Annotated in this window: 59 protein-coding genes and 7 pseudogenes (1 of these 66 only partly in view); 47 read left to right on the top strand and 19 right to left on the bottom strand. The window is 40.9% G+C overall.

What is annotated here, in order from left to right:
* On the bottom strand, positions 1 to 669 hold the 5' portion of the coding sequence (locus F988_RS07520) for an SDR family oxidoreductase (RefSeq protein ID WP_001059480.1). The gene continues 72 nt to the left of window position 1, outside the view; 669 of the gene's 741 nt are visible here — the first part of the coding sequence; the start codon lies at positions 667 to 669; the stop codon falls past the left edge of the window.
* Positions 670 to 804: 135 nt separating this feature from the next.
* Here F988_RS07520 and F988_RS07515 point away from each other — a divergent pair, with 135 nt between their 5' ends.
* A complete protein-coding gene (locus F988_RS07515) occupies positions 805 to 1,704 on the top strand; it encodes a LysR family transcriptional regulator (RefSeq protein WP_004682268.1) in 900 nt (299 codons plus the stop codon).
* 50 nt (positions 1,705 to 1,754) lie between these two features.
* Here the strand turns inward: F988_RS07515 and F988_RS07510 are convergent, their stop codons facing one another.
* Entirely contained in the window at positions 1,755 to 2,771 is a 1,017-nt protein-coding gene (locus F988_RS07510) for a zinc-dependent alcohol dehydrogenase family protein (protein ID WP_004757894.1), read from the bottom strand.
* On the bottom strand, positions 2,761 to 3,756 hold the full coding sequence (locus tag F988_RS07505) for a zinc-dependent alcohol dehydrogenase family protein (RefSeq protein ID WP_004682265.1): 996 nt from the start codon (positions 3,754 to 3,756) through the stop codon (positions 2,761 to 2,763). The genes F988_RS07510 and F988_RS07505 overlap by 11 nt, the downstream gene beginning before the upstream one ends.
* A gap of 470 nt (positions 3,757 to 4,226) precedes the next feature.
* Between F988_RS07505 and F988_RS07500 the strand changes: the two genes are divergently transcribed.
* The 4 genes from F988_RS07500 (at position 4,227) to F988_RS07485 (ending at position 7,231) form a co-directional block, all read left to right on the top strand.
* The gene (locus F988_RS07500) at positions 4,227 to 4,502 is read left to right on the top strand and encodes a metal/formaldehyde-sensitive transcriptional repressor (RefSeq protein WP_001133624.1); all 276 of its coding nucleotides are present in this window, start codon (positions 4,227 to 4,229) and stop codon (positions 4,500 to 4,502) included.
* Between the two features lie 21 nt (positions 4,503 to 4,523).
* Positions 4,524 to 5,636, top strand: coding sequence for an S-(hydroxymethyl)glutathione dehydrogenase/class III alcohol dehydrogenase (locus F988_RS07495; protein ID WP_004682263.1), 1,113 nt, complete (start codon positions 4,524 to 4,526; stop codon positions 5,634 to 5,636).
* Between the two features lie 126 nt (positions 5,637 to 5,762).
* Positions 5,763 to 6,593, top strand: coding sequence for an S-formylglutathione hydrolase (gene fghA / locus F988_RS07490; protein WP_004682262.1), 831 nt, complete (start codon positions 5,763 to 5,765; stop codon positions 6,591 to 6,593).
* A gap of 335 nt (positions 6,594 to 6,928) precedes the next feature.
* On the top strand, positions 6,929 to 7,231 hold the full coding sequence (locus tag F988_RS07485; RefSeq protein ID WP_000920558.1) for a putative quinol monooxygenase: 303 nt from the start codon (positions 6,929 to 6,931) through the stop codon (positions 7,229 to 7,231).
* Positions 7,232 to 7,316: 85 nt separating this feature from the next.
* Here F988_RS07485 and F988_RS15720 read toward each other — a convergent pair.
* Positions 7,317 to 7,646: pseudogene (locus F988_RS15720) on the bottom strand (IS3 family transposase); the annotation flags it as partial.
* Between the two features lie 103 nt (positions 7,647 to 7,749).
* Between F988_RS15720 and F988_RS07480 the strand changes: the two are divergent.
* A pseudogene (locus F988_RS07480) lies at positions 7,750 to 8,400 on the top strand (iron-containing alcohol dehydrogenase); the annotation flags it as partial.
* 75 nt (positions 8,401 to 8,475) lie between these two features.
* Positions 8,476 to 9,153, top strand: a complete 678-nt coding sequence (locus F988_RS07475; protein WP_004682259.1) for a type 1 glutamine amidotransferase domain-containing protein — start codon at positions 8,476 to 8,478, stop codon at positions 9,151 to 9,153.
* Between the two features lie 203 nt (positions 9,154 to 9,356).
* Here the strand turns inward: F988_RS07475 and F988_RS07470 are convergent, their stop codons facing one another.
* Positions 9,357 to 9,992: an alpha/beta hydrolase gene (locus F988_RS07470; protein ID WP_004682258.1), complete on the bottom strand. Its 636-nt coding sequence runs from the start codon at positions 9,990 to 9,992 to the stop codon at positions 9,357 to 9,359.
* 141 nt (positions 9,993 to 10,133) lie between these two features.
* Between F988_RS07470 and F988_RS07465 the strand changes: the two genes are divergently transcribed.
* From F988_RS07465 to F988_RS07450, 4 genes and pseudogenes are all read left to right on the top strand, one after another.
* Entirely contained in the window at positions 10,134 to 10,481 is a 348-nt protein-coding gene (locus F988_RS07465) for an IS630 transposase-related protein (RefSeq protein ID WP_004676962.1), read from the top strand.
* Between the two features lie 17 nt (positions 10,482 to 10,498).
* Positions 10,499 to 10,972 (top strand): annotated as a pseudogene (locus F988_RS15715) (IS630 family transposase); the annotation flags it as partial.
* A gap of 32 nt (positions 10,973 to 11,004) precedes the next feature.
* The gene (yaaA, locus tag F988_RS07455; RefSeq protein WP_004682256.1) at positions 11,005 to 11,778 is read left to right on the top strand and encodes a peroxide stress protein YaaA; all 774 of its coding nucleotides are present in this window, start codon (positions 11,005 to 11,007) and stop codon (positions 11,776 to 11,778) included.
* Between the two features lie 30 nt (positions 11,779 to 11,808).
* Positions 11,809 to 12,423: an HD domain-containing protein gene (locus tag F988_RS07450; RefSeq protein ID WP_004682255.1), complete on the top strand. Its 615-nt coding sequence runs from the start codon at positions 11,809 to 11,811 to the stop codon at positions 12,421 to 12,423.
* Between the two features lie 43 nt (positions 12,424 to 12,466).
* Here F988_RS07450 and F988_RS07445 read toward each other — a convergent pair whose 3' ends face one another.
* The 5 genes from F988_RS07445 to F988_RS07425 all read right to left on the bottom strand — a co-directional run bounded on the left by F988_RS07445 (position 12,467) and on the right by F988_RS07425 (position 15,195).
* On the bottom strand, positions 12,467 to 13,252 hold the full coding sequence (locus F988_RS07445) for a thiazole synthase (RefSeq protein ID WP_004679530.1): 786 nt from the start codon (positions 13,250 to 13,252) through the stop codon (positions 12,467 to 12,469).
* A 22-nt stretch (positions 13,253 to 13,274) separates the two neighbouring features.
* Positions 13,275 to 13,472 (bottom strand): sulfur carrier protein ThiS, encoded by a 198-nt coding sequence (gene thiS, locus F988_RS07440; protein WP_004682254.1) that lies wholly within the window; start codon positions 13,470 to 13,472, stop codon positions 13,275 to 13,277.
* 9 nt (positions 13,473 to 13,481) lie between these two features.
* A complete protein-coding gene (locus F988_RS07435) occupies positions 13,482 to 13,847 on the bottom strand; it encodes a DUF423 domain-containing protein (protein WP_004679527.1) in 366 nt (121 codons plus the stop codon).
* 107 nt (positions 13,848 to 13,954) lie between these two features.
* Positions 13,955 to 14,824, bottom strand: a complete 870-nt coding sequence (rpoH, locus tag F988_RS07430) for an RNA polymerase sigma factor RpoH (protein WP_004679525.1) — start codon at positions 14,822 to 14,824, stop codon at positions 13,955 to 13,957.
* 131 nt (positions 14,825 to 14,955) lie between these two features.
* Entirely contained in the window at positions 14,956 to 15,195 is a 240-nt protein-coding gene (locus F988_RS07425; RefSeq protein WP_004679523.1) for a sulfurtransferase TusA family protein, read from the bottom strand.
* A gap of 355 nt (positions 15,196 to 15,550) precedes the next feature.
* On the opposite strand from F988_RS07425, the gene F988_RS07420 reads away from it, so the two are divergent.
* The 3 genes from F988_RS07420 to fba all read left to right on the top strand — a co-directional run bounded on the left by F988_RS07420 (position 15,551) and on the right by fba (position 18,288).
* A complete protein-coding gene (locus F988_RS07420; RefSeq protein WP_004679521.1) occupies positions 15,551 to 15,763 on the top strand; it encodes a cold-shock protein in 213 nt (70 codons plus the stop codon).
* Positions 15,764 to 15,909: 146 nt separating this feature from the next.
* Entirely contained in the window at positions 15,910 to 17,061 is a 1,152-nt protein-coding gene (rhlB, locus tag F988_RS07415; RefSeq protein ID WP_004682251.1) for an ATP-dependent RNA helicase RhlB, read from the top strand.
* A 189-nt stretch (positions 17,062 to 17,250) separates the two neighbouring features.
* Entirely contained in the window at positions 17,251 to 18,288 is a 1,038-nt protein-coding gene (fba, locus tag F988_RS07410) for a class II fructose-bisphosphate aldolase (RefSeq protein ID WP_004679518.1), read from the top strand.
* A gap of 105 nt (positions 18,289 to 18,393) precedes the next feature.
* On the opposite strand, the gene F988_RS07405 is transcribed toward fba, so the two are convergent.
* Entirely contained in the window at positions 18,394 to 19,707 is a 1,314-nt protein-coding gene (locus tag F988_RS07405) for a peptidylprolyl isomerase (RefSeq protein WP_004682249.1), read from the bottom strand.
* Complete coding sequence (locus F988_RS07400; protein ID WP_004682248.1) at positions 19,707 to 22,181, bottom strand: LPS-assembly protein LptD; 2,475 nt, start codon at positions 22,179 to 22,181, stop codon at positions 19,707 to 19,709. The genes F988_RS07405 and F988_RS07400 overlap by 1 nt, the downstream gene beginning before the upstream one ends.
* A 118-nt stretch (positions 22,182 to 22,299) precedes the next feature.
* On the opposite strand from F988_RS07400, the gene F988_RS07395 reads away from it, so the two are divergent.
* From F988_RS07395 to pyrF, 28 genes are all read left to right on the top strand, one after another.
* A complete protein-coding gene (locus F988_RS07395; RefSeq protein WP_004682246.1) occupies positions 22,300 to 23,313 on the top strand; it encodes an aminoglycoside phosphotransferase family protein in 1,014 nt (337 codons plus the stop codon).
* Positions 23,313 to 24,002: an N-acetylmuramate alpha-1-phosphate uridylyltransferase MurU gene (murU, locus tag F988_RS07390; RefSeq protein WP_004679510.1), complete on the top strand. Its 690-nt coding sequence runs from the start codon at positions 23,313 to 23,315 to the stop codon at positions 24,000 to 24,002. Before F988_RS07395 ends, murU begins: the two co-directional genes overlap by 1 nt.
* A 170-nt stretch (positions 24,003 to 24,172) precedes the next feature.
* Positions 24,173 to 24,808, top strand: coding sequence for a 16S rRNA (guanine(527)-N(7))-methyltransferase RsmG (gene rsmG, locus F988_RS07385; protein WP_004679509.1), 636 nt, complete (start codon positions 24,173 to 24,175; stop codon positions 24,806 to 24,808).
* Positions 24,809 to 24,826: 18 nt separating this feature from the next.
* Positions 24,827 to 25,609, top strand: coding sequence for a ParA family protein (locus tag F988_RS07380; protein WP_004679507.1), 783 nt, complete (start codon positions 24,827 to 24,829; stop codon positions 25,607 to 25,609).
* Positions 25,606 to 26,493, top strand: coding sequence for a ParB/RepB/Spo0J family partition protein (locus tag F988_RS07375; RefSeq protein WP_004682244.1), 888 nt, complete (start codon positions 25,606 to 25,608; stop codon positions 26,491 to 26,493). Before F988_RS07380 ends, F988_RS07375 begins: the two co-directional genes overlap by 4 nt.
* A gap of 47 nt (positions 26,494 to 26,540) precedes the next feature.
* On the top strand, positions 26,541 to 27,170 hold the full coding sequence (locus tag F988_RS07370) for a MotA/TolQ/ExbB proton channel family protein (RefSeq protein WP_004682243.1): 630 nt from the start codon (positions 26,541 to 26,543) through the stop codon (positions 27,168 to 27,170).
* Positions 27,171 to 27,184: 14 nt separating this feature from the next.
* On the top strand, positions 27,185 to 27,613 hold the full coding sequence (locus tag F988_RS07365; protein ID WP_004682240.1) for an ExbD/TolR family protein: 429 nt from the start codon (positions 27,185 to 27,187) through the stop codon (positions 27,611 to 27,613).
* The gene (msbA, locus tag F988_RS07360) at positions 27,610 to 29,337 is read left to right on the top strand and encodes a lipid A export permease/ATP-binding protein MsbA (protein WP_004682239.1); all 1,728 of its coding nucleotides are present in this window, start codon (positions 27,610 to 27,612) and stop codon (positions 29,335 to 29,337) included. Before F988_RS07365 ends, msbA begins: the two co-directional genes overlap by 4 nt.
* A 2-nt stretch (positions 29,338 to 29,339) precedes the next feature.
* Positions 29,340 to 30,347, top strand: a complete 1,008-nt coding sequence (gene lpxK / locus F988_RS07355) for a tetraacyldisaccharide 4'-kinase (protein WP_004682236.1) — start codon at positions 29,340 to 29,342, stop codon at positions 30,345 to 30,347.
* 9 nt (positions 30,348 to 30,356) lie between these two features.
* Entirely contained in the window at positions 30,357 to 31,118 is a 762-nt protein-coding gene (kdsB, locus tag F988_RS07350) for a 3-deoxy-manno-octulosonate cytidylyltransferase (protein ID WP_004682234.1), read from the top strand.
* Between the two features lie 11 nt (positions 31,119 to 31,129).
* Entirely contained in the window at positions 31,130 to 32,101 is a 972-nt protein-coding gene (locus F988_RS07345) for a DNA polymerase III subunit delta' (RefSeq protein WP_004682233.1), read from the top strand.
* Between the two features lie 364 nt (positions 32,102 to 32,465).
* Entirely contained in the window at positions 32,466 to 32,810 is a 345-nt protein-coding gene (locus F988_RS07340) for a PilZ domain-containing protein (protein WP_004682232.1), read from the top strand.
* A gap of 22 nt (positions 32,811 to 32,832) precedes the next feature.
* A complete protein-coding gene (locus F988_RS07335; RefSeq protein ID WP_004682231.1) occupies positions 32,833 to 33,606 on the top strand; it encodes a TatD family hydrolase in 774 nt (257 codons plus the stop codon).
* Positions 33,607 to 33,643: 37 nt separating this feature from the next.
* Positions 33,644 to 34,255 carry a TetR/AcrR family transcriptional regulator gene (locus F988_RS07330; RefSeq protein WP_004679489.1) on the top strand — a complete coding sequence of 204 codons (612 nt, stop codon included), beginning with the start codon at positions 33,644 to 33,646 and terminating at the stop codon, positions 34,253 to 34,255.
* Positions 34,256 to 34,267: 12 nt separating this feature from the next.
* Complete coding sequence (locus F988_RS07325) at positions 34,268 to 34,819, top strand: pilus assembly FimT family protein (RefSeq protein ID WP_004682228.1); 552 nt, start codon at positions 34,268 to 34,270, stop codon at positions 34,817 to 34,819.
* On the top strand, positions 34,806 to 35,195 hold the full coding sequence (gene gspI / locus F988_RS07320; RefSeq protein ID WP_004682226.1) for a type II secretion system minor pseudopilin GspI: 390 nt from the start codon (positions 34,806 to 34,808) through the stop codon (positions 35,193 to 35,195). The genes F988_RS07325 and gspI overlap by 14 nt, the downstream gene beginning before the upstream one ends.
* A complete protein-coding gene (gene gspJ / locus F988_RS07315; protein WP_004682223.1) occupies positions 35,192 to 35,833 on the top strand; it encodes a type II secretion system minor pseudopilin GspJ in 642 nt (213 codons plus the stop codon). The genes gspI and gspJ overlap by 4 nt, the downstream gene beginning before the upstream one ends.
* A complete protein-coding gene (gene gspK / locus F988_RS07310; RefSeq protein WP_004682220.1) occupies positions 35,830 to 36,804 on the top strand; it encodes a type II secretion system minor pseudopilin GspK in 975 nt (324 codons plus the stop codon). The genes gspJ and gspK overlap by 4 nt, the downstream gene beginning before the upstream one ends.
* A 131-nt stretch (positions 36,805 to 36,935) precedes the next feature.
* Positions 36,936 to 37,532 (top strand): 6-pyruvoyl trahydropterin synthase family protein, encoded by a 597-nt coding sequence (locus tag F988_RS07305; RefSeq protein WP_004682219.1) that lies wholly within the window; start codon positions 36,936 to 36,938, stop codon positions 37,530 to 37,532.
* A gap of 46 nt (positions 37,533 to 37,578) precedes the next feature.
* A complete protein-coding gene (gene ung / locus F988_RS07300) occupies positions 37,579 to 38,292 on the top strand; it encodes a uracil-DNA glycosylase (RefSeq protein WP_004682217.1) in 714 nt (237 codons plus the stop codon).
* Entirely contained in the window at positions 38,289 to 39,413 is a 1,125-nt protein-coding gene (locus F988_RS07295) for an enoyl-CoA hydratase/isomerase family protein (protein ID WP_171055705.1), read from the top strand. The genes ung and F988_RS07295 overlap by 4 nt, the downstream gene beginning before the upstream one ends.
* 5 nt (positions 39,414 to 39,418) lie before the next feature.
* The gene (gene tadA / locus F988_RS07290; protein ID WP_004679479.1) at positions 39,419 to 39,946 is read left to right on the top strand and encodes a tRNA adenosine(34) deaminase TadA; all 528 of its coding nucleotides are present in this window, start codon (positions 39,419 to 39,421) and stop codon (positions 39,944 to 39,946) included.
* A gap of 64 nt (positions 39,947 to 40,010) precedes the next feature.
* Entirely contained in the window at positions 40,011 to 40,451 is a 441-nt protein-coding gene (locus F988_RS07285; RefSeq protein ID WP_004679478.1) for an SRPBCC family protein, read from the top strand.
* 9 nt (positions 40,452 to 40,460) lie between these two features.
* Entirely contained in the window at positions 40,461 to 41,138 is a 678-nt protein-coding gene (gene cmk / locus F988_RS07280) for a (d)CMP kinase (protein WP_004679477.1), read from the top strand.
* 118 nt (positions 41,139 to 41,256) lie between these two features.
* On the top strand, positions 41,257 to 42,939 hold the full coding sequence (rpsA, locus tag F988_RS07275; protein WP_004679476.1) for a 30S ribosomal protein S1: 1,683 nt from the start codon (positions 41,257 to 41,259) through the stop codon (positions 42,937 to 42,939).
* 157 nt (positions 42,940 to 43,096) lie between these two features.
* Positions 43,097 to 43,399, top strand: a complete 303-nt coding sequence (locus F988_RS07270) for an integration host factor subunit beta (protein WP_004679473.1) — start codon at positions 43,097 to 43,099, stop codon at positions 43,397 to 43,399.
* A gap of 14 nt (positions 43,400 to 43,413) precedes the next feature.
* Complete coding sequence (locus tag F988_RS07265; RefSeq protein ID WP_004679472.1) at positions 43,414 to 43,773, top strand: lipopolysaccharide assembly protein LapA domain-containing protein; 360 nt, start codon at positions 43,414 to 43,416, stop codon at positions 43,771 to 43,773.
* A gap of 33 nt (positions 43,774 to 43,806) precedes the next feature.
* The gene (pyrF, locus tag F988_RS07260) at positions 43,807 to 44,487 is read left to right on the top strand and encodes an orotidine-5'-phosphate decarboxylase (RefSeq protein ID WP_004682213.1); all 681 of its coding nucleotides are present in this window, start codon (positions 43,807 to 43,809) and stop codon (positions 44,485 to 44,487) included.
* A gap of 74 nt (positions 44,488 to 44,561) precedes the next feature.
* Here pyrF and F988_RS14565 read toward each other — a convergent pair.
* Positions 44,562 to 44,701 (bottom strand): annotated as a pseudogene (locus F988_RS14565) (LysO family transporter); the annotation flags it as partial.
* A 95-nt stretch (positions 44,702 to 44,796) separates the two neighbouring features.
* Between F988_RS14565 and F988_RS07255 the strand changes: the two are divergent.
* A complete protein-coding gene (locus tag F988_RS07255) occupies positions 44,797 to 45,564 on the top strand; it encodes an META domain-containing protein (protein WP_004682212.1) in 768 nt (255 codons plus the stop codon).
* Between the two features lie 49 nt (positions 45,565 to 45,613).
* Here the strand turns inward: F988_RS07255 and F988_RS07250 are convergent, their stop codons facing one another.
* Entirely contained in the window at positions 45,614 to 47,131 is a 1,518-nt protein-coding gene (locus F988_RS07250; protein ID WP_004682210.1) for a flavin-containing monooxygenase, read from the bottom strand.
* A gap of 208 nt (positions 47,132 to 47,339) precedes the next feature.
* Here F988_RS07250 and F988_RS07245 point away from each other — a divergent pair.
* From F988_RS07245 to F988_RS07235, 3 genes and pseudogenes are all read left to right on the top strand, one after another.
* Positions 47,340 to 47,963, top strand: a pseudogene (locus F988_RS07245) (helix-turn-helix transcriptional regulator); the annotation flags it as partial.
* A 118-nt stretch (positions 47,964 to 48,081) separates the two neighbouring features.
* Positions 48,082 to 49,227 (top strand): cell division protein ZapE, encoded by a 1,146-nt coding sequence (gene zapE / locus F988_RS07240; RefSeq protein ID WP_004682208.1) that lies wholly within the window; start codon positions 48,082 to 48,084, stop codon positions 49,225 to 49,227.
* A gap of 292 nt (positions 49,228 to 49,519) precedes the next feature.
* Complete coding sequence (locus F988_RS07235) at positions 49,520 to 51,682, top strand: malate synthase G (RefSeq protein WP_004682206.1); 2,163 nt, start codon at positions 49,520 to 49,522, stop codon at positions 51,680 to 51,682.
* A gap of 292 nt (positions 51,683 to 51,974) precedes the next feature.
* On the opposite strand, the gene purB is transcribed toward F988_RS07235, so the two are convergent.
* The 5 genes and pseudogenes from purB to F988_RS07210 all read right to left on the bottom strand — a co-directional run.
* Entirely contained in the window at positions 51,975 to 53,363 is a 1,389-nt protein-coding gene (purB, locus tag F988_RS07230; RefSeq protein WP_004682205.1) for an adenylosuccinate lyase, read from the bottom strand.
* A 54-nt stretch (positions 53,364 to 53,417) separates the two neighbouring features.
* Complete coding sequence (gene hflD / locus F988_RS07225) at positions 53,418 to 54,149, bottom strand: high frequency lysogenization protein HflD (RefSeq protein WP_004682203.1); 732 nt, start codon at positions 54,147 to 54,149, stop codon at positions 53,418 to 53,420.
* An 18-nt stretch (positions 54,150 to 54,167) separates the two neighbouring features.
* Positions 54,168 to 55,301 (bottom strand): tRNA 2-thiouridine(34) synthase MnmA, encoded by a 1,134-nt coding sequence (mnmA, locus tag F988_RS07220; protein ID WP_004682201.1) that lies wholly within the window; start codon positions 55,299 to 55,301, stop codon positions 54,168 to 54,170.
* A gap of 4 nt (positions 55,302 to 55,305) precedes the next feature.
* Positions 55,306 to 55,794, bottom strand: a complete 489-nt coding sequence (locus F988_RS07215; RefSeq protein WP_010589357.1) for an NUDIX hydrolase — start codon at positions 55,792 to 55,794, stop codon at positions 55,306 to 55,308.
* A 64-nt stretch (positions 55,795 to 55,858) separates the two neighbouring features.
* Positions 55,859 to 56,312, bottom strand: a pseudogene (locus tag F988_RS07210) (transposase family protein); the annotation flags it as partial.
* A gap of 260 nt (positions 56,313 to 56,572) precedes the next feature.
* Here F988_RS07210 and F988_RS07205 point away from each other — a divergent pair.
* Positions 56,573 to 56,983 (top strand): annotated as a pseudogene (locus F988_RS07205) (GTP-binding protein); the annotation flags it as partial.
* Positions 56,984 to 57,076: the final 93 nt, after the last annotated feature.

Raw genomic sequence — 57,076 nt, 5'->3', positions numbered from 1 at the left:
AGCAATTGCTCGAGCGACTGAGTCAGCTGGTATGGCTTGTTTGTAGAAATCCGTAACGAACTCTGAACTTTCTTTATGAGAAGAACCGAATTTTAGTTCTGACTCAATTGCACCAGGCTCAATAGTCGTCGTTCTAATTGTTCCCCCAACTTCATGACGAAGGCCTTCAGAGATGGCTCTTACAGCAAACTTAGTACCGCTATAAACAGTACCTCCTGGACTAAATACTTTTAACCCTGCAACAGATGCGAGATTAATAAAGTGTCCAAAGTTTTGTTTTTGGAAAACAGGTAGGGTAGCTGCTATACCATAAAGAACACCTTTAATATTAATGTCGATCATACGATCCCATTCATCAACTTTTAGCTCACTTAATGGTGCAATAGACATTAATCCAGCATTGTTTACCAATACATCGATTTGACCAAATGCGCTTAATGCCTTTTCAATAAGTGCTTGTACTTCATGTGGTTTGGTTATATCCATACCAATAAATTCAGCTTGACCACCTTCAGCACGAATGTCGTGAACAATAGCCTGTAATTTTTCAGTACGTCTAGCACCAAGTACAACCTTTGCACCTTTTTTAGCAAGTAAGCGAGCAGTAGCTTCACCTAAACCACTACTTGCACCAGTGATAACAATAACTTTATTTTCTATATTATTCATACAAGTAACCTTCAACCTATCTGTCAATCATATTTGATGGATTAAGTATTACAGCCTTGTTAGGTATAATAAATGAATAATATTATCTTTCAGAATTCCTATTTACGGAATAATTACCATAACACAGGATTGGACATGCAGAACAAATTGGAAATGATGCGTATCTTTTGTGTCGCAGCAGAGTCTCGAAATTTTAAAGAGGCAGCAACTCAGCTGGGTATTTCCCCGCAGGTAGTGACACGGGCAATAAAAGAGCTAGAAGAGCAGCGCGGAGAGATTCTGTTCTACAGGAGTACTCGACAAATTAAAATTACCGCTGATGGTGAGCGTCTGGCAAAGCAAGCACGTTTTGCGGTGGGATCGATCGATGCTTTGTTTGTAAAAGATACCAAGGAAAAACGAGATGAAATGCATGGGACTGTCCGTCTTACTGTGTCGTCTGTGTTAGGGCGCAAATTGGTAGTACCCGCACTAGCAGAATTTGCCATACGTTATCCAGATATTGTCGTGGATTGTGTGCTAACAGATTCACACTCGGATGTGATTGATGAGCGGATAGATATCGGGATCAGATTTGGATTTTTGCCGGACAATCGATATGTGGCAAGGGAATTGGCTAAAGTGAACTTTTATTCTGTGGGTACGCCAGAGTTAATTGATAAGGTCGGAATGCCTAAAAAAATTATTGACCTTGATAAATACCCTCTAACAGCACTAGTCGATCATAAAACAGGGCGTTACTGGCCATGGACATTCACTGAAAGTCGAAGCTTTACGCCATCAAAGCCTCGTTTTATTACAGATGATCTAGAAGCTGAATTTCAAGCGATTCTCGCTGGAGTTGGATTCGGACACATGCCTGGATTTCTAGTTTTGCCGTGGCTTAGGAGTGGTAAGCTCATTCAGATACTTCATGAGGAAACCTCTCCCGTTTGGCGCCTGTATTTATATCGTCCACAGCGGGGCCCGACACCTTTGCGAATCCGAGCATTGTTTGATTACTTAGCGGAAGTGTTGGGCCATATAGAAAACTGAATCAGATAGAACTAACCTTTTTTCTAGGAAGTAGAAATCAGATAAGACCATCATGTATTTAGAGTAACTACAATTTTTCCTATTTGCTGATTTGATTCAAGATAGCGCTGAGCGTCATGCATGTCCTCAAAGTTAAAGCAACAGTCGATCACTGGACGAAGATATCCTGCACCTATACTGCTAAGAATAAATCGTCTGGCTTGCTCCCTTAGAACAGGGTCATGGAGAACCTCAAGGAACAAAAAACCTCGCATGGTTAAGCTCTTGCGTAATGCAACTCTAAGGGGAAATGGTGTGATCTCCGGGCTAAGTGCACCATGCATAACCATAGTTCCTCCTATAGACATCGCTTTTGCAATCTGTTCAATATGTGGCCCTCCTACAGCATCGAAGGCGACATCAAGATGTTCTCCACCTAAACGTAAAACAAGCGCCTCATACAAATCTGGTTCATCTTCACTGGCTATAACATTTTTAACACCGAGATCCAGTAAACGTTGCTTTTTCTCTATCGTCTGTGTACTTGCAATGACCTTAGCACCCGCTGCTTCAGCTATCTGTATCGCAGCTAGTCCTACGCTACTTGAAGCTGCTGTGATCAAGATCGTTTTGCCTTTCGAAACTCCACCAGCATGGATTACACCACCCCAAGCCGTCAAATACTGCATCCAGATTGAAGAAGCTTCTTCCCAGCTTAAACTATCGGGTTTGTGAACTAAGAAAGTTTCTGGAATCAGAAGCTTGTCCGCATATGTCCCATATTTGGCTAGATTGTCAGTCGGAAGAATCGATACTGCATCTCCTGGAGAAAATTGGCGTACACCTTCACCTATTGCCAGAACTATGCCTGCTCCCTCATATCCCAGACGAGAAGGGAATACTGCCTTTTGAATATAAGTACCACGCCGAAACATTACATCAGCCCGGTTAAGTCCGATCGTTTTCATCTGGATTAGAACTTCTCCTGCTGCTGGTAAAGCCACAGGAAGTGTTTCTAATGTCAGAACATCTGTATCTCCAATACTATTGAAGCGCCAAGTCTTGGCCTGAAGTGCGTTAAATGACATCAATCGCGACCTTAATATTGGCAGAGCGATCTTGAACAGCATCATGAGCCTCAATCGCTTGGTTTAGAGTAAAATCACGAGGATCAACAATAGGACGCAGTTTACCTTCCTCAACGAGACGAGTCGCGATCTTAAGGATATCACCATGATGAGCACGGCGATTGCCTGTTAACATCGGCATTAGGACGAATACGCCAGACACTGTGGCACACCGTAGAGATGAACTCGCTAAATTATGATTACCAAATGCAGCACAGCTGGTAATGTGGCCATAGTGAGTTGTCATGGAAAGTGAAGCTTCGAGTACTGGACCACCCACAGTGTCGTAAACAATGTTAAAACCTTGACCCTCAGGGCTTGCAGCAATAATGTCATCGGAAGATGCTGTTGTGTAATCGAGAGGTGTTGCACCGAGTTCTGAAATCAGTGATTGATCAGCTGTACGACCAGTCGCCCAAACAATTGCATCAAGTGCTTTTGCAAGCTGAACAACCATATAACCAACGCCACCAGCACCACCCTGAACCAGTACAGTTTGCCCTGGTTGGACCTTCGCATTATCCACTAAACCTTCCCAAGCGGTGAGAAAAGTCAATGGTAGTACTGCTGCCTCGCGCATAGAAATATTCCGTGGCTTTAATGCGATCAGATCAGCATCTGCTACAACATATTCTGCTAAAGATCCTTGAAGACCACGAACGCCACCTATCAGACCGTAAACTTCATCTCCGACGTTGAAGTGGGTGACACCTTCACCAACAGCAGTTACAACCCCAGCCATATCTGTTCCTAACACGGCAGGAAGCTCTGGCATAGCATATGGTGCTTCACCAAGACGAATTTTATAATCAATAGGGTTTACACCACTGGCATGAATACGTACTAGAACTTGCCCAGCCTCTGGTTGAGGTATAGGGAGTTCTGTACATGTAAATTCATGATCACCAAAATTTTCTAAGATAAGAGCATTCATCATCTTATTCATAGTTGTTCCTTATTCTTAACTGGGGGATGATATGCACAGTACCAAACTAAATTAATCCAATAAATGATATTTATAGGATTTAATAATTCCTAAATAATGAATAATAAATATCATCCGCTCACTAAAAATATTCTAGTACAGTCTGTAAAGGCAGTTTAATCTAAACTGTCGGTAGTATTTTCAAGGCTTGAAATGTTCAAAATATCTACAAAGTGGCTAAAAGTTGGAAACATAATTCTAAAAGGTCCCAGCATTACAAAGAACATGAGCCAAAATAAAAATGGGAGCTAAAAGTCCCATTTTTTTTTGTGACTTTCGCATAAGCTCTATGATGTTAATTTAAAAAAAACTAAAAAACAGGGATAGAAAATTTTCGCTAAAGATCTTTTTAATTTTCGATTTATAAAAATTATTGCTTTTTTTATACTATGGGGTACTATAGTATTAATGCTAGCGAATAAGGAGGTCTGATGCCTAATCAGGTTGAAGACAAAAAAAAGATTCTTCTACGCGTCAGAAAGATCAAAGGTCAGACACAAGCGATTGAAAAAGCGTTAGAAGATAATGTGGAATGTGGTGCAATTCTGCAACAAATATGCTCTGTGCGTGGTGCTATTAATGGTTTAATGAATGAAATGTTGGAGGTTCATTTAAAGGACACATTAGTATCAGGTGAAACCACAGAACAACAACGAAAAGAAGAATTGGCTGAAATCGCCAAGATTCTAAAATCATATTTAAAATAGATCTGTATAAGGAATTATTCCATGAAGTCACGTGCTGCCGTTGCGTTTGGTCCTGGTCAACCTCTTCAAATTGTTGAAGTTGATGTTGCACCACCGAAGAAAGGTGAAGTATTAATTAAGATCTCCCATACCGGTGTGTGTCATACAGACGCATTTACTTTATCTGGCGATGATCCTGAAGGCGTTTTTCCGGCTATTCTCGGGCATGAAGGTGCTGGTGTTGTAGTTGAGGTGGGTGAAGGCGTGACTAGCGTCAAACCAGGTGATCATGTAATTCCACTTTACACCGCTGAATGTGGCGAGTGCCTATTCTGTAAATCTGGAAAATCGAACTTGTGTATTTCCGTTCGCGAAACTCAAGGTAGAGGCGTAATGCCAGATGGTACCACTCGTTTTTCCTACAATGGTCAACCGATTTACCACTATATGGGCTGCTCAACGTTCAGTGAATACACGGTAGTGGCAGAAGTATCATTGGCTAAAATCAATCCTGAAGCCAATCACGAACATGTCTGCTTACTGGGTTGTGGGGTAACAACGGGTATCGGTGCAGTACATAACACGGCTAAAGTACAAGAAGGTGATAGTGTTGCGGTCTTTGGTTTAGGTGGTATTGGTCTAGCAGTCGTACAAGCCGCACGTCAAGCTAAAGCAGGACGTATCATTGTGGTTGACATGAATCCAGATAAATTTGCGCTGGCAAAAGAGTTTGGTGCAACGGACTTCTTGAACCCTAAAGATTACGATAAACCAATCCAGCAAGTCATTGTCGAAATGACTGGCTGGGGTGTAGATCATTCATTTGAGTGTATTGGTAACGTGAATGTGATGCGTGCAGCCCTTGAAAGTGCACACCGTGGCTGGGGACAATCCGTAATTATTGGTGTAGCTGGCGCAGGTCAGGAAATCTCCACCCGTCCATTCCAACTGGTTACTGGTCGTAAATGGCTAGGTTCTGCCTTTGGTGGCGTAAAAGGTCGTACGCAACTTCCAGGAATGGTTGAAGATGCCATGAAAGGTAAAATTCAATTAGAGCCATTTGTGACACATACGATGGGCTTGGATCAGATCAATGAAGCCTTTGATCTAATGCATGAAGGTAAGTCAATTCGTACTGTAATTCATTACGAATAATTGCGTCAGACCTTATACTTTTCCATGCATGTGCATCATGAATGACATGCATGGAATCCTCTAAAACGGCACATTATCTGTAAAACCGATTTCTCATGAAGTCTTGCTCAACATAGGTAATTGATTATGGAAATAATTGAGAAACATGCTTCTTTTGGTGGATCGCAAGAAGTGTATCGCCATCAGTCAACAGCATTAAACTGTTCAATGAAATTCTCAATATATCTGCCACCTCATGACAAAGATGAGCGGTTGCCAGTTTTATATTGGTTATCAGGACTGACTTGCAACGAACAGAACTTTATTACTAAAGCCGGAGCACAAAAGTATGCGGCTGAACATAAAGTCATTATTGTTGCACCAGATACCAGCCCACGTGGAGAAGATGTACCAGATCATGCAGATTATGATTTAGGCCAAGGCGCAGGATTCTATGTGAATGCAACACAAGCACCCTGGTCGCAGCATTTCAAAATGTATGATTATATTGTGGAAGAGCTCAGAAATCTGATTGACCTGAATTTTCCGACCAATCAAGTCCAAAGCATTATGGGACATAGCATGGGGGGGCATGGTGCATTAGTCATTGGGTTAAAAAATCCTGAGCTGTATAAAAGTATTTCTGCTTTTGCGCCAATTGTTGCACCTAGCCAAGTACCTTGGGGGAAAAAGGCTTTTACACACTACCTAGGTGAAACCGAAACTTTATGGAAAAGCTATGATGCGATTGAATTAATCAAAAACGCGGAAGTTCATTTACCTATTTTAGTCGATCAGGGAACAGCTGATGATTTTCTTGAAGAACAGTTAAGACCTAAGCTTCTTAGTGATATTTGTTTGGAACAAGAATATCCTCTTACACTTAACCTAAGAGAAGGGTATGACCATAGCTATTACTTCATTGCGAGCTTCATAGAGAAACATATAGAGTTTCACAGCAAATTCCTAGCTAAATAACTTTCATAGATATGAGGATGTACATGTTGTTCTTGAATGCTTCTTGAGCAATATAATTTCCAGATGAAGAGATCAGCTTATGAATTTAAGGTAGAGTCAATTGATCCTTATATAACTAAGATTGAATTTAATCATCTCATATCTTAACTTTACTGATTCAAATGTTAATGATATTAACTTGAATAAATTCATAGCATTATGCCGAAATAAACATCCAAATTTTGGCTCTGCTATGGAAAATTGTTTTTAACCTTTGTACAACAAAACTTTCTGACATGCACACATTATCAATGTCAGTATGAGTTTTAATTTTAATCAATTGTGGAGTTTTAGTCATGCTTAAAACAGCTTTATATGTCCGTCTTGAAGCTAAACCGGGTAAAGAAGACGAAGTGGAAGCTTTCCTTAAAGCCGGTTTACCTATTGTAATGGAAGAACCTGCGACAGTTGCGTGGTTTGGCCTACGTCTTGGACCTACAACATTTGGTATTTTTGATGCATTTCCTGATGAGGCGGGTCGCCAAGCACATTTATCTGGCAAGGTTGCAGCTGCTTTGATGGCTCAGGCCGAAGAGCTATTTTCAGAGCCACCGTCAATTGAAAAAGTAGATGTTTTGGCGAGTAAACTACCAGCTTAAACCGACGCTTAAATGTATGAGTGTGCTGCCTGAAATTTTGAATGAAAGGCAGCACTTCAACCCTGTGAGGTTTGTCAGAGGCTTTTTATTCAAGTTGGGCTACTTTATTTAATGGCTTAATCTCACCATTTACATGGGTCAATATCCAAAACAGAGTAAATAAACGAATGCACCCAGGTACACGCTTTATATTGAACCAATCTTTCTAATTTAGTGTCGCATTTGTACATCTGCTAAACCGTGCCAATCTACTTTTAAAATATTTAATCATCGCTATTTTGTATGAGCCATTCACTGTTTTAGCCAATGCGTTCACGACCATGTCAATAGTCATACGTGTTGATTCTTTCGATCCAACAATCGCTCGTGAAAATACGTCAATAATAAAAGTGGTATAGAACAAGCCTGAATTTGTTTAACCATCACTAAAATCGCCAAGCTGAGATAATTTTTATAAAAATAGACGACTGGTCTATTTTATGTATAGTTAGCACATGGTGCAGTCAAAAGCCGCATTATTTTCCGTGCTTGATCCGAATAAAACCTTTAGCTTGCCGACGCGCCAGTTAGCAAATGGCGTGGTCGATGCATTTGTTCATGTCATGGAACAGTACTTAACTTACCCTGTCAATGCACAAGTACAAGATCGTTTTGCCGAATGTTTATTGCAAACTCTGATTGAGATTGGACCGAAAATCTTGGAAGATTCAGCAGATTATGACACGCGTGCGAATTTGATGTGGGCTGCTAGCATGGCACTGAATGGGCTGATTGGAGCTGGTGTACCACAAGATTGGTCAACCCATTTGATTGGACATGAGCTTACGGCTTTATATGGTATTGATCATGCTCGTACCTTGGCCATTGTGTTGCCTGCCAATTTACAAGTGTGTCGTCAAGAGAAGCGAGAAAAATTACTACAGTATGCAGCTCGAGTCTGGCAGATTGTCGAAGGTGATGAAGAACAACGTATTGATACTGCTATTGCTCGTACTCGAGCCTTCTTTGAGCAACTTGGATTGCCGACTCGTCTTAGCGATTATGAACTGGGGGAGACAGATATTGAGATCATCATTACGCAACTTAAATCACACAATCTGACACAGCTAGGCGAACATAAAAATGTTTCATTAGAGATCAGTCGCCAAATTCTCGAGACGAGCATCTAAGCTAAATGCGCGTATCTGGCATGCTCTGACCCTGTAACAATGCTCCTCAATCCTGAAAATTATCGGAGAAATAACATGAAAATTTTAATCGTTTTAACCTCACATGATCAACTTGGCAATACTGGTAAGAAAACAGGTTTCTGGCTAGAAGAACTTGCTGCACCGTATTACACCTTTATTGACTCTGGTGCTGAAGTTACGCTGGCGTCGCCTCAAGGTGGGCAGCCACCACTAGATCCGAAAAGTAATTTAGCCGATGCGCAAACTGAAACTACTCATCGTTTTGAAGCTGATTCAATTGCAATGCAAGCATTGGCACAGACGCATAAACTTAGCGAAATTTCTTTAGCTGATTATGATGCAGTGTTTTATCCAGGCGGGCATGGCCCATTGTGGGATTTAGCAGAAGATCCGATTTCAATTTCTCTGATTGAACAGGCGATTCAATCTGGCAAACCTGTTGCAGCAGTCTGTCATGCCCCAGGTGTTCTTCGACATGTGAAAGCGAGTAATGGAGCACCTTTAGTCAGCGGTAAATTAGTGACTGGTTTTACCAATACTGAGGAGGCTGCTGTAGGTTTGACTGAAATTGTACCATTTTTGGTCGAAGACATGCTTAAAGAAAACGGTGGTCATTATTCTAAAGTGGATGATTGGCAAGTATATGTTCAAGTAGATGGCTTGCTGGTTACTGGACAAAATCCAGCCTCTTCTGCTGCAACCGCTACAGCATTACTTCAATTGTTGAAATAAAGAGTAGCTAGTGTCTGTTGTGGTGCTTAGCAGTGAATAAACTTCTGACTCTGAGCAACTGGCGCAATAAGCAAAATAACCCTCACTTAATGGTGACAGGCCTGAGTTAATAGCTTTTATTCGAGCTACTCGAAAGTGGGTGAAGTATGTCAATTATCAATTGCAGAAGCTGATTGGGAAATGCGTAAGTCCTCGATATCTTGTTAAATCGACACGTTTAAAAAACGGCTAATCACTTGTTTGAGCTGTTTTAAATAGCCCGTAAAGAAGTGGTTTGCGCCAGGCAAGATGGTAATCGGATGCTTTTGTGGCTTTGCCCAGGCAATCATATCTGAAAGCAGGGTAATATCGTCCTGTTCCCCATGAACAAATAAAATATCCCCGTCAATTGCTGGAGTGGTGTAATGACGCAACTCGATCACTGAACCTGTGGGTAATCCACATAAAACCAGTTGTTTCGGACGTAGTTCTTCGCTGAGTTGCGCCTGACATTTTGCCAGTACATGCGAACCAAAACTAAAGCCACCTGCGTAGAATGTTAAGCCAGCATGTTTTTCACGGGCATATTCAATCACAGTCAGAATATCATCCGTTTCACCATGACCTTGATCATGTGTACCCTCGCTGCCACCCAGACCCCGAAAACTTGGACGATAGACCACACAACCCATTTCATTAAAAATCTGAGCCAGCAACACAGGAACCTTATGATGCGGTGTACCACCTTGTAAAGGATGAGGATGGCACACCACCGCAAAACCTGTCACTTCACCTTTAGGTTGATCGACAAATATTTCGATTTGACCAACAGGACCTTGAATGAATATTTGCTCAGACATAAGACATGGTATGGGTAATGGAAGAATCCACTATTTTACCGATAAAACTTAGCGAGAACACGAATTGGCATTAAAAATTATCAACTGTTATAGTTTAGGGAATTTATAGTCCGTACGTCAAAAAACCAATACAATACCGATATGAGTTATCCAATACATTTTAGAAAGAAAATATTAGCCAAGCTTGAAGAAGGTCAATCTATCCGAGCGGTTGCTCAACACTTCGAAATTGATAAAAATACAATTGTCGAATGGAAAAAGCGAATCGAAATAAAAAGAACTCGACCAAGAAAACCATCTAAAGTTGATGATGATGCCTTACGTGCAGATGTTGAGCAATATCCTGATGATTATCAATATGAACGCGCTGCTCGTTTTGGTTGTGGTACTTCTACAATTGGAGATGCGCTCAAGCGTCTAAATATCACAGTTAAAAAAAGACCTTACGGCACCCGAAAGCAAAAACAGAACTCAGAGAGCAGTATTTAAAAGATTTAAACCGATTAAGGTGTCAACACCCGATCATCTATCTTGATGAAAGTGGATTTAAATCTCATGAACATAGACCTCATGGTTATTCAAAACAGGGAACTCCTTGTTATGGAACATATAATTGGCAATTAAAAAATCAAACCAATGCAATAGGAGCAATCCATGAGGGTAAGTTATTTGCAGTTGGTTTATTTGATTGCAAAGTAAATTCGGATGTATTTCATTTTTGGGTAGATCAGTTTTTATTACCAGAATTACCCTCGAATAGTGTAATTGTCATGGACAATGCAGCTTTCCATAAACGACAAGATATACAAGATCTATTAACCCAACATGGGCATCAAATACTTTGGTTACCACCGTATAGTCCTGACCTTAATCCTATTGAAAAAATGTGGGCATGGGTGAAAGCAAAAAGGAAAAAATGGTTGGTTAACTCAATAGATAAGCTTTTTAGTCGTTTCTTTAACGAGTGTATGGGTAATTAAACGGTTTGACTATAGATTCACTTTGATTGATTATGCTTGCCTTAATTTCTCCAGCAAAAACTTTAGATTACGAAACAGCTTTACCAACAGATACTTATACACAACCTCGTTTGTTACAACAGTCTCAACAATTGATTGACGTGTGCCGCAAACTTTCGGCAACTGAAATTGCTTCTCTGATGACAGTTAGTGAGAAAATTGCAAATTTAAACGTTGGGCGTTTCCGTGACTGGAATGCAGATTTTGATTTTTCCAATGCCCGTCAAGCCATGTTTGCATTTAAGGGGGATGTCTATACAGGTTTGGATGCTTATGATCTCGATGATCAGGAAATCGACTTCGCCCAACAGCATTTGCGGATGTTGTCAGGTCTCTATGGTTTATTGCGTCCTTTGGACTTGATGATGCCATACCGTCTGGAAATGGGCACAAAACTAAACAATACACGCGGCCATAACCTGTATGAGTTTTGGGGTGATATTATTACCGATCAGATCAATCAAGACTTGGTAAATATTGATGCAAAAGTATTGATAAATTTAGCCTCTGACGAATATTATAAATCTGTAAATGAAAAGAAAATTCAGGTGGAGATTATCAAGCCTGTGTTCCTGGATCAAAAGAATGGAAAATATAAAGTCATTAGTTTCTATGCGAAAAAAGCAAGAGGTCTAATGGCACGATATATCATTAAAAACAAACTGAGTCAGGTAGAGCAGCTCAAAGCATTTAATAGTGATGGCTATTATTTTGATACTGAAAGTTCATCAGACAAAGAGTTGGTCTTTAAGCGGGATGAGCAATAAGTAAATCAATAATTTTTAAAGGTGTTATCGATGCAGCAATATATACCAGCCCTAGAAAAATCATGGTTTGAGTTGCATCAACACTATCATTTTTCTGAACCACAGAAAATATTGAATAAACTCATCGCTGCCTATAGCGAAAAACAACGGGCTTATCATACCATTCAGCATTTATATGAATGTCTTATTTTACTTGAATTGGTTAAACCCTATTTAAATGATTTTTATGCAGTTGCTCTGGCACTCTGGTTTCATGATGCTATTTATAATCCACAAGCCAAAGACAATGAACTGAAAAGTGCAGAGCTGTTTGAACAGTATGTGACTGCTGATTTATCTGATCAAACAGTTATCAAAATTAAGCAATGGATTTTAGCCACACAAAAACATGCAACAACAGATGAATTGGATTTACAGTTTTTACTGGATATTGATTTATCGATTTTAGCAGCATCGCCAGCACGTTTTGTAGAATATGAACAACAGATTCAAAAAGAGTATGTTTGGGTTGAACCAGAACTTTATGCAGTGAAGAGAAAAGAAGTTTTACAGCATTTTTATCAAACACAACCGCTTTATCAGACTGAATATTTTCAACAGAATTTTGAATTACAGGCAAAGCAGAATTTAAATAGGGTGCAATGATAATTGCACCTTTTTATAACAAAATGAATATGTTTTTGATGAACTATTTGAAGAAATAACCCGTCTCAGGCGAACTTGCATTTGCCATGCGCTTACGTGGCATACGACCTGCTAAAAAGGCTTCACGACCTGCTTCAACCGCTTTCTTCATGGCAGAAGCCATTAAGATCGGGTTTTGAGCAGCCGCAATCGCTGTATTCATCAAGACACCGTCACAGCCCAATTCCATTGCAATCGCTGCATCACTGGCTGTACCGACACCTGCATCGACCAGCACAGGTACTTTGGCGTTTTCCTTGATAATCGAAATAGTGTGTGGATTGAGAATGCCTAAACCAGAACCGATCAGGCTACCTAAAGGCATGATTGCCACGCAACCCATACTTTCAAGTTCTTGGGCCACAATTGGGTCATCCGAGGTATAGACCATGATCTCAAAACCATCATCAATCAAGGTTTGGGCCGCTTTCAGTGTTGCAGTGATGTTTGGGTATAAGGTTTTCTCATCACCTAGAACTTCCAGCTTGACCAGATTGTGTCCATCTAAAAGTTCACGCGCCAGCATACAGGTACGGATTGCGCTATCCGCATCAAAGCAACCTGCGGTATTTGGCAGGATGGTATATTTCTCAGGTGGAATCACTGAAAGCAGGTTAGGTTGATCTGCATGTTGTCCGATATTGACTCGACGAATTGCCACCGTCACAATCTCAGCGCCACTTGCCTGAATGGCTAAACCAGTTTCATTTAAATCTTTATATTTGCCTGTTCCGACCAATAAACGAGACTGGAAAGTACGTGAGCCAATAATTAAAGGGGAATCTTGCATGGGCTACTCCATTTTTAGCCGATTAGCCGCCACCAACAGCTTGAATGATTTCAATACGATCTTCGGGAGCAATTGTGGTTTGCTCAAGTTTACTTTTCGGAATGATCTGTTGATTTTTCTCCACAGCGAAGCGTTTACCCTCTAAAGCCAACACCTGAATCAATTGCTGTAGGTTTTCACAAGGCGTGTCAGTCAACTCGCCATTTAAATAGATGTGCATGATAAATCCTTATTTCGCATGCGTAAGCGCTTGCCATGCGAGCAAAAGCCAACCTGCAATCATAAATGCACCACCAATCGGGGTGATCGCACCTAAGATTTTTGGTAGACCAAGTGCCATAATGTACAACGAACCGCAGAAAAAAATGATACCAATTTGCATCAAAATAAAAGGAATTTTTATTGGCAGAGTTGGTGTGGTTTTATGAAGCACACCTAAAATCAGTAAGCCAAGGCCATGATAGAAAAAGTATTGGGTTGCTGTGCTCCACCAAGCCAGTTGCTCAGGTGTGGCAAAAGATTTGAGTCCATGCGCGCCGAAAGCGCCTAACATAACTGCAAGCGCGAGATTTAGCGCAGAGATTGCTATCCACATAATGATAATGGAACTAAAAATTTGATGAACAAACTTAACATATTCGGGTGTTTAAACAAAGCCAGATAAAACAAAAGGGCATGAAAGCCCTTGTGTTTGATGTAATCTTAACTCGCAGACATGGCGGTTTTGATTTTTTCCATTGCATTCTTTTCAAGTTGGCGAATACGTTCTGCAGAAACGTTATATTCAGCCGCAAGTTCATGCAAGGTCGATTTATCATCATCCAGCCAGCGACGTTGTAGAATGTTACGTGAGCGATCATCAAGTTGATCCATAGCCTCATGTAAGGCAGTGGTGCTTTGTTCCTCGTAATCTTCTTCTTCAATCAAGCGCGCAGGATCGTAACGATTATCTTCCAAATATAGTGCAGGGGCGGTATGTGGAGTATCGTCATCATCATCGCCCTGTGCTTCAAACGCAGCATCATAAGCGGTTAAACGACCTTCCATTTCAAGCACTTGCTCAGGTGTTACATTCAAATCATTTGCAATTGAGCGTGCTTCTTCTAAGGTGAGTTTTTTACTTGATTTTTTAAGACTACGCAAATTAAAGAATAATTTTCGCTGTGCTTTGGTAGTAGCAATTTTGACAATACGCCAGTTACGAATCACATATTCATGGATTTCGGCTTTAATCCAGTGCACAGCAAAAGAAACTAGACGAACACCCATGTTTGGGTCGAAACGTTTAACCGCTTTCATTAGTCCAAGATTGCCTTCCTGAATCAGGTCACCTTGTGGAAGGCCATAACCTGCATAGCTACGTGCAATATGTACGACAAAGCGCAGGTGTGACATTACCAAAAGTTTGGCAGCATCAAGGTCTTGGTCATAATAGTAACGCTCAGCAAGTTCTTTTTCCTGCTCAGCCGTTAAAATTGGAATTTGATTGACAGTACTGATATATGCACCAAGGTTTACACCTGGCGCAGACAATGACAGGGGCATCAATTGATTGCTGCTGTCAGTAGTCATGGAGTCTCCTTATAGGATTATATTTAAGTCAACAATTTCATCTTAATGCGAATAGACTTCATCACTAAGGAAATTTGAGTATAGAAATGTAAATTTAATGCATTTATCTTTAGTCAGAGTTTAGCAAAGAATTACATAGATTCAATTAAATAGTGAAACTCATTCTCTGAAATTTTTTGAGGCTGGCATTGAAGTTGCTGGATTTGGCAATATCGTGTTACATCAATTTCACTATGTGGGTCGGATGACTTGAGTAAAAACTGCTGTTTTTCGGGTGCCTTTTTTAAGGCACGTTTCAACATCAACAGTGGCATTGGGCAGGGCTGCCCTAGGGCATCAATAATCTCAGGTGAACTGGAAATAAGAGTCATAATCGTTTAAGCCGCTGAATACGTCATTATCTTAGCAAATTTTCGTGTGACTTTAGAGGGGGAATCTCATTAAAAAAACAGCTAAATGATTGAAAAAAACAGATAGAAACATTAGAAATAACTTAAAATAAATCTATTAATTATCATAAACCCATGTTAAGCTCGATGCGTTTTAGAAAGTGTTTAATTAAATTTTATTGTATTAAACCCTATAACAAATGGATGTAACCGGAAATTGTTGATAGTTTTACAGAATGATTACAAGCTTTAAAATTATAAAAATTTTAAAACCTTGTTGGCTCTGCTGTTTGCAACACCGGAAGGTCCTTATCTTTCAATATCTGAGGATTGACTTATGACAGCTCGTGAACAAGGCGTAGTAAAGTGGTTTAACGACACTAAAGGCTTTGGTTTTATTCAGCGTAATGGTGGTGATGACGTATTCGTTCATTTCCGCGCAATTATGGGCGATGGCCACCGTTCTTTACGTGACGGCCAACGCGTAGAATTCAACGTAGTTCAAGGACAAAAAGGTTTCCAAGCTGAAAACGTTCAGCCTTTAGACTAATTTGTTGCTTTAACCCCCTATAGTTCCCCCTTAATAAGGGGGAACTATAGGGGGTTATAAAACGCTCCAATCTTATTGGGGCGTTTTTATTTTTTATGGTTTATAATAGCGACTTTCTTTTGCTCATTGATGGTTCGAGTGCATATATGACATCTGGTTTTGAAACCTTAAATTTACATCCGCAGTTAAAAAAAGCGATTGATGCTTTGGGTTTTACACAAATGACCCCAATTCAGCAAAAGGTTTTAAAATATACGTTGGCAGGACATGATGCCATTGGTCGAGCGCAAACGGGTACAGGCAAAACAGCGGCCTTTTTGATTAGCGTGATCAATGATCTACTCAATAATCCTATTCAGGACCAGCGTTTTCGTGGTGAACCGCGTGCCTTGATTCTGGCACCGACACGTGAGTTGGCTTTACAGATAGAAAGTGATGCTCAGGCTTTAACAAAATTCTCAAATTTGCATGTTGTCACTTTGTTGGGTGGTGTTGATTTTGACAAGCAAAAGAAAATGCTGGACAAGAATTTTGTCGATATTATTGTTGCGACTCCTGGGCGACTGATTGATTTTGTGGAGCAAAAAGAAGTCTGGCTTGATAAAATTGAATTTTTAGTGATTGATGAGGCGGATCGTTTGCTGGATATGGGTTTTATTCCTTCAGTAAAACGTATTGTGCGTTATTCGTCATTTAAGGAGCAGCGTCAAACATTGATGTTCTCGGCAACGTTTAGCTACGATGTTCTCAATCTTGCACGCCAATGGTTGTTTGAACCTGTTATGGTTGAGATTGAGCCTGAGCAGAAAACCAATGTCGATGTTGAGCAACGCGTGTATATGGTTGAGAAAAAAGACAAATATAAGCTTCTGCAAGAAATTTTGCGTGATGAGCCTATTGATAAAGTCATGATCTTTGCGAACCGTCGGGATCAGGTTCGCCGTTTGTATGACCATCTCAAGCGTGATGGTTATAAGGTTGGGATGTTGTCGGGTGAAATTGCCCAGGACAAGCGCTTAAAGATGCTGGACCAATTCAAGCAGGGCAAGCACAACATTATGATTGCAACCGATGTGGCAGGTCGTGGTATTCATGTTGATGGTGTGTCGCATGTGATTAATTTTACCTTGCCAGAGCAATCGGATGATTATGTACACCGTATTGGGCGTACAGGACGTGCAGGAGCGCAGGGCGTAAGTATTAGCTTCCTGTCGGAAGATGATGCTTTTTATTTACCAGAGATTGAAAAGGCGATTGGTAAAAAATTGCCTTTAACTCGTCTGGATGGGTATTGTTAATTTTAATAAACCCAGCATAAATACGGAAAAGACCAAATTGTTCATAGATTTGGTCTTTTTTTATTGCAAAATACAATTCGTTCACCAGATTGCACAAAAGATCAGGGATTTTTTTTGATTTCCTGTGATTAGTTGCTGAATTGAAATAAATCAGCATGTAGAATATGGCGCATTACCTGGGAGGATATTATGGCACTCATCTCAATGCGCCAGCTCTTGGATCACGCTGCGGAACATAACTACGGCGTACCAGCATTTAACGTAAACAACTTAGAACAAATGCGTGCAATCATGCTCGCTGCGGATGCAACAAACTCACCTGTAATCGTGCAGGCTTCGGCTGGCGCGCGTAAATACGCAGGTGCACCGTTCCTCCGCCACCTTATTTTGGCAGCGATTGAAGAATGGCCGCATATTCCTGTGGTAATGCATCAGGATCATGGTACAAGCCCTGATGTTTGTCAGCGTTCTATCCAGTTGGGTTTCAGCTCAGTCATGATGGATGGTTCATTGGGTGCAGATGGCAAGACACCAACCTCATACGATTACAACGTTGATGTAACTCGCCGCGTGGTTGCGATGGCGCATGCATGTGGTGTTTCAGTTGAAGGTGAGATTGGCTGTCTAGGTAGCCTTGAAACTGGTATGGCTGGTGAAGAGGATGGTGTTGGCGCAGAAGGCGTACTTGACCATTCTCAATTGCTGACTTCTGTTGAAGAGGCAACCTCGTTTGTGGCAGATACCAATGTTGATGCCTTGGCGATTGCTGTAGGTACTTCACATGGCGCGTACAAGTTTACTCGCCCACCTACAGGCGATATTCTGGCAATTGACCGTATTAAAGAAATTCATGCTGCACTGCCAAACACGCATCTTGTGATGCATGGTTCAAGCTCCGTACCACAGGAATGGTTGGCTGTGATTAACCAATATGGTGGTGATATTAAAGAAACTTATGGTGTGCCTGTAGAGCAGCTTGTTGAAGCAATCAAACATGGTGTGCGTAAAATCAATATTGATACTGACTTGCGTTTGGCTTCAACGGGTGCAATGCGCCGTATGATGGCTGAAAAACCAAGCGAATTTGATCCGCGTAAATTCTTTGGCGAGACAGTTGAAGCAATGAAGCAAATCTGTATCGATCGTTATGAATCATTTGGTACAGCAGGCAATGCTGACAAGATTCGTCCAATTTCTTTAGAGAAGATGGTTGATCGTTACAAATAACTCATTTGTAGCTAAAAACAGCGGCATTTGCCGCTGTTTTTTCTTTATCGAGTAAATAAAATGCCAGCTCTTATACAGGCTGGCATTTGCATTAAAGTAGCTGGATTATTTTTGTGGAGCTTTGGTGTCTAGGTTGGCATCTTTAATTTCAACATAGGCATTGGCACGAAGTTCACGTGTCCAGCTATCCACTTCGGTATCAAACTGACGTTCACCTAAAATCTGGCGAGCCATACGTTCCTGAACTTCCTTGGTCATGTCCTGCTGGCGAGTATCTGTAACCTGTAGGATATGCCAGCCAAACTGGGTCTGGAATGGTTTACTGACTTGACCAACTGGTGTGTCTTTCATGACCTGTTCAAACTCTGGAACCATCATACCAGGGCTCACCCAGCCGAGACTACCACCATCACGGGCGGAACCTGTATCATTTGAATAAGTTGCAGCCAATGTTGCAAAATCTTCACCTGCTTTTACGCGTGTGTAAAGACTGTCAATCATTTGTTTGGCGCGGTCCAGGGTTACAACTTCTGATGGTTGGATCAGAATGTGGCGTGTTTTGTATTGAGAGACCAGAGCTTTTTGGTCATTCTGTTTGCGTTCAAGTAATTTAAGTACATGAACACCATCACGCACATTGATCAACTCAGTGGTTTGACCTACTTTTAATGGTGTAAGGCGCGCTGAAAGTTCGGTAGGAATATCAGATAGCGGGCGGAAACCCATATCTGCGCCATCAACCTTGACGGTTGAGGTGGATAGCTTTGAGCTAATCGTTTTAGGATCATCACTTGTAGCCAAAGCTTTTTTAACTTCTTGAGCTACTTTTTGGACTTCATCGGTATTTTCACCTGAAATACGCATATGAATGACGTGTGCCTGAATCCCTAAGGCAGCCTGACCTTCAGGAGAATTTAGGAAATTCTCCACATCATGGTCGCTGATTTTAATACGTGACATCACCTGTTGTTGACGCAGGCGGCCAATGGCTAAATCTTCAGCAATTCGGTTACGTAGATTTTCGTAAGTACCAGGCGCAATGGCATCCAGCTTTTGCTGGAAAGCCTCTAATGTGCTGGCACCTGACTGATTCGCAACTTTTAGTACGGCTGCATTCAGGCTTTTCTCGTCTGGTTTAATGCCATAGCGTTTTACTTGCTCTAACTGGGCTTGACGAACGATCAACTGGTCCAGCACCTGCATTTGTAAATACTGTTGAGGTGGGACCGTTTTATTTTGTGCTTTTAGCTGGTGTTCCGTTTCCGCAACTCCTTGCTCTAAGTCACTTTTAAGAATAACACTATCGTCCACAATTGCGACAACCTCATCCGTAGGTTGGGCAAAGCTTTGCATTGATGAAGAAACTAGGGCAGCGAGAACAGTGGCTCTAAAGATATGTTGAAAGTGTTGTATCTTCATTAACGTTGTGTCCAAGATTGATTAATTTTGTTGAAACCTAAAACTCTATTTTCCAGAAGAGAGGCAAGCTTGTTGTTTAAGCCCCCTAAACCTTTCAGGGTAAACTCGGCCATAACTGCACGTTTTTTGCGAACATCTGGAGAGTTTGGATCATCCAGATCGTTATAGTAGGAACGACCATAAACTGAAACAGCCCAACAGCAAGACTCATAATTGATGCCAAGCAGGTACTCACGCATTAGTTTGTTGTCCAGGTCATATTGAGCATGGCCCATGATACGCCAATTATCCTTTACAGGTTGTATAAAGGATGCAACAACCTGATCGTAATAATTCTGACGGTCAGGAATGTCTTTACGGTAGAAATAGCCTAAGTTATATAGGTTGCCCTGACCGCCTGTATAGTAGGCTTGCACATCTCGCTGAGCATTGTCACCATTCGACATCCAAGCTGAATTGGCGTTAATGGTGAAATTCTGGTTGAGCTGACTAGATACACTGACAATAGGACCTGTCTGACGCTGGGTATCAAACTCGTCAGGCTGTTGGTTCAGGCTGACACGTCGATCACTAAAATAATAGCTTTGACCGACACTGGCGCGAATACGCTCCAGACCTTCTGTATCCAATAAACTATAGGTTACACCCAATGACAAAAAGTTGTTGTCATCCAGACGGTCATGGCCATAGAAACGGTAGGGGTTAAAAAGCTGGTCGTAGTTGATCGAGGCTGTGGTTGAGTCAAAGTTTGGATAATCATCCTGCTTTTTATAAGGTGAGTAGGCATAAAAAGCCCGTGGCGAAATACTTTGCAGGTATTTGCCCTCTTTTTCAAAAGTGACCCCTGTTGCCAATGTAAACTGGGGTACAACAACAGATTTTTCTAAATCATCTGACTTGGACAGTCCAATACTCTTCTTGGAGTCCTGATCATAGAATGTGTTGATGCTGCGTACAGAAACTTCTGGAATCGCATAGAACCATGATGGGGTAATGTAGTTATAACGAACGGCAAACTGGTTATAGATACGTGTACCACTTGATTCCAGAGCTGAATCATCATTAATAGACTTTTTGAAATAGGCAGTATCGTTATTAAATTCATACTGTAATCCTTGTGGATCGCCTGTAACATAATTTAATAAAAATTGTGGCAGTCGGGCATAGGGCTTATCTGCGTCTTTAATGGTTTTATCCAGTGTCTGGAAATCTTCGACTTTCAACTGAGCCTTAAGACCTGGAATACCATTTTGATAATTCAGTTCCCAGGCGCGACGTAGATTCAGATCGGTTTTGCTATTTGGATTATTTTCAAAGTCTGCGAAATAATCCTTATCTGATGCATAGTTATATTCTAAATTGGTCGACCATTGATTATTCATTTTCCAGTAATGGATGAAATGCAGGTCATCACGGTCTTTATTGTCATATTGATTGTCGTTTGGTAAATATCCGCCCCAGATTCGACCTGAACCAAAATTCTCAGTCATATAGCGGAATTCACCATCCAGCTTGCCACCGCGTCTACTCATAAAGCTTGGAGTAAGCGTTAAGTCGTAGTTTGGTGCCAGGTTAAGATAAACAGGCACGCCAAGCTGTGCACCACCATCATTGGTATAACCGAAAGTAGGGGTTAAAATACCTGTGGTACGGCGGTCATCAATCGGGAAATTGAAATAGGGTACGGCAAGTACAGGTATATCTTTGACATAAAGCTTGGTGCCACGTGTTACACCACGACCCGTATCCTGATTCAGTTCTATTTGCTTTGCCTGAATTTTCCAGGCTGGTTTTTGTCCAGGTGGGCAGGCGGTATAGCTTGCATCTTTTAAGATAACCAGGTTTTCATTCTGACGCTGGATTTGACTTGCATAACCATGCGCATGCTGCTGTTCAGAGATGTAGAAACTATTGTTTAAATCACCTGTCTGTGTTTTTAGGTTGTAGTCAATCTCATCACTTTGCGTGAGCAGGCCTGATTGTGCAAGCTGCACTTGTCCTTGCGCTTTTGCATGGGTTTGGGTTGAATCAATGGTGACCTGATCTGCGCGAATACTGCGCCCTTCCTGATCAATCACAACATTGCCTTGCAGGAAAGAATCTCCCTCAGGGTTGTAATGACCATAGTCTGCGGTGATTACTGAAGTGGTGTTATTGGCATCGGATGGCTTGGTTTGTGGATTAATCGGGGTAATCCATGTGCCCTGACAAAAGGAAGAGCTTAAATAGCGATTGTCGCGTAACTGGGCTTCTGCTGCTGATTTGTCCACATAATATTGCTGGAAAAACTTTTCACCCTTATAGCTTTCTTGCTTTGGCTGAGCCTGATTTTGTTGGGTGATGGCTTTAAGCTGTTTATTGTCAAGCGTAGAGACGGCATCAGCTGAAGCTGCGAAACCTGATTGAATCGAGCCGCCACACAAAAGTGTCAAAATAGCTGTTGCTAAAGGATTAAATTTAAACTGATGTTTCATTGTCTCATTAACCAGTACGCTAATTCACAATTAATTATTGTCGCATCATAGAGAAAAAGTTGATAAGTGGCTACACTTAAGCTTTCAAAATCTCAGCTAGTTTTAGATTTTATTGCAAATGAATACACAACGTGAACAATTGATACAAACTTGGCTTCAAGCCGTTCTTCAGTCCGATCAATTTGAGATCAGTTTTTTGGCAGGAGATGCAAGCTTTCGACGTTATGCGCGAATCAAGTTACAAAACAAAACCTATATGCTCATGGATGCGCCACCTGAAAAAGAAGACTGTATTCCATTTGTGAGTATTGATGAGTTCTTTGATGGACATGGGGTTCGTGTGCCACATATCGTCGCCAAGGATTTAACCCAGGGTTTGTTACTGCTTGAAGATTTTGGTGATGTGGTGTTGTCCACTTTATTGAATGACGAAACTGTTGACCAATACTATGCACAAAGCTTTAAACAGTTGATTGAGTTGCAGCAGATTGATGGAAAAAATCATTTACCTGCCTATTCTTATGAAAAGCTGATGACAGAAATGCGTCTATTGACTGAATGGATGTTACCATCCTTGAATATTCAGCCTACAGAGCAGCAGCTTGAAACCATTGAGCAGGCATTCGACTTCCTTGCGATTGAAGCAACGCATCAGCCACAAGTCATCGTGCATCGTGATTTTCATAGCCGTAACCTCATGAAAATCGACAATGAGCAAGAGCTTGGTGTGATTGACTTTCAGGATGCAGTGATTGGTGCAGATACCTATGATCTGATCTCGATTACCCGTGATGCTTATGTGCAATGGAATACTGAACGTGTCTATAATTGGTTTAAAGTGTTCTATGACCTGTTGCCTGAAACTGCAAAAGAAAACCGTAGTTTTGAACAGTTCAAGCGTGATGCTGATTTAATGGCGATTCAACGTCACCTTAAGATTTTGGGTATCTTCGTGCGATTGTTTGAGCGTGATGGTAAATCGGGTTATTTAAAAGATTTACCGCGTGTGATGTGGTATTTGCTTGAAGAAAGTCAGGGCTACGACGAATTGAATGACTTTATGCAGTTTATTCGTGATGTGGTCATGCCTAAATTTACTGCAAAATATGGTAGCTATGAGGTGGTTGCATAATGAAAGCGATGATTCTTGCTGCAGGGCTAGGGAATCGCATGCGTCCGCTAACCCTACATACTCCTAAACCTTTGCTTGAAGTGGGTGGAAAACCGCTGATAGTTTGGCATATTGAAAAGTTGCAAAAGATTGGTGTGACTGAGATCGTCATCAATACCGCATGGCTAGGCGAAAAACTGGCGAATGCGCTGGGTGATGGTTCTCAATTCGGTGTCAAAATCCTATGGTCACATGAGGGTGAGGGTCTTGAAACCGCAGGTGGAATCATCAATGCCTTGCCATTGTTGGGTGATGAGCCATTCATTCTGGTAAATGGAGATGTCTGGACCACCATGGATTTTGCTTCATTATTAGATGTTCAGTTAGGTGAGCAGCAGGCACATTTGGTCTTGGTGGAAAATCCCCCACAACATTTAAAGGGTGATTTTATCCTTTCTAACGGGCTGGCTTATACCTTTGAACAGGAGCAGTTGGGCGAAGCATTAACTTATAGCGGTATTGCCGTGCTTCATCCGCGGATGTTTGCTGGTCTGGAAAATGGCAAGCGACCTTTGGCGCCATTGTTAAAACAGGCAATGCAGCAACAGCAGGTTTCGGCTGAAAAATTACAAGGGATTTGGGTGGATGTTGGCACACCTGAACGTTTGGAGCAGCTAGATCAACAAATTAAGCAAAATAAGTTTTCGTAGTAGGTCATTGTCTTTATTTGATTTGTATGGAAAAAGACAAAAGCCTACAGGATTGTGCAGTTTATCATGTTTGCCACTGTTTAACTGCATAATCGTTCAACAAGTCCTACTGTGCCTTGCATCAGAAATCGGTATACTGCACGGCAAGTTTATCGAGATGTTACACCGCTATGCATCCTTTTTTTCAAGAATTAAAGCAAGGTAGCCAGGCTTTGGGTTTAAACCTGAGTGATGAGGCCTTAACACTCTTATTGAAATATCAAGATGCTTTGGTGCTATGGAATAAAGCATATAACCTGACCGCTATTCGTGATCCTAAAGAAATGCTGGTGAAACATTTACTGGATAGCCTAAGTATCCTGAATGATTTACCCCAGGGCCGTTTGCTGGATGTGGGAACGGGTGGTGGCATGCCAGGCATGATCATTGCGTTATGTCAGCCAGAGCGTTCTTGTGTGCTTCTGGATTCCAATGGGAAAAAGATTCGTTTTTTAAAGCAGTTTATTGCTGATCTAAAGCTTAAAAATGTAATTGCAGTGCAAACACGTGTAGAAAACGAAGACAGTATTAACGAGCTTGGTCATTTCGATGTCATTACAAGTCGGGCCTTTGCCTCTCTGACTGACTTTGTCGATGCTGCACAACCTTATATGCATAAACAGAGCATTATTGCCGCAATGAAAGGCTTAATTCCAACCGACGAAGTTGAGCAAATCAAAGATCAATATTCATGTACGGTGATCGAACTTCGTGTACCAAGATTAGATGAACAACGTCATTTACTGTTACTTCAACGTATTCAATAAAAAATATTAAGGGTAGTCATGGCTCAAATTATTGCAATTGCAAACCAGAAAGGTGGTGTAGGGAAAACCACGACCGCAGTGAATCTTGCCGCATCTTTGGCAATTTTGAAAAAACGTGTCCTGCTGGTCGATATGGATTCACAGGGTAATGCCACTATGGGGTCTGGCGTTCAAAAGAATGACTTGCTTTATTCAGTGACGGATGTGCTGTTGGGCGAAGTGCCCATTGAAACAGCCATTCAAAAGGCTGAGGTGGGTTATAAGGTCTTGGGTGCAAACCGTGAGCTTGCAGGGGTGGAGCTTGTTATTGCGGAGCAGGATGGGCGTGAATTTATCCTGAAAAATGCCTTGCAGGAAGTCGCGTCCTCATTTGACTATATCATTGTGGATTGTGCCCCAAGTTTGAGCCTCATCACTGTGAATGCCTTGGCAGCGGTTGATGGTGTGATTATTCCAATGCAGTGTGAATATTATGCTTTGGAAGGTCTGGCTGACTTGACCCAGACTATTGACCGTATACAAAAAGCCCTCAATCCAAACTTGGAAATCATTGGGGTGTTGCGTACCATGTATGATGCCCGTAATGCCCTGACTCGTGATGTGTCGGCAGAGTTGGAGCAGTATTTTGGTAAAAAATTGTATGATACGGTGATTCCTCGAAATATTCGTTTGGCTGAAGCGCCAGCACATGGTTTGCCAGTGATCTATTTCGAAAAAAGTTCAAAAGGTGCGGTTGCCTATTTAAACCTTGCCGCAGAAATGTTGAAGAAAAGTAAAGTGAAAAAAGGAAGTGCTGTATGAGCATCAAAAAACGCGGATTGGCTAAAGGTCGTGGTTTAGATGCGCTATTGGGTTCAATTCAAAAAGAAAAACTGCAACTCGAAGCACAAGCCCTGGATCATGGTGAACTCAAGCAGATTGATGTCAACTTATTAAAACGTGGCGAATATCAGCCACGCCGTTTTATTCAGGAACAGGATTTACAGGAACTTGCGTCATCCATCGAGAAGCATGGGGTGATGCAGCCAATCGTGATTCGTCCTGTTGACGATGAACAGCACCCTTACGAAATCATTGCGGGTGAACGTCGTTGGCGTGCAGCGCAGTTAGCGGGTTTAACTCAAATCCCTGCCATTGTTCGTGAACTGAACGATCAGGTCGCAATTGCATTGGCACTGATTGAAAATATTCAGCGTCAGGACCTCAATCCAATTGATCAGGCAGTTGCTTTGCAACGTTTTCATGATGAATTTGGTTTAAGTCATCAGGAAATAGCCGATACTGTGGGTAAAGCCCGTACCACAGTGAGTAACTTATTACGCTTACTCAGTCTGGCTGACCCAATTAAGGACCTGATGCAACAGGGGCAGATTGATATGGGACATGCCCGTGCCATTCTCACCCTGAAAGCCAAAGACCAGATTGACGTGGCGCAAATCGTGATTGAAAAAGCCCTGTCAGTGCGTCAGACTGAACAACTGGTACGTGAGTGGTGTGAACCAAAGCCTGAAAAGGAAAAGGTACAGGTTTCTCCTGATATTGAACAATTGACTCAAAAACTGTCGGAACGTTTTGGGGCAAATGTGAAAATTGACCATAACCAAAAAGGTAAAGGAAAAATGGTCATTCATTACCACTCATTGGATGAGTTGGATGGAATTTTAAATATTTGTTTACCTAACTAATATTCAAGGTGCGTCCTTTTATATTTTAAATATTATTGGGGAATAATATGTGGGAACTTGTGAAAGCGGGTGGTTGGTTAATGCTACCGCTTATTCTCTCATCAATTTTTACGGTTGCAATTTCAATTGAACGCTATATTCGGTTAAAACGGGCACAGGTGCTGCCACAGATATTATTGGTCAATGGTTCGGATGCTGAATCTGTCATTTCACAACTAGAGCAGGATGCTGCCGCAAAAAGTCCTTTGGGTCGTATTCTTAAGGCAGGATATGAACATCGTGACCAGGGCGAGCAGTTTGCGCGTGCGCAGATGGAGGCAACCGCTTCACGGGAAATCAGCCATCTGGAAAAAAATATCAATTTTCTGGGTACTTTAAGTGCCATTGCACCCTTGCTTGGTTTGTTGGGAACCGTACTCGGTATTATTGAATCGTTTTTAGTGATTGATATCGGTTCTGCTGGAAATGCAAGTATGATGATGCCGGGTATCTCTAAAGCATTGATTACTACGGCTGTAGGTATGCTGATAGCGATCCCTGCCATGATTGCCTACCGTTATTTTCAACGTGTAGTACATGAATATATTGCTGAGTTAGAACAACAATCAACATTATTTCATGCTGCACTTTTCTACAAAAAAGCACCTCATGTGCAAGAACATCGCCATGCAAGCTGAGCATAGGTGACATTATGAAATTTAAACGTTCTCAAGTTGAAGATATTCATATCAACCTGACACCCATGATTGACTGTCTGTTGTTCATTCTGGTGTTCTTGCTATTGTCCACAACATTCAGCCAGCAAAGCCGTATCAATCTGACTTTGCCCGATGCACAGGGTGTGCCACCAAAACAGTTCGATCAGAAAATTGAAATCATGGTAGACTCAACGGGGCATTATTCTGTGAATGGTCAAGCATTATCAACCAAGGATATTGCGGATTTAAGTACCGCAATCAAGCAGGCTGCACAGGATCGGCGTGATTTGATGTTTATTATTGCGGCGGATGCCAAAGCAACCCATCAGGACGTGATTCGTGTGATGGACGTGGCAGGTCAGCTTGGCTTTGTTAATGTCAATATCAGCACTAAAGTTCCGACTAGAGGTTTTACTGAGTGAATCAGGATTTTAAGGTTTATTTGCGCCTCATCTCATATTTAAAATCTTATTGGGGCATTGCCTTATTTATATTGATCGGTTTTGCGATTAATGCCACAACAGAAGTCTCAGTCGCCAAGCTGATGAAATATATCATCGATGCCATTCAAAATGGTGATCGAGAGAATCTGAACTGGTTTCCTGTTTTAATTGTGTTATTGATGTTTTTTCGCGGTGTTGGATTGTTTTTAGGTGGATATTTTACCGCTGTTATTTCACGTCAGTTGGTCTTTGGTATTCGTCAGGAAGTTTACGCCAAATTATTAAGGCTCCCTGCACAATATTATCTTGATCATAGCTCTGGCCATATTACTGCCAAGTTAATGTATAACGTTGAACAGCTTTCAGCCGCATCATCAGAGTCTTTGAAAACCCTGATTAAAGACGGTTTGATTGTTATTGGATTGTTGAGCTATTTACTGTATACCAATTGGCGTTTAACACTATGTTTTATTGTCTTTATACCAGTGATTGGCATCTTGGTGCGTATTGCCTCGAAAAAAATGCGTAAGCTGTCGATTCAGGTACAAAATACCATGGGTGATGTCAACCATGTGGTACAGGAAACCATCAATGGCAATAGTGTCGTCAAAAGCTTTACAGGTGAAGCATTTGAACAGCAGCGTTTTTATAAATCGTCACAAGAGAATCTTCGCCGTGGCTTAAAAATGGTGGTGGTGCAAAATATTAACAGCCCGATTATCCAGTTGATTCTCTCTTGTGCAATCGCAGTGATTTTATGGATTGCACTACGTCCACAAGTTTTGGGTGATACTTCGGCTGGTGAATTTGTTGCCTATATTGCAGCAGCAGGTTTAATCTCAAAACCTGTGAAGAACCTGACGGATATTAATGAAAAATTACAGCGTGGTTTGGCAGCAGCACACTCTGTATTTGAACTGCTAGATTTGCCTGAAGAACAGAATAAGGGGCAACTCACACCTGTGCTGAAAGGCAATATCCAGTTTGAACATGCAGATTTATGTTATGAAGACGGTACGCATGCGATTAAGGATTTTTCTTTAAAGATTCATTCTGGACAGACAGTTGCATTGGTGGGACGTTCAGGTGCGGGTAAAACCTCATTGGTGAATATGCTGCCACGCTTTCAGGAGTTAAGCGGTGGGCAACTGAAGTTTGATGGTGTGCCTGTTCAGGACATTGAATTGTCTTGCCTGAGATCACAGATTGCAATGGTCAATCAACAGGTGATTCTGTTTAATCGTTCAGTCCGTGACAATATTGCCTATGGTCAATTACAGGATGCAAGTGACGAGAAAGTGATTGCGGCGGCAAAAGCGGCTTATGCACATGACTTTATCATGAACTTGCCACAGGGTTATGACACTGTTCTCGGTGCGCAGGGCTTGAGCCTTTCTGGTGGTCAACGTCAGCGTATTGCCATTGCAAGAGCGATTCTCAAAGATTCTCCAATCCTGATTCTTGATGAGGCAACCAGTGCGCTGGATAATGAGTCTGAATATTTTATTCAACAGGCTTTTGATGAGGCGATGCAAGGTCGTACTACCATTGTGATTGCGCATCGTTTATCGACCATTGAAAATGCTGATGTGATTGTGGTGATGGACAAAGGGCAGATCATTGAACAAGGCACACATACCGAATTGCTCGCAAAACATGGCATGTATTATCAATTGCATCAACGCAATTTTGAGGAACACTAAACATGTCTATGGCGCAAACCATTCAGGATGCCTGGAATAAACAGGCAGCATGGTTAGTGTTGTTGCGTCCATTGTCATGGTTGTACCGTTTTGGTTTTTGCCTGAATCAGGGCTTGTATAGAACTGGAATCAAGAAAGTATATACCGCACCTGTGCCTGTGATGGTGATTGGTAATATCACGGTTGGGGGAAGTGGCAAAACGCCGTTGTTGATTCAACTGGTCAAGTATCTTCAACAACACAATATTCGTGTTGGAGTGATTAGCCGTGGTTATGGCGGTAAGGGAGATTTTCCTGCGCTGGTGACCACAACCTCTGAACCTGATCAAGTGGGTGATGAACCTTGTCTGATTGTACAGGCAACCCATGTTCCCATGGCGGTTGGTCCAAACCGTCAGGCAGCGATTGAACTGTTATTAAAATCTACCGCGATTGACCTGATTATGAGTGATGATGGTTTGCAGCATTGGGCTTTGGCACGTCAGCTTGAATGGATTGTGCTGGATCAAAACCGTGGTTTGGGCAATGAAAAGTTATTACCTGAAGGTTATCTGCGTGAGCCTAAATCACGCTTAAATAGAAGTACGGTCATTGAACATACTAAAATTGCACGAGCTCAGCGAAATATGCATTTAGAGATTGGCCAACCTTATTTGCTTAATCCCAATTCAAGCACAAACACTTTTGATGCCAAGCAGTATTTTAATGCTGTGGTGGGGATTGGCTTTCCGCAGCGTTTTTATCAAACACTGAATAAGCTCGGTGTTAACCAATATCAGGCACATGAGTTTCCAGATCATCATGATTATGAAATTGCTGATTTAACATTTGATCATCATGATGTAATTATCACGACTGAAAAAGATGCGGTTAAGTTCAAGACATTATTAAAGCAACATCCTGAATTTAACATTCCCATTTGGGTGGTGCCTGTTGAGGCAGTTTTATCATCAGATTGTTATGACTTGCTGCGGCAACAGTTACAGCAAGTCGGGATTCAATTTTCTTAGAGGGCAACTATGAAACACATCGTTATTCCTGCGCGTTTTGCCAGTTCTCGTTTACCAGGCAAGCCTTTATTGCTTATTCATGGTCGCCCAATGATTTTGCGCGTAGTTGATCAAGCCAAAAAAGTACAGGGCTTTGATGATTTGTGTGTGGCAACGGATGACGAGCGTATTGCCGAAGTGTGTCGAGCTGAGGGAGTGGATGTGGTGTTGACCCGTGCTGATCATCCATCAGGTACAGATCGGTTAAGTGAGGTGGCACGTCTAAAAGGCTGGTCTGCCGATGACATTATTGTCAATGTTCAGGGTGATGAGCCTTTGCTTCCAGCACAGTTGGTACAGCAGGTAACGCAACTTCTGGTTAACCAACCACGATGTTCAATGTCTACTTTATGTGAGCCTATTCATCAGTTGGAAGAATTTCAACGTGACAGCATTGTGAAAGTGGTGATGAGCAATCGCAATGAAGCATTGTATTTTAGTCGTGCCACCATTCCGTATGATCGTGATGGAGTAAAACAGTCACCGCCTACCTTGCATAATCAGGCATTCCGCCATCTGGGTTTATATGCTTACCGTGTCAAATTGCTACAAGAATATGTCACTTGGGAACAGGGAAATCTGGAAAAACTGGAAAGCCTTGAGCAATTGCGTGTACTGGAAAACGGCCACCGTATTGCCATTGCTGTTGCAGAAGCGAATTTACCTCCTGGGGTAGATACACAAACGGATTTAGACCGTTTAAATGCGATGCCTGTTAGTTTATTTGAATAGTATTGAGTGATATGAAACAAACCATGATTTATCCCTGGCATGAGCAAACATGGTCTTTGCTCACCACGCGCTTTCCTGAGCTTGGTCATGGTTTACTGTTTTATGGTAAACAAGGCTGTGCCAAGCAGGAGTTTGCCGAACGGTTTGTTGCATGGGTACTTTGTCTGAATAAACAGGCTGAGGCGGCATGTGGTGAGTGTTCTAGCTGCCAATGGCTGAAATCTGACACCCATCCCAATTATGTGCATATCACCACAGACGAAGACAATAAAAAGCAAAATGCAAAAATAAAGATTGAAAAAATCCGTGACTTATTGCCTTTCGTGCAGCAGACAGGCGAAGGCTGGCGTGTGGTGCTGATTGAGCCAGCGGAAGCACTGAATATTGCCTCTTCCAATGCATTGCTCAAGACTTTAGAAGAACCAGGTGAGCGTGTGGTACTGATTTTAGTTGCCGATCATTACTTGAAACTACCCGCAACCATCCGCAGTCGTCTACAACATTTCGCCTTGGATCGTCTAACCCCTCAAGAGTCACAGACTTTTGTGCAACAGCAAATTCCAGATTTAACAGCTAAGCAAACTTCCCTGTTGTTGAATCTTGGCAATGATATGCCGTTAAAGGCAATCGAGATTCAACAGAGTCACTGGCTAGAGAAACGGGCTACATTTTTAAATGACTGGTTGAAGCTGGTATCTGAAAAGAATATGCCTTTGTACTACGCCAACAAGTGGTCTAAGGAATTAAATTTTTCAGAATTTCTGATGATGTTTGAATATCTTTTGGCTGATGTCATTGCTTTAAAATTAAATCAGTCAATCAAGAATGACGATCTGAATTTTAATGAAATTATTCAATGCTATGACTTGGAATGCCTGTTTTCAATTTATTCAGATCTACAGCAGAAGAAATTGATGGTGGAGCAAAATGTTCAGACGCAATTGGTGCTTGATAAGCTGTTCATACAATTAATGAATGCTTAATTCTTGGTATTATATAGCTAAATTCTAAAAATACTAGCACAAGGAAATATCTGTAAAACCTCATTTCCTATGGTTTTAGGTGTGATGATAAATTAAGTATTCAGCTATAGATAAAAAATATAAAGAAAATTCTTCTGTTTAAAGAACAAGCAAATTCCTTTGGTTTGAACGTTTTTATTAAACATTATTTGTTGTTTCCAGCAATGTTTCCTATAATCAAAAGTAACGATGTAAATGCTTTAACTCATTACTTATCTTTTATCTGCTAAGTCTGAGTTAGATTGATTTTTATAGATGGTTCAATTTGTTAGATTAATCAGCATGATATAAAAGTGTTCGGTTTTTATGTTAACAGGGGAATGTTATGCAACCACAAATGATGGGTGGAATTATACAGGTCAATATTCCTGATAAAGCAACGTTGCAATCAAGTTATATGCCTTTTGTTCAAGGCGGCGGTTTATTTGTTCCAACCAAGCAGGCGGTCAAGATGGGACAGGAGGTATTTGTTCTGGCAACCTTACCAGATCAGGCACAGAAGATTCCGTTGACAGGTAAAGTGATCTGGATTTCTTATAAACAAACACATTTTAAACCACAGGGTTTTGCAATCCAACTGATGGGTGAAAAAGGTGTGTATTATAAAAATGAGGCTGAAAAGTTGCTGGCAGGTTCAAAAGGCCTTGATCGCCCAAGTTACACCATGTAAGCGTTATAGATAGGAAAAAAGAGTGTTTGTTGATACGCATTGCCATTTAACCATGCTGGATTTGACACCTTATCAAGGAGATCTGGATCAGGCACTTGCACAGGCCAGACTCGCGGGTGTGTCAAAATTTATGGGAATTTCAGTTGATCTGGATGACCATATTCAATTGTCACAGATCGCGTCCAGACATGTGGATGTTGGCTATACGGTTGGTGTTCATCCATGTGAGGATGAGCAGACCATGGCACGCGCGACAACAGATTATTTGGTGGAGCTTGCCCAATCTGAAAAAGTCTGGGCTTTGGGTGAAACTGGTCTGGATTACTATCACAGCACTGATTTTATTGCAGCGCAAAAGCAGTGTTTTGCACGGCATATTCAGGCCTCAAAGATTATAAAGAAACCTGTGGTGGTACATACACGTTCGGCTAAGCATGACACGGTTGATATTATAAAGACTGAGCAGTCAACGCATGGAATATTGCATTGTTTTACCGAAGACTGGGAAACTGCGAAAGCTGTTCTGGACTGTGGCTACTACATTTCATTCTCTGGCATTATCTCATTTAAAAATGCACAGGATTTGCGAGATGTCGCTAAACAGGTTCCACTTGACCGTGTACTGATTGAAACAGATAGTCCTTATTTAGCACCTGTACCTTATCGTGGTAAAACCAACGAACCGAAATATGTGCCGTATGTAGCAAAAGCACTCAGTGATGTATATGATAAATCGGTTGAAGAAATTGGCATGATCACTGCCCAAAATTTTGAAAATCTTTTAAATTTGAAATAAACGGTTTTGTTGCGCTAGGAAAAGTTATCACGTGAAAATGGATCGCCAAGCTCAGTTTAGAGCACGAGAAGTCTTGATTTTTCAGATTGCTGAACAACTCTTATTGGAAAATGGTGAAGCAGGTATGACACTTGATGCGCTGGCTGCTGAGCTGGATCTTGCGAAAGGAACTTTATACAAACATTTTCAGAGTAAAGATGAATTGTATATGTTGCTGATTATTCGTAATGAGAAAATGTTGCTGGAAATGATTCAGGATACTGAAAAGACTTTTCCTGAACATCTGGCATTCTTTATGCTGCATCATCTCCATCATCCTGAACGTACCGCCTTATTTCACCAGATTGAAGAACGTCTCTCCACGACTGGGCAAGGGATTCAATTGCTATTCAGCGAATTGTATAGAATTCGCCGTCAACGTTTGCGGATTATTATCCGTATGACAGAAAGCTATCTGGTAGATATCCATAGCAGCATGACCACACGCGATTATTTGGCTTCCATCTGGTCTTTGACTTATGGCGCTGCGGTGATTCTCAACTCAAGTTTTTATCAGCGTTATTTGGGCTCTCGAGATACCTTGCGCGTTGCCTATATTGAGCAGGCTTTGGCGATGCCAAAACAACTTGAACAAGTGGCTGCTTCATAATTGGTCAGGCAAATGAGATCACCCCGTCGATTACAACAGGCATTCACCCTCATTGAAATTATGGTGGTGATTGTGATTATGACCATCATGGCATCTTTGGTGGTGTTAAATATTGGTGGTGTTGATCAGCGCCGTGCCATGCAGGCGAGAGAAATGTTTATTCTCGATTTGAAAAAAATCAATAAGGAAGCAACTGATCAAGCCAAGGTGCTGGCATTAAATACCCAAAATGCAACTGATGTTGCACCCTTTAGCTATAATTTATTTGAATATCATGATCAAAGCCTTGAGCAAATACAACAGGCTAATCGCACTTGGCAACCTTATCCTGAATTTAAACCACGCCAGTTACCTGATCAAGTGTCGTTTAGCATTCAAAGTTTAGATGGCGAGAATTATTCGAAAGCCAAAAATGAAGATTTATTAGGTGGTAAATCACCCCAGTTGATCTGGTTTGGCAATGGCGAGGCCAAACCTGTTCGTATTCAGTTTTATTATGAACAGCAACCCATTGGCCATGAGCTGGAACTCGATCACCTGGGTAAAATAAATGAACAAGATTAAAGCCTTTACCTTACTTGAAGTGATGGTGGCACTTGCTATCTTTGCTGTGGCAGCGATTGCATTAACTAAAATTGCCATGCAATACACACAGTCAACCTCCAATGCGATTTTGCGGACCAAGGCACAATTTGTTGCCATGAATGAAGTGGCCATGATGGAAATGAATCAGGAATGGTTGGAAGGGACACAGTCCAAACAAGTCACCTCACAGGGAGAAACCTGGCAGATTGATAAAAAAGCACAGGCAACCATTAGTCCCAATATTCAGCGCATCGAATTGCAGGTGAGCTTGTTTAATGCGGAACAAGGTAAAGTTGAAGCAGGGATCACCAACATGGTGTTTTTTAACTACCCAGCAAAAGCCAAGACATCATGAAATATAAACAGGCATTTACTTTAGTTGAATTGTTGGTTGCGATTGCAATTTTTGCGGTACTTTCAATGCTGGGCTGGAAAGTCTTTGATTATTTATTAAAAGTAAAAGACCGTAATGCGGAACATGAAACCTACCTGTTTGAACTACAGGACGCTTATCAGCAAATTTTGAGGGATAGCCTACAAATCATTCCCTTAACGGCCAATGATGGCAGACAATTACAAGCGGCTTTATTGTTAAATGATCGAAGTTTTATGTTTAGTAAGGCTGGTGTCTCAGATCCATTAAAGCAGGGTGTGTCGCCTTATGAACGGATTGAATATCGCTATGATTCTGCACAGAAGAAAGTCTATCGTTTAAAATATGCAAATCTCAATATCCCTAATCGGGTGCAACCGATTTCCAGTACCCTGTTAGAACGGGTGGACCAGTTTAAAATTACCGTTCTCAACCCACAAGAACTGACCCAATGGCCTGAAAATATCAGTGATCCGAATAATGTAACTGAATTAAAAAAACTACCTTTAGGGTTTAAGGTACAGTTGACTGTTGCAGGCACAGATTATGAGTGGATTTATAGTCTACTGAATACTAATAAGCTGTCAGCAAGCCAAAATAATCAGGTGCTGCCACCATGAAAATTTATTCATCTCAACGTGGTATCGCATTACTCACTATTTTAGTGATGGTGGCCTTAGCGACCATTCTGGCTGCAACCATTGCCAAACGACAGACCAATACCGCTGAAAATACAGGCTATTTGATGCGTCAGGATCAATCCTTGCTTTATGCCAAAAGTGCAGAGGCATTTTTCTCTGAATTGCTGATTCAGGACAGTGATAATGGTAGCAGCATTGATCATTTACAGGAAAACTGGGCGAAACCAATGCCAGCCTTTCCTGTAGAGGATGGTTTTATTTCAGGTCGTTTGCTGGATGAGTCTGGAAAATTCAATTTAAATAATTTGTTAAAAGCTGATGGCAGTGTGGATGACTCTGCAAGACGCTGGTTTGAAAAATTATTGCAACGCGTCGGGTTGCCTGCTGAATTGAGTCAGGCCGTAATTGACTGGCAAGATGCCGATGATGAAACTACGGGGGCGATGGGTGCAGAAAGTAATTATTATCAGGGTTTGGATCCATCCTATTTGGCTTCCAATACCAGGTTTCATCAGGTAGAGGAGTTAAAGCTGGTCAGAGGGTTCGAGGGAAAAAATTATGACCTCATTGCACCTTATGTCACCGCATTGCCAGAAGCCACAAAAATCAATATGAACACGGCGGCTCCCTTATTATTGGCAAGCATTGATCCCAAATTAGATGTAAAAACGCTAGAACAGGAATTAAAAGCCAAACAGGCAGAATTAGCCTATTTCAATAGTGTTGAAGATTTATGGAAACTGAATGCTTTTTCTGGAATAGAACCACAAAACAAGACCGATGCTGCGGCATGGTTAGACAGTAAATCAAATTATTTTACTGCTCAAATTGAAGTGGTTTTAAGTGAACGCAAACGACAGTTTAGCAGTGCTATGATGCGCAAAGACAAGCAGGTAACAGTCTATTCCAGAAGCCTTGCGCCATTTAATACAGTTGTACCAGCACCATAGAAATCGAGTGGGTAAATCTAAAATGTATAAATTGGATGATTGAATGGTCACAGGGTTTAAAATCAATCACAATGCTTGGTTTTTTTGCTTTATAATAAAATTCGTTTTGCAGAATAAGATCAGCTTGGTGCATGTTAATTCGTAAATTATTTAAGTTTGAAAATGCTCATATTGTGCGTAACTGTACATCGGACCGTTGTAAGCGTTCGATTCATGGGCACAGCTATAAAGTTGAATTACTGTTAAAAGCCTCAAAGCTAGATCATGGACAAATGGTTTATGATTTTGGGTTGTTAAAAGGTGTGATTAAGGAGCTTTTTGACAGTTTTGATCATGCCATTTGCTATTGGCAAAAAGATGACCCTGAATATATCGCCGCATGTCAAACATTTAGTGCACGCTGGATTGCGTTACCTGTTTCACCATCTGCTGAGCAATTTTCACGGATTTTCTTTTATCTGGCACAGCAGGTGCTTCATTCAACCACTACCCAAAATGGTGAGGGTGATGTAGAGGTTTATTCGGTGATTGTGCATGAAACGGATACAGGTTATGCACAAAGTTTCATAGAAGATATTGAAAACGAACAAATGGGTATCTTAAATTTAGACCAGATTATTTTTTCAGAACAGGTACAGGCGGAATGGAGTGATCCTCAAATGTATGAGAATCTGAAAAATGGAATTAAATTCCAAAATCCAAATGTAGAACTACAAGTCAATATTTGAGTGGTCTGTTACTTTACAACAAATAAATTTATTGCAGGGAATGTTGATGCAATTTACTGAACAACAGCAGGATAAGTTAAATAAAGTTCAGTTGGATGAGTCCTGGAAAATCTCTTTGTCAGAGTTTTTACTGAGCCAAAAAATGGATAACTTGCGTGAATTTTTGCAGCAGGAAAAACTTGCCGAAAAAACAATTTATCCGCCTAGCAAGCAAATTTTCAATGCATTGAATACAACCCCGTTACAGCATGTAAAGGTCGTGATATTGGGTCAAGATCCATATCATGGCCCTAATCAAGCCAATGGTCTAAGCTTTTCTGTACAAAGAGGGGTTGCATTACCTCCATCTTTGCGTAATATTTTTCATGAATTGAATACTGATCTTGGCGTACCAGTTTCCCGTCATGGTGATCTGAGTAAATGGGCGGCGCAAGGTGTGCTGTTACTCAACAGCGTACTTACCGTCGCGGCAGGACAGCCAACTTCTCATCAAAAACAAGGCTGGGAAGAGTTTACCGATGCTGTCATTGATGTGTTGAATGAACAGCGGGAGCATGTGGTCTTTATTTTGTGGGGTGCTTATGCACAACGTAAAGGACAGCGCATTGATCGAAATAAACATCTAGTGTTAACAGCAGCTCATCCATCACCACTTGCTGCAAACCGAGGTGGTTTTTTTGGCTGTAAAGTATTTTCTAAAACAAATCATTATTTGAAACAACATGGCATTGAGCCAATAGACTGGCAACTGGACGCATAATGACTTCTCCCGATTTAAATAGTTATCACCCAGATTTAATTATCGAAAACGCTAAAAATGGTTGGCGTATTGTTCGTTTAAACCGACCAAAATCTTTACATGCACTTGATGAGTCAATTGTGAGTGCTTTATTGAAAGTATTTGAATATTTTCATGAAGATGACAGTGTTAAAGCAATCTGGTTTGATTCAACCACACCAAAAGCCTTTTGCGCGGGTGGTGATGTTCGTAAACTCCGTCAACTTGTCATTAATAATGAAGTAGATACGGCAAATAAATTTTTTGAACAAGAATATGCGCTTGATTTATTGCTTCATAACTATGCTAAGCCAATCGTAGTTTGGGGTGAAGGTTATGTCATGGGTGGTGGTTTAGGACTATTCATGGCCGCGCCTTTCCGTCTAGTCACACCTTATTCACGTCTTGCAATGCCTGAAATCAATATTGGTCTCTATCCTGATGTAGGGGGAAGTCGTTTTCTTGCAGATCGTGGTCAAATTGGGCTGTTTACAGGTTTAACGGGTTCAATTATGACTGCAGCTGGTGCTTTTAGCATTGGTTGGGCAACTCATATTTGTGAAGCACAGCGAGATAATGTTCTTCAAAAAGTTTTGAATGTGGATTGGAATCACTATCCTGCGGGTGCTTTCCGTGCCATTGATGATACTTTAAATAGTCTACATCGTCCTGTAGCGGCAGGTCCTCTGCAAAACTCAATCGATGTGATCCATAGTGTTTGCCGTGGTCAAAGTTTTGAGTATGACTATCAAGCGATTATTGGTCTGAGTGATGCAAGTAGTGACTGGTTACGTCAGGCAAGTGAGAATCTGCAAAAAGGTTCTCCAAGTACTGCTGCGATTACATGGTTGCTGTGGCAATGGGGCAAGCAGGGTCATGCCTGGGATGAGGTTTTTGCGCTTGAATCACAAATTTCTGACTGGAAAATTCGTCATCCAGATTTTGTTGAGGGTGTCCGTGCACGTTTAGTTGATAAGGACTTATCACCAGAATGGAAAGCAGCCGAAAAAATTACGTTACAAGATATTTTATCTGATTGTGCTCCAGTAACTACGATTGATAGCTGGAATGCATTATTAAGACAATATGGTGTTATTGCTTAAAATCGATGAGTATTGACGTCACAATTTCAGAAAACTTTAACGATGAATACTGGATGCAGTTTGCTTATGAGCAGGCTAACCTAGCCGCATCACAGGACGAAATTCCAGTTGGGGCTGTAATTGTAAGCCAGAATAAGGTGATTGGTTCGGGTTATAATGCACCCATCAAGCTTTCTGATCCAACTGCACATGCTGAAATCCAGGCACTTCGTTCCGCCTGTCAGGCTATAGATAATTACCGTTTGCCAGATGATGCCACACTTTATGTGACGCTTGAACCTTGTACGATGTGTGTTGGCGCACTCATTCATGCCCGTATCAAAAAAGTAGTGTTTGCTACAACAGAGCCTAAAGCTGGTTCGTTGGTCAGTGCAAGACAGCTACTTGAAAGCGGCTATTACAATCATAAATTCACTTTCGAACAGGGATGCATGCAGGCACAGTGTTCATCCCAGTTAAGTGAGTTTTTTAAGCGTAGACGTGATGAAAAGAGAAAAATCCATTCGTCAAAAACGCCCTTAAATGATTCATAATGCCCTTGTAGTTGTGGCAAACTAGGCCCTCCCATGATTTTGGTTAGATCAAAAAGGCGAAGCTATGCGTAATGCAATCACCATACAAAAAGAATTCAATGCACCCATCTCTGATGTTTTTGATTTATTGTCAAAACATGCAACCTACAACAAGGCGTTTGCACCTTTACAGGTGGTGCGGGTAAAGGATTCTGCTGACCCTCAACGTCCTGATGGCATCGGCTCAATTCGTCGTATGGGTTTTGGCCCGATTAAGCCATTACAGGAAGAGATTACCCTGCTGGAAGAAAACAAGCGGATTGAATATAAGCTGATTAACAACCCATTGGTAAAACATCATTTGGGACAAATTGATTTTAGGGAAATTACACCCTACATCACTTTGGTGACCTATAAGATTGAATTTACCGCAAAAGCACCATTTGTAAGTAAATTAGTTCTTGCACAACTCAAGGCAGCGATTACACTAGGTTTTTCAAAATTAGCAAAATCAGTTGCTTCATAAGAGACAGGAATGACAGTTCAAATTATTACGATTGATGGTCCTAGTGGTTCTGGCAAAGGGACCTTGGCAGCCAAAATAGCTGCTTATTATGGATTTAATCTTTTAGACTCTGGTGCTTTATATCGTTTACTCGGGCTGTCATTATTTCAAAAGGGCTTGTTGGACCAGATTGAGGCAAGGCTGGAACAATGTGTTGATGATGCAACTCATTTGGATATTGAATTTAAATCAAATGAGACCGCTACGCAGGTGTTGCTTGAGGGGAAAGATGTCACCAATACCATTCGAACAGAGCAGGTCGGTGAGTATGCTTCTAAAGTGGCAACTGTGCCAGAATTAAGAAAGGCATTATTTGAACGTCAACGTGCATTTATCCAGCATCCAGGACTGGTTGCCGATGGCCGTGACATGGCAACTTCAATTTTTCCTGAAGCGCAAGCCAAGCTATACCTTACGGCATCAGCCGAATCGCGTGCTGAGCGACGTGTAAAACAGTTGCAGGGTATGGGGCTTGATGCTAAAATAAGCGACATTTTATCTAACATACAGGCTAGAGATAAAAGAGATATGGAGCGTGAAGTCGCTCCGCTCAAGCCAGCGGAAGACGCCTATATCATTGATAGCTCTACAATAGGCATTGATGAGGTCTTTAAGCTCATGGTTGATTATATCGATAGTCGTATATAAATAGATATTCAATGAATTTTCAGTTGAAGCATGGTCTGGTCAGATTTTTATGGCTATGTAACAACTTAACTAAACCGATCTTGTCTGATCCAAGACCGTTGAATTTTTTAGGTATATCATGACCGAATCTTTTGCAGCCCTCTTTGAAGAAAGCGAATCAACCCTTAATATTGACAAAGGTGCCGTAATTAAAGGTATCGTTGTTAGTATCGACTCTGACTGGGTAACTGTTGACACTGGCCTTAAATCTGAAGGTGTTGTTGACCGTGCTGAGTTTTTAAATGAACAACGTGAACTTGAAGTTCAGGTTGGTGATGAAGTTGATGTTGTTGTTGAAGCGCTTGACAACGGTATGGGTCAAACAGTTTTATCACGTGAAAAAGCGAAACGTGCTGAAACCTGGACTAAACTTGAGAAAATCTTTGAAGATGGCGAAATCGTTACTGGTGTTATCTCTGGTAAGGTTAAAGGTGGTTTCACTGTTGACATTGGTCCTGTACGTGCATTCCTGCCAGGTTCTTTGGTTGACACTCGTCCGATTCGCGACACAACTCACCTTGAAGGTAAAGAGTTGGAGTTCAAGGTTATCAAGCTTGATGCTAAACGCAATAACGTTGTGGTTTCTCGTCGTGCCGTAATGGAAGCTGAATCTTCAGCTGACCGTGAAGCATTGCTTGCTCAGCTTGAAGAAGGTCAAACTGTTACTGGTACAATCAAGAACCTTACAGATTACGGTGCATTCGTTGATCTTGGTGGTATTGATGGTCTTCTGCATATCACAGATATGGCTTGGAAACGTATCAAGCATCCATCAGAAGTGGTTGAAGTGGGTCAAGAAGTTACTGTTAAAGTACTTAAGTTTGACAAAGAGCGTAACCGCGTATCTTTAGGTCTTAAGCAATTAGGCGAAGATCCATGGTTGGCGATCATGAACCGTTATCCTAAAGGTTCTATCGTTAAAGCTCGCGTAACGAACTTAACTGACTACGGCTGTTTCGCAGAAATCGCTGAAGGCGTTGAAGGTTTAGTACACGTTTCTGAAATGGACCACACTAACAAAAACATCCACCCATCTAAAGTTGTTCAGATTGGTGATGAAGTTGACGTTATGGTTCTTGAAGTTGACGAAGAGCGTCGTCGTATTTCTCTTGGTATCAAACAAACTCGTGCTAACCCATGGGAAGAGTTTGCTAAGAACCACGACAAAGGTGAAAAAGTTTCAGGTACAATTAAGTCAATCACTGACTTCGGTATCTTCATCGGTTTACCAGGCGGTATCGATGGTCTAGTTCACTTGTCTGACATTTCTTGGAACGAGCAAGGCGAAGAAGCAATTCGTCGTTACAAGAAAGGTGACACAGTTGAAGCGGTTATCTTGTCTGTCGACGCTGAAGGCAACCGTATCAGCCTTGGTATCAAGCAATTGAACAGCGACCCATTCAATGACTTCTTGGCTGCGAATGAGCGCGGTGCCTTGGTTAAAGGTACTGTAACTGCTGTTGATGCGAAAGGTGCTACAGTTAAATTGGCTGATGACATCGAAGCAACACTTAAAGCTTCTGAAATCAACCGTGACCGCGTTGAAGATGCAACCAAGTTCCTAGAAGTTGGTCAGGAAGTTGAAGCGAAGATCATCAACGTTGATCGCAAGTCTCGTTCAATCAACTTGTCTATCAAAGCGAAAGACGAAGCTGAAGAGAAAGAAGCTGTAAACAATGCTCGTCAAGCTGCTGCTACACAAGTTGCTGACAGCAATGGTCCTAAGACTATTGGTGACTTAATTAAAGCTCAAATGAAGTAATTTGTTAAAAAGTACGTTTCTTGTAACAGAGAAGTACTTTTTTATACAAAAATACTGTAAACGGTAGCGTAGTATTTATGTACTGCGCTACCGTTTTGTATTTAAACAGGTTATTATTAAAAACATTAAAAAGTAGCAATAATTAAAGAGGTCATCAATGACTACTGAAGCACTTAATAAATCTGATTTGATTGAACGGATTGCACTTAAAAACCCACACTTGGCTGAACCTTTAGTTGAAGATGCAGTTAAGATCATGATTGACCAAATGATTGAAGCGCTTTCAAATGGTGATCGTATCGAAATTCGTGGTTTTGGCAGTTTTGCATTGCATCATCGTGAACCACGTTTAGGACGTAACCCTAAAACAGGTAAGGCTGTTGATGTTGCGGCGAAAGCCGTTCCTCACTTTAAACCAGGTAAAGCACTTCGTGATGCGGTAAACGAATCTGCTGAATAATATTCGAGGTGTGTATGCGTTATATATTAATTGCATTACTTATTGCTATATTTGGTTATTCGCTTGCCTTGGTTTTGCAGAACCCAGCAGAGTTGGAGGTAAACTTATTGTTTACCCAAGTCCCTGCGATGCGTTTAGGTCTATTGCTTCTATTAACATTGGCATTAGGCATTGTTGTTGGTCTACTTCTTGGTGTCCAGGTATTTAGGGTTTTCCAAACCAATTGGGAAATTAAACGTTTACGTAAAGACATTGATCATCTGAGAAAAGAACAAATTCAGGTGGCTCAACAAGCTGCTGCTCAGGCTGCTGCAAGTACAAGACATGAAAAAACTGTGCTGGATATTCACACAGAAAATAAAAGCCCATTATAATATGGGCTTTATTTTTATTGGGAAGAAAAGCTCTTGAGTATCATTGTTGCCTTGGATGCAAAAAGCGAATACGACGCTCTGACAATTGTGGAACAACTTGATCCTACTCTATGTCGTGTCAAAGTAGGCAAAGAGCTTTTTACTCATGAAGGTCCATCTGTTGTTAAAAACTTAAAGAACAAGGGTTTTGAAGTTTTTTTGGATTTAAAATTCCATGATATTCCGAATACCACCGCTCAGGCGGTTTGTGCGGCGGCTGATCTAGGTGTTTGGATGGTCAATGTACATGCATCTGGTGGTCGCAAGATGATGGAAACCTGTGTTGAGCGTTTGCAAGCAGGAAATTATCAAACACAATTGATTGCAGTGACTGTTTTAACGTCAATGGGACGTGAAGATTTGCGTGATATTGGTTTGGATATCGAACCTGTAGAGCAAGTTAAACGCTTGGCCAAGCTCACTCAAGAGAGTGGCCTGGATGGTGTGGTATGTTCGGCACAGGAAGCAAAAATTCTTCGTAAAATGTTAGGGGCAGATTTTGCATTGGTAACACCTGGTATTCGTCCTGAGGGTTCGAATGCAGATGACCAGAAACGTATTGTGACACCTAAACAGGCAATGCAAGATGGTTCAACCCATTTGGTCATTGGCCGTCCAATTACCAAGGCAGAAAACCCAACTGAGATGCTCAAGTCTATTTTAGCTTCGATTTAAATCGATAGATCTTCATGTAAGGGCGAACTTGTGTTTGCCTTTTATATTGATTTGATCAATTCAACTGATATTCATTAGAATTTCAGATTTAAAAACAGAGTTATCAATAGGGGGGGAGTAGCGAAAGAATTAATCCGCTCATCATGGCATGAGGTACATAATACTTACCACATGATTGCTTCACCATTGCCAAGGTAACATCCATTGAAGTTGCTTAATTTTTTATTTTATCCCAGTATATGATTCATCCATTATGCCCAGAAAAGTGCTATACAAAATATCAGCAGATAGATATGGAGGAGGGACTAAATGCAAGTTAAATCTATATTTTTCTTTTTATGCTGTAGTGTGGGTTTACTTGCTTGTACCCCAGTTGTACAGGAGCCAAAAAAGATTTCAGTAGATCCAGAGAAAATATTAACTTCATATTTTTGGCAATATCAACCCCCGAATGAGAATCCTCCAATTAAATTAAACTTTGAAAATAATAGTGTTGGGGTGAATACAGGGTGTAATGCTGGTGGTGCGCCTTATAAAATTCAGGGGAAAAAATTAATTGCGACAGAAAGTTTTGTGCTAACCGCTATGGGATGTCCTGATGAATTAGCAAAACAAGAAGTATTAGCGACAAATTTATTTGATCAAGACAAGCAGGCTATATTTACCTTGGATTCAACCAATATTGCTCAACCAACCTTAACATTTAAAATGTTAGATAGTCAGCAGTATTCATTTGTAGGAAAAATGACACCTGAAACAAAATATCAGTCTAAACCTGAAATTTTAACATTTGAGGTTTTTCCTCATTTCGTATCTTGTGAAAATAACAGCGCAGCTTCCGAACGACCACAATGCTTAAAGATTCGTGAAATTAAAGAGGTCGGATTATGGGAGAATCGGGAAAAAGGACAGTGGCAAATTATTAAACAAGATGAAATTGAAGATTATCAGCATATTGAAAATACGTATGCCATGATTTTAGTGAAACGTTTTCCACTAAAAGATCACAAGCGTCCGTATGTGGATGTTTACTACACCACACCAATGTCAGGTAATGGCGATTATTACGAACCTTAAAACAATAAACGAGAGGATCATAAATTATCCTCTCGTTTATCATTACAATTTAAGCGACTTGTTTTTTTGATTGCTTAGCGTCATTACTCATAAAATTATAATCAGCAACATTCGCTTTACGCGTTTCTAACCAGTATTTCCAGGTATAAGTTGGCCATAGAGAGAAGTTCTTGCCATCAGCCGCCTGATACCAACTGCTACAGCCACCTGCTTGCCATACCGTACCTTTAAGCTGTTCCTGTACACGTTCGTTGAACTGATCTTGTGCATCATGCTTGATTTCAATCGCCTGAGTAGCTGTTTTATCCACGGTCTGGATCAACTGTAGAATATAGTTCACTTGTGATTCAATCATGAAAATCACAGAGTTATGCCCTAAGATTGTGTTAGGACCAAGTAGCTGGAACAGGTTCGGGAAGTTCTTGGTGGCAATGCCATAGTAACTTTCAGCGCCATCTTTCCATGCCTGTTTCAGCTCAATGCCATTACGACCGACACAATCAAAATGCTTTAAGTAGATACGTGGATCGGTAATAAAACCTGTACCATAAATCAGGCAGTCAATCTGACGTTCTTTACCATCTTTGGTGATGATGCCATTTGCAGTAATTTCCTGAATAGCATCTGTAACCAGTTCAACGTTTTTACGGTTAAAGGTTGGAAAGTATTTGTTGGAAATCAAAATACGCTTACAACCCATGACGAAATCAGGAGTTAGTTTCTTGGCGAGTTCTTTATCTTTCACCTGAAAACGAATAAAGGCTTCTGCAAGCTTTTGACCATATTTCATGATCTGAGGTTGTACAATCGGCACGACACGAGACTCATTGGTCCAGTACAAGCGGGTACGATGGATTTGGCGATAAATATTCGATGCCTTGAACAAAGTCTTGCTGAGTTGTGAATATTTACGTTCATCACGTGGGATGACCCATGCTGCAGTACGCTGAAACACATAAAGCTGTTTTACTTCGGGTGCAATTTCAGGAATATACTGAATGGCACTGCCACCTGTACCAATAGAGGCAACAGATTTACCACTTAAATCATAATCGTGTTCCCATTTTGAAGAATGGAAGACTTTGCCTTTGAATTTCTCAATCCCTTTAATGTGTGGAATTTGGGGAACATGCAGTGGACCAGAAGCAAAAATAACAAATTGTGCTTCAAGTGTTGGCTGGTCTTTAAATTCTACAGTCCAGACATTGCGGTTTTCATCAAACTGAGCATGAGTCACTTCATGATTAAATTTACAATAATCTTTTAATTTATATTGTTCAGTAATATCCTGAATATAAGTAAAAATTTCATCTGCTTCTGCGTAACGTTTGGACCAGTCGGTTTTAGGTGCAAATGAAAGGGAATACATATGCGATTGAACATCACAGGCTGCACCTGGATACTGGTTTTCTCGCCATGTGCCACCCACATCATTGGTCTTTTCCAAAATCACAAAATCATTGATTTGACTTTGTAATAGTCGAATAGCCATTGCCAAACCACCAAAACCTGCACCAATAATGGCAACTTTGGTTTTTTGAATTGCATCCTTGTTCGCATTACGCATAGCCCACCCCCCCTACACAGCTAAATTTTGTGCAAGTTTAAAGGTTTTATCAAGATTAAATATGATTGTATAGACGCAGAACTTGATCATTTCGGCAATTCATTTACATGCTTTTTTATAGTACAACATTAAAGTCTTGAGAATTGCATTTGGAATTATGAAGAGATCTATCCTCGGATTAATGTATTTGATTCAAGGCATGCGTCATCTCCGAGCACAATGTGAAATCTCAGGTACCTATAGGTTTTTACAAGATATTTTTAAAATGATGGGGCTGGAAATTCCTCACATTCAAATTGAATTACCATTTAAAAGGCCAAAAGACTTGGCATTGATGGCTGCCTATCAGGACTATTATGGGCAGGATGTCAAATTTGATTGTGATCAGGCGGCATTCATTCTGGACGATATTCAAATCCTGCAAATTAAAGTCCCCTCCGCAGATACATTGACCTATCGGGTGTATGAGGAAAAATGCCTACAGGATTTAGCAAAGCTGGAGAAGAATGAAAACCTCAAGCTGACCGTTGTCGAATATGTTGAAGATTATCTGGAACTGCAGAATGGCGTGATTCCAACCATGACGGAAACAGCCTGTGCATTGAACATGCCTGAACGAACTTTAAGGCACCAATTACAGCAAATGCAGACCAGCTATAAGGAAATTCGGGAAAGGCTCATCAAGCAAAAGGCATTAAAATTCATTGAAAACAGTTCGTATTCGATTGAGCAAGTGGCCGAAATGTTGGGATATTCTGAACCTGCAGCATTTAATCATGCCTTTAAAAGATGGTTTGGACAAAGCCCTAGACAATATCATCGAAATAGCTAAATAATTAAAAATGGTAGATTATGATGTTTAAACAGCATGATAATTAAGCCTAAAATCTAATGCCTTTGAACTCAATGTTCGATATAATTTTCACCAATTAAAATTGCAATAAGTCCTTATGTCAAATTCTAAACCAGACTCACATAGCACTGCATTTATTCCTGCATCACCTGCTGAACGCTATACTCAAGCGCTTGAGTCAGGTCAGTTTATGCCTGATGAAGCTCAGGCTCAGGCAGTGCAAGAGTTAGATCGAGTATGGAAAGAATTACTCACTCGTTATAAAGCTTCCAAGAAAGCATTTCGACGTTTCCGTCGTCAGACCTATCCAAAAGGGGTTTATATGTGGGGCGGTGTAGGCCGTGGCAAGACTTGGTTAATGGACCAGTTTTATGATGCTGTCCCGTTCCGCCGCAAGACCCGTATGCATTTTCATCACTTTATGCAGCACGTCCATAAAGAATTAAACAAGCTTTCAGGCCAGCGTAATCCTCTGGATGCAGTGGCCGATCAAATTTATAAAAATGCAGTTGTGATTTGTTTTGACGAGTTCTTTGTGTCGAACGTGACAGATGCAATGATTCTTAGTGATTTATTCCAGAAACTATTTGAGCGTGGCATTACCCTGATTGCAACATCAAACATTGCGCCAGAGGGTTTATATAAAAACGGGATTCACCGTGACCGTTTTATGCCCACGATTACACTGGTACAGAAAAACTGTGTGGTTTTAAATGTTGATGCAGGCATTGATTACCGTTTACGAGTTTTGAAACAGGCACAGTTGTTTAAATATCCATTAAGCAGTGATGCCCAGTCATGGATGCTTGAACGTTTCCAATCGCTTACACATACTCAAACCAAGTCGAATACACCCATCATGATTAACAATCGTGTGGTAGAGACGCTGGGGCATACCGAAGATGTATTGTGGTGTGAATTCTCTGAATTATGCTTTAAGCCACGTAGTCCAGCAGACTTTATTGAAATTGCCAATATTTACAATACTGTATTGGTCAGCAATATTCCGAATTTGACCGATTTCCTGTCAGAAGGAACCCGACGTTTTATTTATCTGGTCGATGAGTTTTATGATCGTGGGGTGAAATTATTGCTGACGTCAGAAGATTCAATTATTGAGCTTTATGAAGGTCAGAAATTGGCTTTTGAAATTGAGCGTACCCGTTCAAGATTGCTGGAAATGCAGTCGGATGACTACCTGCATTCTGAACATCGACAGATACAGGTTGCAAAAACCTCATAAATTTACAAAGGCATTCTTCGGAATGTCTTTTTTATAAATTTAGAGGGAGAAAGCTTTATTCTTGTTTGAATTTTGCTATAAATAAAGTCGTTTAAAAATGTGAGGACATTGCAGGCCTAAACTGTAAGTACCCAGGAATTTGATTTTTTGATAAAGAGATAAAATTGCGCTTGTCAATACGTCTTATAGAGAAAATGCTTACTATTTAGGAATGTGATATTACTATTCAGGCTAGTATAAATCGGTATACTAGGAATCTTGTTATAAAAAGTTAGCACCATCAGGAAAGACAATGACTGTACGTATTCAACAAGGCAAGCTAGCGATTGCTAAAGAACTTTACGATTTCATCGAAAATGAAGCTTTACCAGGATCTGGTTTAGATAGTGAAACTTACTGGAAAAACTTCGAGCAAGTCGTTGTCGATCTTAGCCCAAAAAACAAGGCATTATTGGCTAAGCGTGATGAACTACAAGCCAAGATTGATGAATGGCACCGCAATAATAAATTTGAATTGAATGCCTATAAAGCATTCCTGACTGAAATTGGTTATCTGGAACCAGAAGTTGCTGACTTTAAAGTTACAACTGAAAATGTAGATGAAGAAATTGCTTTATTGGCAGGTCCACAGCTAGTTGTACCAGTACGTAATGCACGTTATTGCTTAAACGCAGCCAATGCACGTTGGGGTTCTTTGTACGATGCACTGTATGGTACAGATGTAATTTCTGAAGAAAATGGTGCGGAAAAAGGTAAAGGCTATAACCCAGTTCGTGGTGACAAGGTTATTGCATTCGCTAAAGATTTCTTAAACCAGACTTTCCCGTTGGCACAAGGCTCACACGCTGATGCAACTCAATATGCGGTTGATCACAATCGTCTAGTTGTGACTTTAAAAGATGGTTCGACTACTTCTTTGGCGCATGAAGCTCAATTTGTTGGTTTCAATGGTGAAGCCGCAAACCCAACTGAAATCGTTTTATTAAATAACGGCCTGCACGTTATCATTGATATTGATGCAAACAGCCCAGTGGGTAAAACTGATGCTGCTGGCGTGAAAGATTTAACCCTTGAAGCGGCAATCACAACCATTCAGGATTTGGAAGATTCTGTTGCGGCGGTTGATGCTGAAGAGAAAGTTGAAGGCTACCGTAACTGGTTGGGCTTGATGAAAGGTGACTTACAAGAGTCTATCGAGAAAAATGGTAAAACCATTACACGTGCCTTAAACAAAGACCGTACTGTTCAAAACCTGATTGGTGGCACTACAACTTTACATGGTCGTTCGTTGATGCTTCTTCGTAATGTTGGTCATTTAATGACTAACCCAGCGATCCTTGTAGAAGGTGAAGAAGTATTTGAAGGTATTATGGATGCATTAGTTACTCCATTACTTACAATTTCAGATATTCGTGGCGAAAACGAAAATAAGAACTCTCGTAAAGGTTCTATGTATATCGTTAAGCCAAAAATGCATGGCCCAGAAGAAGTTGCATTCGCAGTTGAATTGTTTGAGCGTGCGGAACAGGCACTTGGCTTGCCAGCGAAGACGCTTAAAATCGGGATTATGGACGAAGAACGTCGTACTTCAGTTAATTTGAAAAACTGTATTGCTGCTGCAAAAGACCGTACGATTTTCATTAACACTGGTTTTATGGATCGTACGGGTGATGAAATCCATACCTCTATGGAAGCAGCGCCAATGGTCCGTAAAGAAGCTGTTAAAGCTCAGAAATGGATTGCTTCTTACGAAAATCGTAACGTTGCGATTGGTTTGGCATGTGGCCTACAAGGTAAGGCACAAATTGGTAAAGGCATGTGGCCAAAACCAGACAGCATGAAAGATATGTTGGCGACTAAAACTGCACATCCAAATGCAGGTGCATCTTGTGCATGGGTTCCATCTCCAACAGGTGCGGTACTTCATGCATTGCATTACCATCAAATCAACGTGAAAGCACGTCAGGATGAGTTGGCTAATGAAGATATGTTGTCTCTGGATGACTTGTTAACACCTCCTTTTGCTCCAGAAACCAACTGGACTGCTGAAGAAATTAACAACGAACTTGAAAATAACTGTCAAGGTATTCTGGGTTATGTCGTTCGTTGGGTTGACCTAGGCGTAGGTTGTTCTAAAGTTCCAGACATCAACAACGTTGGTTTGATGGAAGACCGTGCAACATTACGTATTTCCTCTCAACATGTTGCGAACTGGTTACGTCACGGGATTGTAACACGCGAACAGGTTGAAGAAGTGTTGAAGCGCATGGCAGTGATTGTTGATCAGCAAAATGCCAATGATCCACTTTATACACCAATGGCACCTAAGTTTGATGGTATCGCATTCCAGGCAGCTTCTGACCTGATCTTCAAAGGCGCTGAGCAACCATCGGGTTATACAGAGCCATTGTTACATGCTGCACGTTTAAAATTAAAAGGTTATACAGGTGATTAATTTCTTCTAAACTGAAAAGCCTCCTCGGAGGCTTTTTTTAAAACCTCGTTTTCTTAAAATATGTAAAATATTGCTTATCACAGTATTGTTAGTCATTTTATGTGCGTGAATTTCAAAATTTAATAAATGTTCTATCATTGAAGCTAAAAAACGTGATTTGCAATTTTTGAGTAAGCTAAATTAAACAGATTGTTGGTTTATTTTTTCAAAAATATCAATTAAAAAATATAGAAATTAAGATGTTAGCGCATAAAAAAGCAAAGCCGAGGCTTTGCTTTTTTATCAACAAAACTTAGATTTTGCTAATTAGATCATTAATTTGTTTCGCTTGTTCAGCTGCATTACCTGTATATGTAGCAGGTGTAAGCTCTGCTAAACGAGCACGTTCATCAGCTGGAACTTGAAGAAGTTCATCACCATTAACGAAGTTCACCATCATTTCACGTGTCATTGCTTGACCACGAGTCAATGCTTTTAGTTTTTCGTAAGGTTTTTCAACATTGTAACGGCGCATTACTGTTTGGATCGGTTCTGCAAGAACCTCTTGTGCTTGGTCTAAATCTTCATTTAAACGGTTCGCATTCAACTCAAGTTTACCAATACCTTTTAAGCAAGCATCAAAAGCAATCAAGCTTTGTGCAAAACCAACCCCCATGTTACGAAGAACAGTTGAGTCAGTTAAGTCTCGCTGCCAACGAGAAACAGGAAGTTTTTCACCAAGATGACCCAATACCGCATTTGCGATACCTAAGTTACCTTCAGAATTTTCGAAGTCAATTGGGTTTACTTTATGAGGCATGGTTGATGAACCAACTTCACCATCTTTCAATTTTTGTTTGAAGTAACCCAGTGAGATATAGCCCCAAACATCACGGTTAAAGTCGATCAGGATGGTGTTATAACGACGTAATGCATCGAACAATTCAGCCATATAGTCATGTGGCTCAATTTGTGTGGTGTATGGGTTAAATGCTAAACCTAAAGATTCAACAAATGCTTGAGCATGTGCAGCCCAGTCAATTTCTGGGTAAGCAGATAGGTGAGCATTGTAGTTACCGACAGCACCATTGATTTTGCCCAATAATTCAACATTTTCAAATTGCTTGATTTGGCGCGCTAAACGATAAGCAACGTTTGCCATCTCTTTACCTAACGTAGTCGGGCTTGCAGTTTGACCATGTGTACGAGACAACATTGGTTGCTCAGCGTGTGTGATAGCCAAAGCAGAAATCGCATTCAGAATTTGTTTCATACTTGAAACTAAAACTTCACGACCATTTTTAAGCATTAATGCATGAGATAAGTTGTTGATGTCTTCAGAGGTACATGCAAAGTGAATAAATTCGCCCGCATTTTGTAGCTCATCAATATTCGCAATTTTTTCTTTAAGGAAGTATTCAACTGCTTTTACATCGTGGTTTGTCGTACGCTCGATTTCTTTAATACGATTCGCATCTTCTTCAGAAAAATTGGTTACGATCGCATCCAATGCTGCATTTGTTTCAGCAGAAAAAGCAGGAACTTCAATAATTTCTGCACGATTTGCAAGTGCTTGTAACCAACGCACTTCAACCGTAACACGAGCGTGGATTAAACCAAACTCAGACAAAAAAGGGCGTAACGCATCGCATTTGCTTGCATAACGTCCATCAAGTGGTGAGAGTGCGGTTAAAGCATTCATACAGATTCCTTAATTTTGGAATAAACATAAAAATAAATTCGTCTTAGCATCGGTTTATACCACCTGATACTGCAAACGAGCGAGAGCTTGAATATCTTGTAAAAGCTTACGTTTATTAAAGATCATACTCCAAGAGCTACCACCGAGTTGTCGCCACAAATGCGCAAGCTGTAGACCTGTAAAAAGGCAAGCACGGATTCGATTTGTATGATTCATATCTTTAAACGCTTCAGCATTACCACGGACTAAAATGCGCGGATTGATTTGCCCAGCAGTTTCAACATAGGTCTGAGCTAAATTGGCAATAATACTTGGGTGCAAATAGTTATTATCGAAAAAAGACAACTGTTTTAGGATTTTTTGTTGAGCCGTTTCGATAATTTTGACGTATTCAGGATTGCTATACACTTTCTTTTCCAACTGCAATAATGCCATAGCATAGGACATGGGAAGTTTAGCTGTCGACATTTTCGGAATACGAGATTTAGGAGCAGTATTAAAAGGTTGAGTTATACAACTTTCTAATGATTTTAAACCAAGAGAGATATCTGCAAGTTGATTAAAAAAATCTAAAGTTTGAGTCGCATTGTTGGTCGCTGGGCGAATATTTAAACTGGCTTTGATCAGTAGTTCAAAATAAAAATTACCACTATCTCCAATACTCTGCTGTCCCGCCATCGCAGTCATATGCGTGAGCTGAGTTGCTTGGAAGACAGCAGCCAATGCTAAAGCACGGTTTTGTCTTACATTCAACGCTTGGGTGTGCTGAAAGGGTAACTCCGCCATGCTTCGATTCCAATATCCTTAAATAAAATCTGGTTGAGGTGCATCAGTATGGTGAATGACACCACCGCCTAAGCATACCTCTCCTGAGTAAAACACCACACTTTGCCCTGGAGTTACAGCACGTTGTGGTTCATCAAACTCAACTCGAATACCATTTTCTGTATGTTCATCATGATAAATTGTACACGCTTGGTCAGGCTGACGATAACGAGTTTTTGCTGTGCATCGGAAACCCGTAGTTGGGATCTCTTGTTCACCTGCAACCCAATCAATTGACTCACTCCAGAGCTGTGTGCTTTGCATAAGCGGATGATCATGCCCCTGTCCAATGACTAATCGGTTATTGGCAACATCCTTATGCAATACGAACCATGCACCTTCTTGCGCACCTTTCATACCACCAATACCGATCCCACCGCGTTGACCGAGCGTATAGTACATTAAGCCATGATGTTCACCAACTTGTTTGCCATTATCCAAGACAATTTTTCCAGCCTGAGCAGGAAGATACTGTTTTAAGAAATCGCTAAAACGGCGTTCCCCGATAAAACAGATTCCTGTGGAGTCCTTTTTCTTAGCCGTCGCTAAATCAAGCTCTTCTGCGATTTTACGCACCTGCGGTTTTTCAATTTCACCGACAGGGAACAAAGTCTTGTTAATTTCACGACCATGAACTGCATGTAAGAAATAAGTTTGGTCTTTATTATTATCGACACCACGTAATAAAGGTGCGTAGGTTTCACCACGTGAGTTTTGTGTACTCGCACCACGACGTGCATAGTGGCCTGTGGCAATAAAGTCTGCACCCAAAGTCATCGCATGATCGAGGAAGGCGCGGAATTTAATTTCTTTATTGCACAGAATATCTGGGTTTGGTGTGCGACCCGCAGCGTATTCAGCCAGAAAGTGCTCAAAGACACGATCCCAATATTCCATTGCAAAGTTCGCAGTGTGCAGCTTGATACCAATTTTATCTGCAACGGCTTGCGCATCAGCTAAGTCTTCAAGTGCTGTGCAGTATTCCGTACCATCATCTTCTTCCCAGTTTTTCATGAAAAGACCTTCAACTTGATATCCTTGTTGAAGTAATAATGCGGCAGAAACAGAGGAGTCTACACCACCAGACATACCGACGATGACACGTTGTTGCATCTAATTAAGCGTCCAAATGAGAAGTTAATGAGGGAGAGAAAGGGTGCTCATAAATGAGCGATAAGGGGTATTTTTTGCCAGTAAGGGCATCTTGAACAGCTTTTAAAACCAGTGGGCTACGGGCACGGGCTGATTCCTGCAATTCATCCAGATTCATCCAGACCGTACCGACAATGCCTGTATCCAGTTGCGCATTTTCCTCAACGGAGGTGACATGGGCAAGAAAGCAGAAACGGTAATAGGTACGATCTGGAAACATGGGCGGCGTATAGGTGTAAATCCCGAGCAAGTGATCGACTTCAACATGATGACCTGTTTCTTCTAAGGTCTCACGAATCGCTGCTTGCACAATGGTTTCTCTGCATTCTACATGTCCCGCAGGTTGATTAAACACGGTATGTACAAAGCCTTCGCTGTGTTCTTCAACAAACAGAAAACGTCCGTCTTTTTCGACTACAGTGGCGACTGTGACATGAGGTGTCCAAACGGTCATAGAAAGCACCATGATTTTAAAAAGCGTATCATACGAAATTTGGGGATTTTTGGCTATGGTGAAGAGGATGAAAAATAATCTGTGTTTTTAAGCTATGTTTTTTCTTTTTCCCACTATACCAATTTTTCTGTTTTTTTAGGGCGTTCTATCGGACTCTCTGTCACGTCCATGATAACCCAGTTAAAATTCTCATCTACTGTTAGCATCGTTCTCTTAGGTAAAGTAAAACATCTTGATTTCATTAAGGAATTTTCTACCTTTTGAATCGTGCGGTTGACGTTACTTTCTGCTATCGCATACGTGGCTGACAATTCAAGTTGGGTGTTATAGTTCCGTAAGTAATTGAGTGTCAATAATAATTGATCCTCTATACTTAATGTATGGGGACGACCTGACTTCTTCTTTTGCGTTTCCGAATCTTGTAGAATTTTGACCATATCATCAAATAATTCTCTAGGAACGCCAACCAAGCGTTTAAATTCAGAAGCTGTATAGCGGCTTAATGTTTTATATCTCATTCGCTCTTTATGGGGGGTTATACTTTCGCAAGAGGTCTAATTTTTTGTGGTTTTGAAATGAATGTGCCAAGAATGGTGAAATAGTCACCAAAAAATAGGAAATAATTTAAAGAATAAAAAAATCAATGGCAAAAAATTAGACGTATTAAGTATTATGTATTAAGTATTTGGTATGTTTTTTAATCTGTGGTAAAATAACAACGTTTTTAAATCTGTGACATGGGTCAAAAATATTTAATTATAAGTAAGTAGCAGGTCTTATGATTCTTCAGCAATACAAAATTGTTTTTGGTGGAACGATGGGGGCAGGTAAATCTAGAGCAATTAAGGCTCTGTCAGATATCCCTGTTGTTAGTACAGAAGCTGTGAATACAGATTTAGATGCACACAGTAAATACTTGACGACTGTTGGAATTGACTACGGCGAAATTAGTTTAGAAGACGGTACCAAGATTGGTTTATATGGTACGCCTGGGCAAGACCGATTTGACTTTATGTGGACGATTGTCTGTAAAGGTGCAATTGGTACGGTGGTACTCATTGACCACTCAAGTCCTAATCGCTTAAAAGACCTCGAGTTCTATCTAGATGCGTTTCAAAACCATAGTAATAACATTGTTATTGGGGTTACGCATATAGATGTGCAAAATGATCAGTTATTAAAAATTTACTCTGTACACGACAAAAATAGATAACTCATTGAAATAATGTCACAATAATTGTTTTCTAACGACGAATACTATGACACATCTCAATGAGTTATA

The organism is Acinetobacter parvus DSM 16617 = CIP 108168, from assembly GCF_000368025.1.
Taxonomy (GTDB): domain Bacteria; phylum Pseudomonadota; class Gammaproteobacteria; order Pseudomonadales; family Moraxellaceae; genus Acinetobacter; species Acinetobacter parvus.
The sequence above is the reverse complement of the archived record's forward strand: the minus strand, read 5'-3'. Positions and strand labels throughout refer to the sequence as shown.

Excerpts from the sequence above, each read along its gene's own strand:
- F988_RS07305 (WP_004682219.1), top strand. The coding sequence starts at position 36,936 with ATGTTAATTCGTAAATTATTTAAGTTTGAAAATGCTCATATTGTGCGT.
- rhlB (WP_004682251.1), top strand. The coding sequence starts at position 15,910 with ATGACATCTGGTTTTGAAACCTTAAATTTACATCCGCAGTTAAAAAAA.
- F988_RS07450 (WP_004682255.1), top strand. The coding sequence starts at position 11,809 with ATGCAGCAATATATACCAGCCCTAGAAAAATCATGGTTTGAGTTGCAT.
- F988_RS07235 (WP_004682206.1), top strand. The coding sequence starts at position 49,520 with ATGACTGTACGTATTCAACAAGGCAAGCTAGCGATTGCTAAAGAACTT.
- F988_RS07425 (WP_004679523.1), bottom strand. The coding sequence starts at position 15,195 with ATGACTCTTATTTCCAGTTCACCTGAGATTATTGATGCCCTAGGGCAG.
- hflD (WP_004682203.1), bottom strand. The coding sequence starts at position 54,149 with ATGGCGGAGTTACCCTTTCAGCACACCCAAGCGTTGAATGTAAGACAA.
- F988_RS07515 (WP_004682268.1), top strand. The coding sequence starts at position 805 with ATGCAGAACAAATTGGAAATGATGCGTATCTTTTGTGTCGCAGCAGAG.
- F988_RS07215 (WP_010589357.1), bottom strand. The coding sequence starts at position 55,794 with ATGACCGTTTGGACACCTCATGTCACAGTCGCCACTGTAGTCGAAAAA.
- F988_RS07395 (WP_004682246.1), top strand. The coding sequence starts at position 22,300 with ATGAATACACAACGTGAACAATTGATACAAACTTGGCTTCAAGCCGTT.
- F988_RS07345 (WP_004682233.1), top strand. The coding sequence starts at position 31,130 with ATGAAACAAACCATGATTTATCCCTGGCATGAGCAAACATGGTCTTTG.
- F988_RS07340 (WP_004682232.1), top strand. The coding sequence starts at position 32,466 with ATGCAACCACAAATGATGGGTGGAATTATACAGGTCAATATTCCTGAT.
- F988_RS07445 (WP_004679530.1), bottom strand. The coding sequence starts at position 13,252 with ATGCAAGATTCCCCTTTAATTATTGGCTCACGTACTTTCCAGTCTCGT.
- F988_RS07270 (WP_004679473.1), top strand. The coding sequence starts at position 43,097 with ATGACTACTGAAGCACTTAATAAATCTGATTTGATTGAACGGATTGCA.
- purB (WP_004682205.1), bottom strand. The coding sequence starts at position 53,363 with ATGAATGCTTTAACCGCACTCTCACCACTTGATGGACGTTATGCAAGC.
- lpxK (WP_004682236.1), top strand. The coding sequence starts at position 29,340 with ATGTCTATGGCGCAAACCATTCAGGATGCCTGGAATAAACAGGCAGCA.
- F988_RS07370 (WP_004682243.1), top strand. The coding sequence starts at position 26,541 with ATGTGGGAACTTGTGAAAGCGGGTGGTTGGTTAATGCTACCGCTTATT.
- fghA (WP_004682262.1), top strand. The coding sequence starts at position 5,763 with ATGGAAATAATTGAGAAACATGCTTCTTTTGGTGGATCGCAAGAAGTG.
- tadA (WP_004679479.1), top strand. The coding sequence starts at position 39,419 with ATGAGTATTGACGTCACAATTTCAGAAAACTTTAACGATGAATACTGG.
- murU (WP_004679510.1), top strand. The coding sequence starts at position 23,313 with ATGAAAGCGATGATTCTTGCTGCAGGGCTAGGGAATCGCATGCGTCCG.
- F988_RS07365 (WP_004682240.1), top strand. The coding sequence starts at position 27,185 with ATGAAATTTAAACGTTCTCAAGTTGAAGATATTCATATCAACCTGACA.
- rpsA (WP_004679476.1), top strand. The coding sequence starts at position 41,257 with ATGACCGAATCTTTTGCAGCCCTCTTTGAAGAAAGCGAATCAACCCTT.
- F988_RS07255 (WP_004682212.1), top strand. The coding sequence starts at position 44,797 with ATGCAAGTTAAATCTATATTTTTCTTTTTATGCTGTAGTGTGGGTTTA.
- F988_RS07325 (WP_004682228.1), top strand. The coding sequence starts at position 34,268 with ATGAGATCACCCCGTCGATTACAACAGGCATTCACCCTCATTGAAATT.
- F988_RS07250 (WP_004682210.1), bottom strand. The coding sequence starts at position 47,131 with ATGCGTAATGCGAACAAGGATGCAATTCAAAAAACCAAAGTTGCCATT.
- ung (WP_004682217.1), top strand. The coding sequence starts at position 37,579 with ATGCAATTTACTGAACAACAGCAGGATAAGTTAAATAAAGTTCAGTTG.
- yaaA (WP_004682256.1), top strand. The coding sequence starts at position 11,005 with ATGCTTGCCTTAATTTCTCCAGCAAAAACTTTAGATTACGAAACAGCT.
- rpoH (WP_004679525.1), bottom strand. The coding sequence starts at position 14,824 with ATGACTACTGACAGCAGCAATCAATTGATGCCCCTGTCATTGTCTGCG.
- rsmG (WP_004679509.1), top strand. The coding sequence starts at position 24,173 with ATGCATCCTTTTTTTCAAGAATTAAAGCAAGGTAGCCAGGCTTTGGGT.
- zapE (WP_004682208.1), top strand. The coding sequence starts at position 48,082 with ATGTCAAATTCTAAACCAGACTCACATAGCACTGCATTTATTCCTGCA.
- F988_RS07495 (WP_004682263.1), top strand. The coding sequence starts at position 4,524 with ATGAAGTCACGTGCTGCCGTTGCGTTTGGTCCTGGTCAACCTCTTCAA.
- thiS (WP_004682254.1), bottom strand. The coding sequence starts at position 13,472 with ATGCACATCTATTTAAATGGCGAGTTGACTGACACGCCTTGTGAAAAC.
- F988_RS07265 (WP_004679472.1), top strand. The coding sequence starts at position 43,414 with ATGCGTTATATATTAATTGCATTACTTATTGCTATATTTGGTTATTCG.
- fba (WP_004679518.1), top strand. The coding sequence starts at position 17,251 with ATGGCACTCATCTCAATGCGCCAGCTCTTGGATCACGCTGCGGAACAT.
- F988_RS07375 (WP_004682244.1), top strand. The coding sequence starts at position 25,606 with ATGAGCATCAAAAAACGCGGATTGGCTAAAGGTCGTGGTTTAGATGCG.
- F988_RS07420 (WP_004679521.1), top strand. The coding sequence starts at position 15,551 with ATGACAGCTCGTGAACAAGGCGTAGTAAAGTGGTTTAACGACACTAAA.
- F988_RS07510 (WP_004757894.1), bottom strand. The coding sequence starts at position 2,771 with ATGTCATTTAACGCACTTCAGGCCAAGACTTGGCGCTTCAATAGTATT.
- F988_RS07485 (WP_000920558.1), top strand. The coding sequence starts at position 6,929 with ATGCTTAAAACAGCTTTATATGTCCGTCTTGAAGCTAAACCGGGTAAA.
- gspI (WP_004682226.1), top strand. The coding sequence starts at position 34,806 with ATGAACAAGATTAAAGCCTTTACCTTACTTGAAGTGATGGTGGCACTT.
- F988_RS07380 (WP_004679507.1), top strand. The coding sequence starts at position 24,827 with ATGGCTCAAATTATTGCAATTGCAAACCAGAAAGGTGGTGTAGGGAAA.
- mnmA (WP_004682201.1), bottom strand. The coding sequence starts at position 55,301 with ATGCAACAACGTGTCATCGTCGGTATGTCTGGTGGTGTAGACTCCTCT.
- gspK (WP_004682220.1), top strand. The coding sequence starts at position 35,830 with ATGAAAATTTATTCATCTCAACGTGGTATCGCATTACTCACTATTTTA.
- F988_RS07505 (WP_004682265.1), bottom strand. The coding sequence starts at position 3,756 with ATGAATAAGATGATGAATGCTCTTATCTTAGAAAATTTTGGTGATCAT.
- F988_RS07465 (WP_004676962.1), top strand. The coding sequence starts at position 10,134 with ATGAGTTATCCAATACATTTTAGAAAGAAAATATTAGCCAAGCTTGAA.
- F988_RS07400 (WP_004682248.1), bottom strand. The coding sequence starts at position 22,181 with ATGAAACATCAGTTTAAATTTAATCCTTTAGCAACAGCTATTTTGACA.
- F988_RS07285 (WP_004679478.1), top strand. The coding sequence starts at position 40,011 with ATGCGTAATGCAATCACCATACAAAAAGAATTCAATGCACCCATCTCT.
- F988_RS07470 (WP_004682258.1), bottom strand. The coding sequence starts at position 9,992 with ATGTCTGAGCAAATATTCATTCAAGGTCCTGTTGGTCAAATCGAAATA.
- F988_RS07435 (WP_004679527.1), bottom strand. The coding sequence starts at position 13,847 with ATGTGGATAGCAATCTCTGCGCTAAATCTCGCGCTTGCAGTTATGTTA.
- gspJ (WP_004682223.1), top strand. The coding sequence starts at position 35,192 with ATGAAATATAAACAGGCATTTACTTTAGTTGAATTGTTGGTTGCGATT.
- F988_RS07500 (WP_001133624.1), top strand. The coding sequence starts at position 4,227 with ATGCCTAATCAGGTTGAAGACAAAAAAAAGATTCTTCTACGCGTCAGA.
- F988_RS07405 (WP_004682249.1), bottom strand. The coding sequence starts at position 19,707 with ATGAAGATACAACACTTTCAACATATCTTTAGAGCCACTGTTCTCGCT.
- F988_RS07330 (WP_004679489.1), top strand. The coding sequence starts at position 33,644 with ATGGATCGCCAAGCTCAGTTTAGAGCACGAGAAGTCTTGATTTTTCAG.
- F988_RS07475 (WP_004682259.1), top strand. The coding sequence starts at position 8,476 with ATGAAAATTTTAATCGTTTTAACCTCACATGATCAACTTGGCAATACT.
- cmk (WP_004679477.1), top strand. The coding sequence starts at position 40,461 with ATGACAGTTCAAATTATTACGATTGATGGTCCTAGTGGTTCTGGCAAA.
- kdsB (WP_004682234.1), top strand. The coding sequence starts at position 30,357 with ATGAAACACATCGTTATTCCTGCGCGTTTTGCCAGTTCTCGTTTACCA.